General features: G+C 67.0%; 49 protein-coding genes (2 of these 49 running past the window's edge). 27 read left to right on the top strand and 22 right to left on the bottom strand.

From position 1 onward, the window contains the following. Positions 1-215: the start of an energy-dependent translational throttle protein EttA gene (ettA, locus tag AR540_RS19395; protein ID WP_059231130.1), read on the bottom strand. 1,450 nt of this gene lie to the left of the window's left edge; 215 of the gene's 1,665 nt are visible here — the first part of the coding sequence; it begins with the start codon at positions 213-215; its stop codon lies beyond the left edge, outside the window. Positions 216-426: 211 nt separating this feature from the next. Between ettA and AR540_RS19390 the strand changes: the two genes are divergently transcribed. Continuing rightward, a complete protein-coding gene (locus AR540_RS19390; RefSeq protein WP_059231129.1) occupies positions 427-4,617 on the top strand; it encodes a sensor domain-containing protein in 4,191 nt (1,396 codons plus the stop codon). A 123-nt stretch (positions 4,618-4,740) separates the two neighbouring features. Then, entirely contained in the window at positions 4,741-5,994 is a 1,254-nt protein-coding gene (gene glyA, locus AR540_RS19385; protein ID WP_059231127.1) for a serine hydroxymethyltransferase, read from the top strand. 201 nt (positions 5,995-6,195) lie between these two features. On the opposite strand, the gene trxB is transcribed toward glyA, so the two are convergent. Further along, complete coding sequence (trxB, locus tag AR540_RS19380) at positions 6,196-7,170, bottom strand: thioredoxin-disulfide reductase (protein ID WP_059231125.1); 975 nt, start codon at positions 7,168-7,170, stop codon at positions 6,196-6,198. Between the two features lie 300 nt (positions 7,171-7,470). Between trxB and cysZ the strand changes: the two genes are divergently transcribed. Further along, positions 7,471-8,223 carry a sulfate transporter CysZ gene (gene cysZ, locus AR540_RS19375; protein WP_059231123.1) on the top strand — a complete coding sequence of 251 codons (753 nt, stop codon included), beginning with the start codon at positions 7,471-7,473 and terminating at the stop codon, positions 8,221-8,223. Between the two features lie 212 nt (positions 8,224-8,435). Here cysZ and AR540_RS19370 read toward each other — a convergent pair whose 3' ends face one another. After that, a complete protein-coding gene (locus AR540_RS19370) occupies positions 8,436-8,921 on the bottom strand; it encodes an FKBP-type peptidyl-prolyl cis-trans isomerase (RefSeq protein ID WP_059231121.1) in 486 nt (161 codons plus the stop codon). A gap of 225 nt (positions 8,922-9,146) precedes the next feature. Here AR540_RS19370 and AR540_RS19365 point away from each other — a divergent pair, with 225 nt between their 5' ends. Further along, entirely contained in the window at positions 9,147-9,875 is a 729-nt protein-coding gene (locus AR540_RS19365; RefSeq protein WP_059231119.1) for a GNAT family N-acetyltransferase, read from the top strand. Further along, entirely contained in the window at positions 9,872-10,672 is an 801-nt protein-coding gene (locus tag AR540_RS19360) for a lysophospholipid acyltransferase family protein (protein ID WP_059231116.1), read from the top strand. The genes AR540_RS19365 and AR540_RS19360 overlap by 4 nt, the downstream gene beginning before the upstream one ends. On the opposite strand, the gene AR540_RS19355 is transcribed toward AR540_RS19360, so the two are convergent. Then, on the bottom strand, positions 10,612-11,202 hold the full coding sequence (locus tag AR540_RS19355) for an acyl carrier protein phosphodiesterase (RefSeq protein WP_059231114.1): 591 nt from the start codon (positions 11,200-11,202) through the stop codon (positions 10,612-10,614). The genes AR540_RS19360 and AR540_RS19355 overlap by 61 nt on opposite strands. 93 nt (positions 11,203-11,295) lie before the next feature. Here AR540_RS19355 and AR540_RS19350 point away from each other — a divergent pair, with 93 nt between their 5' ends. The 3 genes from AR540_RS19350 to AR540_RS19340 all read left to right on the top strand — a co-directional run bounded on the left by AR540_RS19350 (position 11,296) and on the right by AR540_RS19340 (position 13,897). Next, positions 11,296-12,255: a 2-hydroxyacid dehydrogenase gene (locus AR540_RS19350; RefSeq protein ID WP_059231113.1), complete on the top strand. Its 960-nt coding sequence runs from the start codon at positions 11,296-11,298 to the stop codon at positions 12,253-12,255. A 29-nt stretch (positions 12,256-12,284) separates the two neighbouring features. Beyond that, a complete protein-coding gene (locus tag AR540_RS19345) occupies positions 12,285-13,274 on the top strand; it encodes a class I SAM-dependent methyltransferase (RefSeq protein ID WP_059231111.1) in 990 nt (329 codons plus the stop codon). A gap of 95 nt (positions 13,275-13,369) precedes the next feature. Continuing rightward, on the top strand, positions 13,370-13,897 hold the full coding sequence (locus AR540_RS19340) for an REP-associated tyrosine transposase (protein WP_059231110.1): 528 nt from the start codon (positions 13,370-13,372) through the stop codon (positions 13,895-13,897). 45 nt (positions 13,898-13,942) lie between these two features. Here the strand turns inward: AR540_RS19340 and AR540_RS19335 are convergent, their stop codons facing one another. Next, the gene (locus AR540_RS19335; RefSeq protein ID WP_059231108.1) at positions 13,943-15,349 is read right to left on the bottom strand and encodes an L-cystine transporter; all 1,407 of its coding nucleotides are present in this window, start codon (positions 15,347-15,349) and stop codon (positions 13,943-13,945) included. Between the two features lie 219 nt (positions 15,350-15,568). On the opposite strand from AR540_RS19335, the gene AR540_RS19330 reads away from it, so the two are divergent. Together AR540_RS19330 and AR540_RS19325 are read left to right on the top strand one after the other, a co-directional pair. Continuing rightward, complete coding sequence (locus tag AR540_RS19330) at positions 15,569-15,898, top strand: hypothetical protein (RefSeq protein WP_059231106.1); 330 nt, start codon at positions 15,569-15,571, stop codon at positions 15,896-15,898. Positions 15,899-15,979: 81 nt separating this feature from the next. Continuing rightward, the gene (locus tag AR540_RS19325) at positions 15,980-16,528 is read left to right on the top strand and encodes a glutathione peroxidase (RefSeq protein WP_059231103.1); all 549 of its coding nucleotides are present in this window, start codon (positions 15,980-15,982) and stop codon (positions 16,526-16,528) included. Between the two features lie 984 nt (positions 16,529-17,512). Here AR540_RS19325 and azu read toward each other — a convergent pair. Next, positions 17,513-17,962, bottom strand: coding sequence for an azurin (gene azu, locus AR540_RS19320; protein ID WP_059231102.1), 450 nt, complete (start codon positions 17,960-17,962; stop codon positions 17,513-17,515). Positions 17,963-18,297: 335 nt separating this feature from the next. On the opposite strand from azu, the gene AR540_RS19315 reads away from it, so the two are divergent. The 3 genes from AR540_RS19315 (at position 18,298) to AR540_RS19305 (ending at position 20,759) form a co-directional block, all read left to right on the top strand. Next, positions 18,298-18,885 carry a TIGR00730 family Rossman fold protein gene (locus tag AR540_RS19315; protein WP_059231100.1) on the top strand — a complete coding sequence of 196 codons (588 nt, stop codon included), beginning with the start codon at positions 18,298-18,300 and terminating at the stop codon, positions 18,883-18,885. A 99-nt stretch (positions 18,886-18,984) separates the two neighbouring features. Continuing rightward, positions 18,985-19,842 carry an SDR family oxidoreductase gene (locus AR540_RS19310; RefSeq protein ID WP_059231098.1) on the top strand — a complete coding sequence of 286 codons (858 nt, stop codon included), beginning with the start codon at positions 18,985-18,987 and terminating at the stop codon, positions 19,840-19,842. 59 nt (positions 19,843-19,901) lie between these two features. Further along, a complete protein-coding gene (locus AR540_RS19305; RefSeq protein ID WP_059231096.1) occupies positions 19,902-20,759 on the top strand; it encodes a glucose 1-dehydrogenase in 858 nt (285 codons plus the stop codon). Positions 20,760-21,007: 248 nt separating this feature from the next. Here the strand turns inward: AR540_RS19305 and AR540_RS19300 are convergent, their stop codons facing one another. Both AR540_RS19300 and quiC read right to left on the bottom strand, forming a co-directional pair. Then, positions 21,008-21,664: a TetR family transcriptional regulator gene (locus tag AR540_RS19300; protein WP_059231094.1), complete on the bottom strand. Its 657-nt coding sequence runs from the start codon at positions 21,662-21,664 to the stop codon at positions 21,008-21,010. 81 nt (positions 21,665-21,745) lie between these two features. Then, a complete protein-coding gene (gene quiC / locus AR540_RS19295; RefSeq protein ID WP_059231091.1) occupies positions 21,746-23,650 on the bottom strand; it encodes a 3-dehydroshikimate dehydratase QuiC in 1,905 nt (634 codons plus the stop codon). A gap of 432 nt (positions 23,651-24,082) precedes the next feature. Here quiC and AR540_RS19290 point away from each other — a divergent pair, with 432 nt between their 5' ends. From AR540_RS19290 to AR540_RS19280, 3 genes are all read left to right on the top strand, one after another. After that, entirely contained in the window at positions 24,083-25,480 is a 1,398-nt protein-coding gene (locus AR540_RS19290) for an MFS transporter (protein WP_059231089.1), read from the top strand. 257 nt (positions 25,481-25,737) lie between these two features. Further along, positions 25,738-27,006: an OprD family porin gene (locus tag AR540_RS19285; protein WP_059231087.1), complete on the top strand. Its 1,269-nt coding sequence runs from the start codon at positions 25,738-25,740 to the stop codon at positions 27,004-27,006. A 95-nt stretch (positions 27,007-27,101) separates the two neighbouring features. Then, entirely contained in the window at positions 27,102-28,166 is a 1,065-nt protein-coding gene (locus tag AR540_RS19280) for a PA0069 family radical SAM protein (RefSeq protein ID WP_059231085.1), read from the top strand. Positions 28,167-28,475: 309 nt separating this feature from the next. Here the strand turns inward: AR540_RS19280 and AR540_RS19275 are convergent, their stop codons facing one another. After that, a complete protein-coding gene (locus AR540_RS19275) occupies positions 28,476-28,841 on the bottom strand; it encodes a hypothetical protein (RefSeq protein WP_059231083.1) in 366 nt (121 codons plus the stop codon). A gap of 339 nt (positions 28,842-29,180) precedes the next feature. On the opposite strand from AR540_RS19275, the gene AR540_RS19270 reads away from it, so the two are divergent. Further along, the gene (locus AR540_RS19270; RefSeq protein WP_059231080.1) at positions 29,181-30,998 is read left to right on the top strand and encodes an alpha/beta hydrolase family protein; all 1,818 of its coding nucleotides are present in this window, start codon (positions 29,181-29,183) and stop codon (positions 30,996-30,998) included. Here AR540_RS19270 and aroD read toward each other — a convergent pair. Beyond that, the gene (gene aroD / locus AR540_RS19265; RefSeq protein ID WP_059231078.1) at positions 30,993-31,856 is read right to left on the bottom strand and encodes a type I 3-dehydroquinate dehydratase; all 864 of its coding nucleotides are present in this window, start codon (positions 31,854-31,856) and stop codon (positions 30,993-30,995) included. The genes AR540_RS19270 and aroD overlap by 6 nt on opposite strands. A gap of 133 nt (positions 31,857-31,989) precedes the next feature. Between aroD and AR540_RS19260 the strand changes: the two genes are divergently transcribed. Then, positions 31,990-32,724, top strand: coding sequence for a DUF502 domain-containing protein (locus AR540_RS19260; protein WP_059231076.1), 735 nt, complete (start codon positions 31,990-31,992; stop codon positions 32,722-32,724). On the opposite strand, the gene AR540_RS19255 is transcribed toward AR540_RS19260, so the two are convergent. Continuing rightward, positions 32,721-33,518 (bottom strand): SDR family NAD(P)-dependent oxidoreductase, encoded by a 798-nt coding sequence (locus AR540_RS19255; protein WP_059231074.1) that lies wholly within the window; start codon positions 33,516-33,518, stop codon positions 32,721-32,723. The genes AR540_RS19260 and AR540_RS19255 overlap by 4 nt on opposite strands. A gap of 238 nt (positions 33,519-33,756) precedes the next feature. Between AR540_RS19255 and AR540_RS19250 the strand changes: the two genes are divergently transcribed. After that, positions 33,757-34,194, top strand: coding sequence for a thiol-disulfide oxidoreductase DCC family protein (locus AR540_RS19250; RefSeq protein WP_059231072.1), 438 nt, complete (start codon positions 33,757-33,759; stop codon positions 34,192-34,194). On the opposite strand, the gene AR540_RS19245 is transcribed toward AR540_RS19250, so the two are convergent. Continuing rightward, positions 34,179-34,934 (bottom strand): CPBP family intramembrane glutamic endopeptidase, encoded by a 756-nt coding sequence (locus tag AR540_RS19245; protein WP_059231604.1) that lies wholly within the window; start codon positions 34,932-34,934, stop codon positions 34,179-34,181. The two genes, AR540_RS19250 and AR540_RS19245, sit on opposite strands and share 16 nt — an antisense overlap. A 130-nt stretch (positions 34,935-35,064) precedes the next feature. Here AR540_RS19245 and AR540_RS19240 point away from each other — a divergent pair, with 130 nt between their 5' ends. Beyond that, a complete protein-coding gene (locus AR540_RS19240) occupies positions 35,065-36,327 on the top strand; it encodes an Hsp70 family protein (RefSeq protein WP_059231070.1) in 1,263 nt (420 codons plus the stop codon). A 78-nt stretch (positions 36,328-36,405) separates the two neighbouring features. Here AR540_RS19240 and bdcA read toward each other — a convergent pair whose 3' ends face one another. Continuing rightward, the gene (bdcA, locus tag AR540_RS19235; RefSeq protein WP_059231068.1) at positions 36,406-37,119 is read right to left on the bottom strand and encodes an SDR family oxidoreductase; all 714 of its coding nucleotides are present in this window, start codon (positions 37,117-37,119) and stop codon (positions 36,406-36,408) included. A 72-nt stretch (positions 37,120-37,191) separates the two neighbouring features. Here bdcA and AR540_RS19230 point away from each other — a divergent pair, with 72 nt between their 5' ends. The 3 genes from AR540_RS19230 to AR540_RS19220 all read left to right on the top strand — a co-directional run bounded on the left by AR540_RS19230 (position 37,192) and on the right by AR540_RS19220 (position 39,361). Continuing rightward, positions 37,192-37,791 carry a TetR/AcrR family transcriptional regulator gene (locus AR540_RS19230; RefSeq protein ID WP_059231067.1) on the top strand — a complete coding sequence of 200 codons (600 nt, stop codon included), beginning with the start codon at positions 37,192-37,194 and terminating at the stop codon, positions 37,789-37,791. 109 nt (positions 37,792-37,900) lie between these two features. Further along, positions 37,901-38,350 carry a GyrI-like domain-containing protein gene (locus AR540_RS19225; RefSeq protein WP_059231065.1) on the top strand — a complete coding sequence of 150 codons (450 nt, stop codon included), beginning with the start codon at positions 37,901-37,903 and terminating at the stop codon, positions 38,348-38,350. A gap of 105 nt (positions 38,351-38,455) precedes the next feature. Next, positions 38,456-39,361: an NAD-dependent protein deacetylase gene (locus tag AR540_RS19220; protein ID WP_059231063.1), complete on the top strand. Its 906-nt coding sequence runs from the start codon at positions 38,456-38,458 to the stop codon at positions 39,359-39,361. Here AR540_RS19220 and AR540_RS19215 read toward each other — a convergent pair. The 8 genes from AR540_RS19215 to AR540_RS19185 all read right to left on the bottom strand — a co-directional run bounded on the left by AR540_RS19215 (position 39,288) and on the right by AR540_RS19185 (position 50,839). Beyond that, positions 39,288-40,433, bottom strand: coding sequence for an acyltransferase family protein (locus tag AR540_RS19215; protein ID WP_059231060.1), 1,146 nt, complete (start codon positions 40,431-40,433; stop codon positions 39,288-39,290). The two genes, AR540_RS19220 and AR540_RS19215, sit on opposite strands and share 74 nt — an antisense overlap. Positions 40,434-40,852: 419 nt before the next feature. Then, positions 40,853-43,285, bottom strand: a complete 2,433-nt coding sequence (locus AR540_RS19210) for a glucan 1,4-alpha-glucosidase (protein ID WP_059231058.1) — start codon at positions 43,283-43,285, stop codon at positions 40,853-40,855. A gap of 946 nt (positions 43,286-44,231) precedes the next feature. Then, a complete protein-coding gene (locus tag AR540_RS24960) occupies positions 44,232-44,714 on the bottom strand; it encodes an ImmA/IrrE family metallo-endopeptidase (RefSeq protein ID WP_082707050.1) in 483 nt (160 codons plus the stop codon). A gap of 358 nt (positions 44,715-45,072) precedes the next feature. Then, entirely contained in the window at positions 45,073-45,606 is a 534-nt protein-coding gene (locus tag AR540_RS19205) for a cytochrome b (RefSeq protein ID WP_059231055.1), read from the bottom strand. A gap of 77 nt (positions 45,607-45,683) precedes the next feature. Beyond that, on the bottom strand, positions 45,684-46,949 hold the full coding sequence (locus tag AR540_RS19200; protein WP_059231054.1) for an arsenic transporter: 1,266 nt from the start codon (positions 46,947-46,949) through the stop codon (positions 45,684-45,686). A 50-nt stretch (positions 46,950-46,999) separates the two neighbouring features. Continuing rightward, complete coding sequence (locus tag AR540_RS19195) at positions 47,000-48,103, bottom strand: metallophosphoesterase family protein (RefSeq protein WP_059231052.1); 1,104 nt, start codon at positions 48,101-48,103, stop codon at positions 47,000-47,002. Between the two features lies 1 nt (position 48,104). Continuing rightward, the gene (locus AR540_RS19190; protein WP_059231051.1) at positions 48,105-49,409 is read right to left on the bottom strand and encodes an MFS transporter; all 1,305 of its coding nucleotides are present in this window, start codon (positions 49,407-49,409) and stop codon (positions 48,105-48,107) included. 482 nt (positions 49,410-49,891) lie between these two features. Then, positions 49,892-50,839 (bottom strand): bestrophin family protein, encoded by a 948-nt coding sequence (locus tag AR540_RS19185; protein ID WP_059231050.1) that lies wholly within the window; start codon positions 50,837-50,839, stop codon positions 49,892-49,894. 428 nt (positions 50,840-51,267) lie between these two features. Here AR540_RS19185 and AR540_RS19180 point away from each other — a divergent pair, with 428 nt between their 5' ends. From AR540_RS19180 to AR540_RS19170, 3 genes are read left to right on the top strand one after another with little or no spacing between them, the layout of a single operon-like run. Further along, a complete protein-coding gene (locus AR540_RS19180) occupies positions 51,268-54,144 on the top strand; it encodes a DUF748 domain-containing protein (protein ID WP_059231048.1) in 2,877 nt (958 codons plus the stop codon). A 33-nt stretch (positions 54,145-54,177) separates the two neighbouring features. Further along, on the top strand, positions 54,178-54,462 hold the full coding sequence (locus AR540_RS19175; RefSeq protein ID WP_059231045.1) for a DUF2845 domain-containing protein: 285 nt from the start codon (positions 54,178-54,180) through the stop codon (positions 54,460-54,462). Beyond that, a complete protein-coding gene (locus tag AR540_RS19170) occupies positions 54,459-54,755 on the top strand; it encodes a DUF2845 domain-containing protein (protein WP_059231043.1) in 297 nt (98 codons plus the stop codon). The genes AR540_RS19175 and AR540_RS19170 overlap by 4 nt, the downstream gene beginning before the upstream one ends. 167 nt (positions 54,756-54,922) lie before the next feature. On the opposite strand, the gene AR540_RS19165 is transcribed toward AR540_RS19170, so the two are convergent. Then, a complete protein-coding gene (locus AR540_RS19165; RefSeq protein WP_059231040.1) occupies positions 54,923-55,705 on the bottom strand; it encodes an NAD(P)H-dependent oxidoreductase in 783 nt (260 codons plus the stop codon). 86 nt (positions 55,706-55,791) lie between these two features. Here AR540_RS19165 and AR540_RS19160 point away from each other — a divergent pair, with 86 nt between their 5' ends. After that, positions 55,792-56,175 carry the beginning of a LysR family transcriptional regulator gene (locus AR540_RS19160; RefSeq protein ID WP_059231039.1) on the top strand. Its footprint extends 519 nt past the window's final position, so the window shows 384 of its 903 coding nt (coding positions 1-384); its start codon is at positions 55,792-55,794; its stop codon lies off the right edge, out of view.

The raw sequence follows: 56,175 nt of genomic DNA, 5'->3' as shown, positions 1-56,175 counted from the left end.
CCCACATTGATACCGGGCATCGGACGCGCTTCACCTTCGATCTCGGTATCGACGCCAGCCATGATGCGCAGCAGCGTGGACTTGCCCGCACCGTTCAGACCCAGCACGCCGATCTTGGCGCCGGGGAAGAACGACAGGGAGATGTTCTTGAGGATCTCACGCTTGGGCGGCACGACCTTGCCGACCCGATGCATGGTGTAGACGTATTGAGCCATGGTTGGACCTTGGGAGCGGAATGAAAAACAGGGGACACAGTATGGCGTCAGCGGCGAACGCTGTCGAAACCCCGGGCGACGAAAGCACCCGTGGTGAAGGCGCGGAAAAAGCAGGCGGGCGCACCACCTGTCACATTATCATAGGCCAGCTCTGCCCCGCGGAATCGGGCGCAGCTGTATGGCCCACGCTCCCGCAGGAAAGCAGTCTGCCGTGAACACTCCGCCCTCCACCTTGCCGGAAGAGCCGATCGCTTCCTCGCCACGCCGTCTGACCCGGGGCCTGCTGGTCCTGTCGCTGGTGGTGATGCTGGCGATGATGTTCTGGCAGGCACTCGCCGGCATGGCCGAGCGCGAGACCATGCGCCGTGACCAGTTGGACGGCATGACGCGGCAACTGGCCAGTACCCTCGAATTCAGCCTGGCGCTCAAGGCCCAGGCGGTGCGCAGCACCCTGCGCTGGTCCCTCGATCCCACGCTGCCCCTGCCCCCCAATCGCCTGCTGAGCCTCAAGGACTTCTTCCCCGGCCTGCGCGAGGTGCGCTGGCTGCCGGCCGATCCCGCGCTGCGCGCCGCGCGCCTTGCCGATGCCAAGGATGCGGCCTTCGTACAGCAACTGATCGACCGCGCCGGCCAGGCGGACTTCCGCTACGACTACGATCCTGCGGCCGCGGTCCCTCTCTACCTCCTGCTGGCCGGTGATCCGGACCTGCAACAGGGCTGGTGGGTGCTGACCAGCGCCCCCCTGGACGAGCCGCTCTGGCGCCAGACGCGCCTGCTGGAAGGCCTGGTCTGGCGCCTGGAGGATCGCACCCGGGGCACGACGGTGTTCGCCACCGAGCCGGCGACGGTTGCGCTGCCCAACGACCAGGCCCGCCAGGACCTGGCCTACACCGACTGGCAGGTGGTCGCCGCCCATTCCGCCGAAGGCGGATCCGGCCTGCGGCTGCCGGACTCCTTCGGCCGTCTGGCGCTGTTCACCCTTTTCGGCCTGGTGACCGGCGTGCTGCTGCACCTGCTGTTGCGCGAAGAACAGGGCTTGCGGGCGCTGACCCAGGCCTCGCGGCGCAGCCTGCGGCTGGCCGGCACGGCGCTGAACGGCATCGAGGAATTCGTCTGCATGACCCAGGCCGATGGCCGCCTGGTCTACGTCAACGCCACCGCCGGACGCGTGCTCGGCGTCACCCCCAGCGACGCTCCCCAGTACTACCTGGCCAGCCTGCTGCCGCAGCTGGTCGCCCCGGCGCATGCCGAAGCCGGCGGCCAACCCCTGGTCACCCTCTGGGTCGACGAGCAGCCCCGGCGCTTCGCCGTCAGCTGCCATGCCCTGGCCGACAGCCAGCCGAGCGCCCGGGTGCTGCGCGATCGCACCCAGGTGCAGGACGGCTTCGTCTGGGTGCTGCGCGACGTCACCGAGCAGCAACGCAACCTGGAAACCATCCAGACCACCCGGCAGCGCTACGAGAACATCTTCAACGGCGTCCACACCGGCATCTGCGTGGTCGACCTGAGCGGCCTCTACCCGGCGCTGCAGACGCTCGGCATCGAGACGCCGGAACAGCTCGCCAACCTCTTCGCCACCCAGCCCGAGGCCCTGGAACGTCTCGGTCAACGGGTCCGCATCACCGAGATCAACCAGCGGGCGCTGGAGATGCTCGGCATCGACCAGCTGGACCAGGCCTGGAGTCGACTGGTGGGCGATTCCCGCCTGCAACCCGGTGGCAAGCGCTACCGGCTGCTGGCCGGTCTGCTCTCCGGCCAGCAGGTGCTGGAGCTGGAAACCCGTATCGACAGCGCCGCGGGCGAGCGTTATCTGTGGCTGACCATGCACCTGCCGGCCGATCCCCAGCACCTCGATGCCACCCTGCTCAGCCTCAACGACATCACCCAGCGCAAACTCGGCGAATTGCGCCTGCTGGAGCGTGACGCCTTCTGGTCCAACCTGATCAGCGCCACGCCCGACACCCTCTACACCTACGACGTGGCCAGTGGCGAGCTGACCTACGAGAGCCATCCGCTGGCGCTCAAGCTCGGCTATTCACCCGAGGCCTTCACCAGCCTCGGGCGCGAGCGCCTGCACCCGGACGATGCCGAGCTGCACGCCCGGGTGGTGAGCATGCGACCGACGCTGTCCGACCAACCGAGCAACAGCCTGCTGCGCTGGCAGCATCGCAACGGCGGCTGGCACTGGTTCGACGTCCGCGAGCAGCGTCTCGCCAGCCGCCCGGACGGCACCGCGGCCAGCGTGGTCGGGCTGGCCCTGGACGTCACCGACATGGTGCGCGCCAGCGACCGCCTGCGTGACAGCGAGAACCGCTACCGGCAATTGGCCGAGAGCATCAGCGACGTCATCTTCACCACCGACGCCCAGCTGGTGCTCAGCTACATCAGTCCCTCCGTCGAGGAATTGCTCGGCTATCCCATCGCCGACCTGCAGCGGCGCCGCCTGACCGACCTGGTGGTCCATACCCGCCAGCTGCAGGAATTCCGCCGTACCCTGCAGCACCTGATGCGCAGCCTCGACGACCCGCGCGCGCTCTCCGCCCTGCGCCAGGAGCGCTTCGCCCCCCAGGTGCTCGATTGCCTGCACGCCGCCGGCCACACCCTGCAGATCGAGCTGCGCCTCAAGCCGCTGTGGGACGACCACGAGCGCTTCGCCGGCCTGCTCGGCGTCTGCCGCGACATCTCCGCCCAGCGCCGCACGGACAAGGACATGCGGATGGCGGCGACGGTGTTCGACCACTCCGCCGGCGCCATCCTGGTCACCGACCCGGCCGGCTACATCGTCCGCGTCAACCGTACCTTCACCCGCATCACCGGCTTCACCCCCGAGCAGGTACTCGACCAGCAGCCGATGATGCTCTGTGCCGACAAGCAGGAAGCCAACCAGCTGCAGCACGTGATGCAACAGCTGCGTACCGAGGAAAGCTGGGAAGGCGAACTCTGGCAGCGCCGCCACGACAACGAGCCCTATCCCTCCTGGGTCGGCATCACCGCCATCCGCGACGACGACGGCGACCTGATGAGCTACGTCTGCTTCTTCGTCGACATCAGCGAGCGCAAGGCCAGCGAGCGGCGCATCCACCGCCTGGCCTACTACGACGCCCTGACCCTGCTGCCCAACCGCACCCTGTTCCAGGATCGCCTGCACAACGCCCTGCAGCAGAGCCGCCACAACGGCAGCTGGGTGGTGCTGATGTTCCTCGACCTCGACCGCTTCAAGCCGATCAACGACTCCCTCGGCCACGCCGCCGGCGACCGCCTGCTCAAGGAAGTGGCCGTGCGCCTGACCGCCTGTGTCGGCACCGAGGACAGCGTGGCGCGCATGGGTGGCGACGAGTTCACCCTGCTGCTGTCCGGCCTGGAAAGCCGCGAAACCGCCCTCGCCCAGGCGATCCGCGTCGGTGAACAGATCCTCGCCCAGCTCTCCGACGCCTTCATCCTCGAGGGCCGCGAATTCTTCGTTTCCGCCAGCATCGGCATCGCCCTCTCGCCCCAGGACGGCCACGAACTCAGCCAGCTGATGAAGAACGCCGACACGGCCATGTACCACGCCAAGGAGATGGGCAAGAACAACTTCCAGTTCTACCAGGCCGAGATGAACGCCCGCGCCCTGGAGCGCCTGGAACTGGAGGCTGACCTGCGCCACGCCCTGCTGCAGGGCGAATTCCGCCTGCACTACCAGCCGCAGTACCGCTGCGACAATGGCCGCCTGACCGGCGTCGAGGCCCTGCTGCGCTGGGAGCACCCGGTGCGCGGCCACGTTTCCCCGGCCGAATTCATCCCGGTGCTGGAAGAGATCGGCCTGGTGGTCCAGGTGGGCGACTGGGTGATCCGCGAAGCCTGTCGGCAGATGCGCGAATGGCACGCCGCCAAGGTGCGCATCCCCAAGGTCTCGGTCAATCTCTCCGCCCGCCAGTTCAACGACGGTCAGCTCGGCCAGCGCATCGCCCAGATCCTCGCCGAGACCGGCCTGGCCCCGGCCTGCCTGGAGCTGGAGCTGACCGAGAGCATCCTCATGCGCGACGTCGGTGAGGCCCTGATGCTGCTGGGCGAACTCAAGAGCCTGGGCCTGTGCATCGCGGTGGACGACTTCGGCACCGGCTACTCGTCGCTCAACTACCTCAAGCAGTTCCCCATCGACATCCTCAAGATCGACCGCAGCTTCGTCGACGGTCTGCCCCATGGCGAGCAGGACGCCCAGATCGCCCGGGCCATCATCGCCATGGCCCACAGCCTCAATCTCTCGGTGATCGCCGAAGGCGTGGAGGAGCAGGAGCAGCTCGACTTCCTCTGCGCCCATGGCTGCGACGAGGTCCAGGGCTTCCTGTTCGACCGCCCGCTGCCCCCGGAGCAACTGCGCAAACGCCTCGAGCGCCAGGGGCTGTTCCCGGTCCTCACATGAGACCCATGGCGCCGGTGCATGACCGGCGCTCATACCTCAGGCTTCCCACGATGGGGTAGAATGGCGGCTTTCACGAGCCCGGACCGGGCTCGCTCTTGCCATGCCTCAGGGGACCCTGCCGCCATGTTCAGCCGTGAAACCACCCTCGCCCGCTTCGACGCCGACCTTCATGCCGCCATGCAGCAGGAAGCCCAGCGCCAGGAAGATCACATCGAGCTGATCGCCTCGGAAAACTACACCAGTCCGGCGGTCATGGAGGCCCAGGGTTCGGTGCTGACCAACAAGTACGCCGAAGGCTATCCCCACAAGCGCTACTACGGCGGCTGCGAATACGTCGACGTCGTCGAGCAACTGGCCATCGACCGCGCCAAGCAGCTGTTCGGCGCCGACTATGCCAACGTCCAGCCGCACTCCGGCTCCCAGGCCAATTCGGCCGTGTACCTGGCACTGATCGAAGCCGGTGACACCATCCTCGGCATGAGCCTGGCTCACGGCGGCCACCTGACCCACGGTGCCACCGTCTCCTCCTCCGGCAAGCTGTACAACGCCGTGCAGTACGGCATCGACGAGCAGGGCCTGATCGACTACGCCGAGGTCGAGCGCCTGGCCCAGGAGCACAAGCCCAAGGTCATCGTCGCCGGCTACTCCGCCTACTCCCAGGTGCTGGACTTCGCCCGCTTCCGCGCCATCGCCGATGCCGTGGGTGCCTACCTGTTCGTCGACATGGCCCACTTCGCCGGCCTGGTCGCCGCGGGCGTCTACCCGAACCCGGTACCCTTCGCCGACGTGGTCACCAGCACCACCCACAAGACCCTGCGCGGCCCGCGCGGCGGCCTGATCCTGGCCAAGGCCAACGAGGCCATCGAGAAGAAACTCAACTCGGCGGTCTTCCCCGGCGCCCAGGGGGGCCCGCTGATGCACGTCATCGCCGGCAAGGCGGTGTGCTTCAAGGAAGCCCTGCAACCCGAGTTCAAGACCTACCAGCAGCAGGTGATCAGGAACGCCCAGGCCATGGCCGGCGTCTTCATCGAGCGTGGCTTCGACGTGGTCTCCGGTGGCACCGACAACCACCTGTTCCTGCTCAGCCTGATCAAGCAGGAAATCACCGGCAAGGACGCGGACGCCGCCCTGGGCCGCGCCTTCATCACCGTGAACAAGAACTCGGTGCCGAACGATCCGCGCTCGCCCTTCGTCACCTCCGGCCTGCGCATCGGCACCCCGGCCGTTACCACCCGCGGCTTCCAGGAAGCCGAGTGCCGCGAACTGGCCGGCTGGATCTGCGACATCCTCGGCAACATGGGCGACGAGTCCGTGATCGACGCCGTGCGCGAGAAGGTCAAGGCCGTCTGCGCCCGCCTGCCGGTGTACGGTAAGTAAGAGGCGTACCGTCTCCCTCTCCCCCTGGGAGAGGGCCGGGGTGAGGGAAAACCCAAAAAACGAGCCCCGACCAATCGGCCGGGGCTCGTTGCATTTCCAGAAGGGTCGTCAAGGTAGCCAAGCCGGATCCTGCCGCCCGCCGGAAGCCCCGGAAAAGTAAAACCCCGGCCAGTGCCGGGGTTTTACTTTTGCAGCCAAGCCTTAGAGCACCTGCAGATCGCCCAAGCCATCCAGGTAGCGCTCGGCGTCCAGCGCGGCCATGCAGCCAGCGCCGGCCGAGGTGATGGCCTGGCGGTAGGTGTGGTCGGCCACGTCGCCGGCGGCGAACACGCCCGGCACGTTGGTGGCGGTGGCGTTGGCCTCGCGACCGCCCTTCACCACCAGGTAGCCGTCGTGGGTCTCCAGCTGGCCTTCGAACAGCCCGGTATTGGGCGTATGGCCGATGGCGACGAACAGGCCGGCCACCTGCAGCTCCTCGGTGCTGCCGTCATTATTCCTGATGCGCACGCCGGTGACGCCCATGTTGTCGCCCAGCACCTCGTCGACGCTGGCGTTGAGCTTGAGCGCCATCTTGCCCTCGGCGACCCGGGCGCGCAGCTTGTCCTGCAGGATCTTCTCGGCGCGGAAGGTCTCGCGACGGTGGATCAGGGTCACCTTGCTGGCGATGTTGGCCAGGTACAGGGCTTCCTCGACCGCGGTGTTGCCGCCGCCGACCACCGCCACTTCGCGGTTGCGATAGAAGAAGCCGTCGCAGGTGGCGCAGGCGGACACGCCCTTGCCCATGAAGGCCTCTTCGCTGGCCAGGCCCAGGTAGCGGGCGCTGGCGCCGGTGGCGATGATCAGGGCATCGCAGGTGTAGGTGGCGCTGTCACCCTTGAGGGTGTAGGGCTTGCCTCCGAAGTCCACGGCGTTGATGTGGTCGAAGACGATCTCGGTCTCGAAGCGCTCGGCGTGCTCGCGCATGCGCTCCATCAGCGCCGGACCGGTCAGGTCGTGGGGGTCGCCCGGCCAGTTGTCGACCTCGGTGGTGGTGGTCAGCTGGCCGCCCATCTGCATGCCGGTGATCAGCAGCGGCTTGAGGTTGGCACGGGCGGCATAGACCGCCGCCGTGTAACCGGCCGGACCGGAACCGAGGATGATGAGGCGCGAATGGCGCGAGGTGTTGGCTTCAGACATGACATTCTCCCTGCCGGGGTCTCCGGCAGACCTAAGAGTGAAGGGGCCAGCGCGCGCTCGGGCACGCCGGCCGGTGTTCGTGCGGAGCCGTTCCGCAGCGCCAACCGCTCCTGGCGATGGCGCGACCGGCGCCGTCCGAGACGGGCGTCGGGTCCAGGGATGGTACTCAGCCTAACGAGAGCGACCTCTCCACAGAAGCGACCATTCTAAATCCAGACCATAGGGCGCGCCTATGTCGACCGCTTCGCCAATGGAGCCCTGAGGTAAGCTGTGCATTCCCGCCACTCGTCAGGAATCTCCATGGCTGTCGCTCCCCTGTCCGGCTCCGCCTACTTCGCCGAAGGCCTGCGCCTGGTGACCCGCCCCGGCATGCGCCGCTTCGTGGTCATCCCGCTGACCATCAATCTGCTGCTCTACGCGGCCATCCTCACCTTCGCCGTCCGCCAATTCGGCGGCTGGATGACACAACTGATGCCGACCCTGCCGGCCTGGGCCGGCTTCGTCGAGTGGCTGCTCTGGCCGCTGTTCGTCATCCTGCTGCTGGCGATCATCTTCTTCACCTTCACCCTGCTGGCCAACCTGGTGGCAGCGCCGTTCAACGGTTTCCTGTCGGAAAAGATCGAGGTCATGGTGCGCGGCCAGGACGACTTTCCGCCCTTCAGTCTCACCGAACTGGTGACCATGGTGCCCCGTACCCTGCAGCGCGAGCTGCGCAAGCTGGGCTACTACCTGCCGCGCGCCCTGGGCCTGCTGGTGCTGACCTTCATCCCCGGCCTCAACCTGATCGCCGCACCGCTGTGGATCCTGTTCGGCGTCTGGATGATGGCGGTGCAGTACATCGACCTGCCCGCCGACAACCACAAGCTGGATTTCCGCAGCATGCTCGCCTGGCTGCGCACCCGCCGCCTGCGCTGCCTGGGCTTCGGTGGCGTGACCTACCTGGCGCTGCTGGTACCCGGCCTGAACGCCCTGTTCATGCCCGCCGCCGTGGCCGGCGCGACGCTGTTCTGGGTCCGCGAGGAAGGCAACCAGGCGCTGGTGGTGCGTCCGTAAGGAGGTCCTGGCCCGGTAGCGTGGAAAACCGCGCAGCGTTTTCCACGTGTTGGCCGGGTGTCCCAAGGTGGACGAGGCTACGCTACGCCGCTGACCAGCCCTCTCTCCCCGCGGGAGAGGGTTGGGGTGAAGGCGATCACCGCAGCGCAGAAACGACGACGCCCGCGCCGGCAGAGCCGGGCGCGGGCGTCACGAGGAGCCTGTCGCCAGACTTAGTGGTGGTGACCACCCTCGCCATGGATGTGACCGTGGGCGATCTCTTCGTCGCTGGCAGCACGCACGTTGACGACCTTGACGGCGAAGTTCAGGCGCTGGCCGGCCAGGGGATGATTGCCGTCGACGGTGACCTGGTCGCCCTCGATGTCACGCACGGTGACGATCTGCATGGCGCCGTCCGGGCCGGAGGCATGGAACTGCATGCCCACTTCCAGCTCGTCCACGCCTTCGAACATTTCGCGACCCAGGGTAGCGACCAGCTCGGGGCTGTATTCGCCGTAGGCGTCTTCCGGCTCGATGGCCACCTTCAGCTCGTCACCCGCCTCTTTGCCGGACAGGGCGCGCTCGAGACCCGGGATGATGTTGCCCGCGCCTTGCAGGTAGACCAGCGGAGCACCACCAGCGGAGCTGTCGATGACTTCGCCGGCGTCGTTGGTCAGGGTGTAGTCGATGGATACCGCCGTGTTCGCCGCGATCTGCATGGCCAGAACCTTCATGCTGGGAAAAAAATAGGATGACGCATCAGTCTACGCGTCCAACCTAGCAATTGCGAATGCGTTCGGTCAGCCCGGTGGCGCGGCGAGGCATCCGGACGGCGCCCCTGCAACGGTCGACGACCGCTCGTCACGCAATCGCCATGACCGCTTCACGGGGCTGTCATGGGGGCTACCTAGGGTTTGCTGCACAACCGTTGCAGGAGCCCTGCCATGCCGCTTCCAGTGTCCGCACCGCCCGCGCTTCGCGCCGAACGCCTGTCGACCACCGCGGACATCCGCGCCGCCCAGCGCCTGCGGGCCTCGGTCTTCGGCAGTACCTACGGCGTCCATTTCGCCGACGGCCTCGACCAGGACGCCTTCGATGCCCACTGCCTGCATCTGGGCGTACGCGACCTGCGCAGCGGCGAGCTGATCGCCACCACGCGCCTGCTCGACGGTCGCCGCCGGGCCCAGGTCGGCAGTCTCTACAGCGAAAGCGAATTCCAACTGGACGGCCTCGATGAGCTGCAGGGGCCGATCCTGGAAATCGGGCGGACCTGCGTCGCCAACGGCCACCGCACCGGCGCGGCCATCGCCCTGCTCTGGGCCGAACTGGCCGAGGTCATGGCCGGTGGCGGCTATCGCTACCTGATGGGCTGCGCCAGCGTACCCATGGCCGATGGCGGTTTGCAGGCCGCCGCCCTGCTGCGCCACGCCGCCCGTGACGAGCGCAGCCCGGCGATCCGCGCCACGCCGCGGCGCCCACTGCCCTTCGTCGCCGTGCCGGACAACCTGGTGGTGCAGTTGCCGCCCCTGCTCAAGGCCTATCTGCGCCTGGGCGCCCAGGTCTGCGGCGCGCCCTGCTGGGACCCGGAGTTCGGCGTGGCCGACGTCTTCATCCTGCTGCACCGCGAAGACCTCTGCCCCCGCTACGCCCGCCACTTCAAGGCCGCGGTATGAGCCGACTGCGCCTCGGCCTGCGCCTGCTGCCGGTGCTCGCCGCGCTGCTGCTCGGCGCGCTGTTCGCCCTGGGCGTGGCCCTGGCGACGACGCTCAGCCGCCGTCCGTGCCTGGGTGTACGTCAGCGGCTGACCCGGCGCTTCTTCCGGGTGCTGGCCGCGGCCTTGCGCCTGCGCCTGGAAGTCCGGGGCGCACCGGCCGCCGGTACCCATCTCTGGCTGGCCAATCACGTCTCCTGGCTCGATATCATCGGCATCGGCAGCCTGCAGCCGCTGAGCTTCCTGTCCAAGGCGGAGGTGGCGTCCTGGCCCTTCGCCGGCTGGCTGACCCGCCAGGCCGGCACCCTGTTCATCCAGCGCGGCGCCGAACGCGGCGAGGCGCTGGGCGACGCCCTGACGGCGCGCCTGACCCAGGGCTTCTCGCTGGTGCTCTTCCCCGAAGGCACCACCACCGATGGCAGCCAGCTCAAGACCTTCCACGGTCGCCTGCTGAGCCCAGCCATCGCCACCGGCACCCCGTTGCAGCCGGTGGCCCTGAGCTACTGGCGTGACGGCCTGCCCGACCGGGAGGCGGCCTTCATCGGCGACGACGACCTGGTCAGCCACCTGCGCCGGTTGCTGGAACGCGGCGGGACCACCCTCCGGCTCGAATTGCTGCCGCCGCTGCCGTCCGGCGGTCAACCCCGCCAGGTCCTGGCCGGCCAGTGCCAGGCGGCCATCGCCGCGTGCCTGGGGATTCAGCCGGTGAGCCGCGCCGCGGCCCGCTCGGCGGCGGCGAAGGCCTGCAGCTGCGGATAGAAGCGGCGGAAGTCCTCTTCCAGGCCGTCGTAGGCGACGGCCAGTTCGGCGAAGGCCCCGGCCAGCAACTCGGGGCGTGACAGCCGCCGTGCCATGCCTTCCACCACTCGCTCCAGCACGGCGAAATCCGTATAGCTGCCGAGCCAATCCTGTTGCGCCATGAGCGGGGCGATGCGCGCCAGTCGCGGCGGCAGCGCCGGCTCCTCGAGCAGGGTTCTATAGCAGTCGGCAGTGAAGCTGGGCAGGGACTGGTCAGCATAGTCGTGCCAGTGCCGGGCCAGGCAGTGATCGAAGAACACGTCCACCAGCAGCCCGGCCACCCGCCGCCGCGCCGCAGGCAGGCGGGTCTTGGCCTGGATCACCAGGGGATGGTCGTCGGTGTAGACGTCGATGCGCCGGTGCAGGCGGATACCGGCGGCAATGCCGGTCGGCCAGGCATCCGGCGAGCCCTTGACGAAATCACCATAGAGGCTGCCGAGTCGATCTTCGCGGCCAGGGCCGCCCAGGTGCAGATGCGCGAGGTAATTCATCCACCCAGCATACTCCAGCCGCCTCCTGCCGGTTTTCCTGGATGACGCCTGGCTGCTAGGCTCGACCTCCCGCCCTCTCTCGCTGGAGTCGTCATGCCCGTTCGCGCCGTGTTCCTCGACTATGCCTCCCTCGACCTGGGCGATCTGGACCCGGCGCCGCTACGCGCGGTGTTCGACGAGCTGGAACTGCACCCCGCCACCGCGCAGGGTGACGTCGCCGCCCGCTTGGCAGGGGCCCAGGTCGCCATCGTCAACAAGGTGATGCTGGATGCCGCCATCCTGGCGGCCTGCCCGGAGCTGAAGCTGGTATTGGTCAGTGCCACCGGCACCAACAACGTCGATCTGGACGCCGCCCGCGCCCAGGGCGTGCGCGTCTGCAATTGCCAGGGCTATGGCACCGCCTCGGTGGCCCAGCACACCCTGGCCCTGCTGCTGGCGCTGGCCACCCGGCTGCCGGACTACCAGGCGGACGTCCGCGCCGGGCACTGGCAGACCGCCAAGCAGTTCTGCCTGCTGGACCATCCCATCGTCGAACTGGAGGGCAAGACCCTCGGCCTGCTGGGCCTCGGTGAACTGGGCAGCGCGGTCAAGCGCCTGGCCGAAGCCTTCGGTATGAAGACCCTGGTGGGGCAACTGCCCGGTCGCCCGGCCCGTCCTGGCAGCCTGCCGCTGGCCGAACTGCTGCCCCAGGTGGATGCCCTCACCCTGCACTGCCCGCTCACCGAGCAGACCCGCGGCATGCTCGGTGCGGCGGAACTGGCGGCGATGAAGCCCACGGCCTTCCTGGTCAACACCGCCCGTGGCGGCATCGTCGACGAGCAGGCGCTGGCCGACTGCCTGAGACGCGGCCACCTGGCCGGCGCCGCCACCGACGTACTCAGCGTGGAGCCCCCGCGCGAGGGCAATCCACTCCTGGCCGGCGACATTCCGCGGCTGATCGTCACCCCGCACAACGCCTGGGGCAGTCGCGAAGCCCGCCAGCGCATCATCGGCCAGCTCGCCGACAATGCCCGCGGCCATCTCGCCGGCACGCCGCAGCGAGTGGTCTGCTAAAGTTCGCGCTTTTTTCGCCAGGTAGTGCCATGGATCCGCGCAGCGAAGTCCTTCTCCGTCAGCCCGAACGTTTCGGCGGCCCCCTGCTGCTCGCCGGTCTGCCCGCCGACGAGCTGCTCGGCGTCCTGCCCGCAGCGCGCGGCTGGAGCTGGCACGCGGGCGAAGCGGAGCACCTGGCGGCACGCTATCCGGGACGCTGCGCCTTCGGCATCGAACCGCCCGCGGACGAAGTGGCTGATGCTGTGCTGTTCCTGCCCAAGTCGCGGGAGGCCACCGATTTCCTGCTCACCGCCCTGAGCCGGCGGCTACCCGCCAACGGCAATCTCTATCTGGTGGGTGAAAAGAAGGCCGGCATCGAGCGCGCCGCACGCCAACTGGGCGCCTTTGGCAGCGCCAGCAAGCTCGACAGCGCCCGCCATTGCCAGCTGTGGGTGGTGCAGGGACCGCGCCCCTCCGCCGATCCCCGCCCGGACGCCTGGCTGCAACGCCAGTCACTGGCGGAGCTGGAGGTCGTCAGCCTGCCGGGCGTCTTCAGCCATGGCCGCCTGGACGTAGGCACCGCACTGCTGCTGGAACACCTCGATGGCCTGCCCGAGGGTGCGGTGCTGGACTTCGGCTGCGGCGCCGGCGTGATCGGCGCCACCCTGGCGCGACGCTATCCCGCCAGCACCCTGCACCTGCTCGACGTGGACGCCTTCGCCGTCGCCAGCAGTCGCCAGACCCTGGCCGCCAACGGCCTCGCCGGGACGGTGAGCGCCGGCGACGGTATCGCTGCAGCGCCCACCGGGCTGGCCGCCATCGTCAGCAACCCGCCCTTCCACAGCGGCGTGAAGACCGACTACCGCACCACCGAAACCCTGCTGGCCGAGGCGGTGCGCCACCTGCGCCCGGGCGGCGAGTTGCGCCTGGTCGCCAACAGCTTCCTGCGCTACCCGCCACTGATCGAAGCCGCCTTCGGCAACTGCCGCACCCTGGCCGAGCGCGACGGCTTCAAGGTCTACAGCGCGCGGCGGCGCTAGCCGGGCCGTCTTCGCCCCAACGGCACGCCGCCCGCATGGAACACCCCAGGCAAAGGCTCTAGACTAGGGTTTTCGTCTCACCATGGATGGTGACCATGAACCCTCGACCCAGCCTCGCCGCGGGCGGCAGCTTCTTCTTCACGCTCCATCTCAACGACCCGGCCGCTACCCTGCTCACCGATCACATCGGTCTGTTGCGGGCGGCGATACGCCAGGTGAAGGCCGCCCACCCCTTCGAGATCCTCGGCATGGTGGTGCTGCCCGATCACCTGCATGCGCTCTGGCGCCTGCCGGCGGGCGACGGGGACTATCCGCTGCGCTGGAACCTGATCAAGGTGGGCTTCTCCAGCCAGCTGCCGCCGCTGACGACGGTCCGGCTGTCACGCCGGCTCAAGCGCGAGCGCGGTCTCTGGCAGCGACGCTACTGGGCACAGCCCATGCGTGACGAACAGGACCTGCAGCGGCATCTCGACTTCATCCACCGCAATCCGGTGCGGCATGGCCATGCGCGCCATCCGCTGGAATGGCCCTACTCCTCCATCCATCGCCTGGTGCGCGCTGGCGTACTGCCGGCGGACTGGACGGGCCAGGACGATGGCGACTGGGCAGTGGGCGAACGCTGAACGGCAGGCGGCGCTGAGTGCAACGTCGCCCGCTTGAGCGCTACCTCAACCGCGACCTAGCGGCGCCGCCGGTGCTTCTGCGCGGTCGTCGCGGTCGTAGGCGACCTTGTCCAACTGGCCCATCCAGCGTGCGGTCAGGGTGCCGGCGGTCATGGCGCCGTTGACGTTGAGCGCGGTACGGCCCATGTCGATCAGGGGTTCGATGGACACCAGCAGGGCGACCAGGGTCACCGGCAGGCCCAGGGCCGGCAACACGATCAGGGCGGCGAAGGTGGCGCCGCCGCCCACGCCGGCCACACCCGCCGAACTCAGGGTGACGATACCGACCAGGGTGGCGATCCACAGCGGATCGAAGGGATCGATGCCCAGGGTCGGGGCGACCATCACCGCCAGCATGGCCGGATAGAGCCCGGCGCAGCCGTTCTGGCCAATGGTGGCACCGAAGGAGGCGGCGAAGCTGGCGATGGCCGGCGGTACGCCGAGACGTTCGGTCTGCGCCTCAATGTTCAGCGGGATGGTCGCCGCACTGGAGCGGCTGGTGAAGGCGAAGCTCAGCACCGGCCAGACCTTGGGAAAGAAGCGCGCCGGCGACAGGCCGCTCAGGGTCAGCAGCAGCGCATGCACGCCAAAGAGGATGGCCAGGCCCAGGTAGGAGGCGATCAGGAAGGTGCCCAGCTTGAGCACGTCCTGGGGGCTGGCGGTGGCGACCATCTTGGTCATCAGGGCCAGCACGCCATAGGGGGTGAGTTGCAGCAGCAGCCGCACCAGCTTCATCACCCAGGCCTGGAGCACGTCGATGCCGGCCAGCACCTTCTCGCCACGCACCGGATCGTCACGCTGCAGGCGCAGGGCGGCGACGCCGAGGAAGGCGGCGAAGATCACCACGCTGATGATGGAAGTGGGGTTGGCGCCGGAAAGATCGGCGAAGGGATTCTTCGGAATGAAGGACAGCAGCAGCTGCGGCACCGACAGGTCCGCCACCTTGCCGACGTAGCTGCTCTGCAGGGCGGCCAGGCGCGCGCTTTCCTGGGCGCCCTGCACCAGGCCCTCGGCGCTCAGGCCGAACAGCCAGGTGACCAGTACCCCGACCAGGGCGGCGATGGCGGTGGTGAACAGCAGGGTGCCCAGGGTCAGCAGGCTGATCCGCCCCATGGACGAGGCCTCGCGCAGCCGCGCCACGGCGGCGAGGATGGAGGCGAACACCAGCGGCATGATGCTCATCTGCAGCAGCTGCACATAGCCGTTGCCGACCAGGTTGAACCAGCCGATGGAGGTCTTGAGCACCGGGGCGTCATGGCCGTAGACGAGCTGCAGCACCAGGCCGAAGGCCACGCCCAAGGCGAGGCCGATGAAGACGCGCACAGCCAGGCTCCAGCCGGTGCGGCGCGTGCGCGCCAACAGGCCGAGCAGCACGGCGAAGGCGACGAGATTGAGGACGAGAGGCAGATTCACACGAGGTCTCCGTAACGGCGCCCGGCGCGCCGCCGGACGAAAGGCGGGCGATGGTAGCAGCTCGCACCGTCCAGGCTTAGATCGAGGAGCTATCACCTGATAACGAGAGGAGCGGCTCCATCCTCGGAATGAACGGCACTCGCCCGCGGTTCAGCACTGTTAGAGTGCAGGCGGCCGGGAAACGAAGCCCGGCACTGCCAACCAGAAAAGGATCACTCCATGCAACGTTTCGCCAAGCTCGCCGCCTCCTTCGCCCTCGCCGCCGCTGTCGCCGGCTGCACCGGTACCGCGATGAAGACGCAGAATCTGGACCCGTCGCAATACACCGTCATCGGCCACGGCGAAGGCAAGGCCACCGGCATTATGGTGCTGGGCTTCATCCCGGTGCAGCAGAACAACCGCTTCATCCGCGCCCAGCAGGCGGCCATCCAGTCCCGCGGTGGCGATGCCCTGATCAACACCCAGGTTCAGGAAAACTGGTTCTGGGCCTATGTCCTGAGCGGCTTCACCACCACCGTTTCCGGCGACGTGGTCAAGCTCAAGCGCTGAGCCCCGCCCGACCGACAGGCGCCGCCCATCGAGGCGGCGTTTTTGCGCTAGGCTGGCTGCTTCTCCCCGAGGAAGCCGACCATGACCGCGACCCTGATGAAACTCCCCCTGCAATCCATCGATGGCGAAACCCTGACCCTGGAACGCTACCTGGGCAAGGTGCTGCTGGTGGTGAACGTGGCCTCCAAGTGTGGCCTCACCAGCCAGTACGAAGGTCTGGAGCGCCTCTACGAAGCCCAGCGCGAGCGCGGCCTGGAAGTGCTCGGCTTTCCCGCTAACGACTTCAAGCAGCAGGAGCCCGGCAGCGACGCCGAGATCAAGGAGTTCTGCACCCTCACCTACGGCGTGCAATTTCCGCTGTTCGCCAAGCTCAGCGTGGTGGGTAAGGACAAGCATCCGCTCTACGACGAACTGACCCGCGCCCAGCCCGAGGCTACCGGCGACGGCCCCTTCCGTGAGCGCATCCTCAGCCGTGGCGGCACCCCCAATCCCAAGCCCGAGGTGCTGTGGAATTTCGAGAAATTCCTGATCGGGCGGCATGGGGAGGTGGTGGGGCGCTTCGCGCCGGATGTGACGGCGGATGATCCGCGACTGCTGGAAGCCATCGAGGTGGAGTTGGGGAAGGGGTGAGGGCTGGCATTGGTAGGTTGGGTTGAGCGGGAGCGAAGCCCAACAATACGTAGCCATTACCATTGCCATGGCCTGGTGCACTAGCTGGTTATAGAGTTTTCTGATGTTTCTTGTTTCGCCCACCCGGGCGACTCACTTTTTTCAGTCGCGAAAAAAGTAAGCAAAAACGCTTGCCCCATCATCCGGCCTTCCGCTTCGCTCCAGGTACGCTCACGCCAGCGCCGCTCCGGGGTCGGTCCAGATGGGCCCTCCATGGCCCACTGGACCTCTCGCCGCATCCATGCGGCTCGACCCACTCCACGACACTGGCGTTCGCCCTCCTGAACGGGGCGATTCGCTAGCCTGAAAGTGTTGGTTGAATAGCCACAAAAAGTCCGTGGTCCGTAGTGTGGACAACGGCGAAGCCTTGTCCACTGAGCATGGCCATGATGCGTACCAGTGGAAAACGCTGCGCGATTTTCCACGCTACAAATCCTATGGACACCGAAGTCTCAGGCTGGCGCCCCGTCCCCGTCAGTAAGGCCGAGTGTAGGTGCCGCGTAGGGGGATGCGAGGCAGGACGCCGAGCAAGGCGCGAGGGGCAGGAAGCCCCTTCGTGCCGTGCCCCCGGAGCGGCGCCGGAGCGAGGGAAACGTAGCGAAGCGGAGTAACAGCCACAGGCTGGCCCGAAGGGTGAGCGAAGCGAATCACCCGGAGCGCAGCGGAGGGTCGAAACGTGGGGACAGCGTTTTTGGTTACTTTTGTCCGGGGCGCGCAGCCGCGACTGGCAAAAGTGACTCGCCCGGGTGGGCGAAACACAAGCCATCAGGACACTCGATAACCAGCTAAGGCACCTAATGCCCCAAACCGTTGGGCTTCGCTAACGCTCAACCCAACCTTGTATCTCTCCCGGGTAATGAGATTAGCTACCTCATTACCCGGGAGAGATGGTATCTACAGGAGACTTCTGCTCAAGAAGTCGGACTGCGACAGTCAGCCCTCCCCTTACCCCCGCTGCAACACCCCCCGCATCGACCCGAAATGCCCTGGGAAGGAACAGAAGAAGGTGTATTCCTTGCCTGCCTCCAACGCCCCGGTAGCGAAGCTCACCGAATCCTTCTCGCCACCACCGAGCATGCGGGTATGGGCGATGATGCGTTCGTCACCCTCCGGCAGATAGCCCTTGGCCTCGCCAGCGTTCATGCCAGCCGCGTCGACGGCAGCGGCGTCGGTGGAGCGGGTCAGCACCCAATTGTGGCCCATGACGTTCTTCGGCAGGCTGCCACTGTGGACCAGTTCCACGGTGAAGGTCTTGCACGACGCCGGAACCTGGATCGAGGCCCGGCTGTAGGTCATCTGGTCGCCGGCTTCGATCTGCGTCGAGCAGACGTCGGCGGCCCAGGCGCCGCTACTTCCCAGGGCGAGCAGCGCTGCGGCAAAAAACGTGGATTTCATGAACCCTCCGGATGCGTGAAAGTCGCCAGTCAGACCGATGCGAGGGTGGCGGGTTCCGAGCACCCTGGCAAGCTGAGGTGCAGGTCTCCTCTATCGACGTCATCGAAAGCTTTGCCGGGTATCCCGAGGGCGCCTCTGCCACCATGCTCCTACCCACCGCCACGGAAAAGGACACTCGTCATGACGCTCGCCGCCCTGCTGCGCCAGCTGTTCGCCACCTACGCCCAGGCCGCCAGCGGCAATGCGCCGGAAGAGGATTTCCTCGCGCGATGAGCGCACTTTGCGCCGGCGCACGGGGCGACTAGGCTAGGCGTTTTGCCTGCCAAGGAGCTCCCATGTCGCTGAAAGCCGTCTGTGTCTTCTGTGGTGCCAAGCCCGGCGCCTCTCCCGTCTTCCAGGAAGCGGCCGCGCAGCTCGGTCGGACCCTCGCCGAACGCGGCCTGACCCTGGTCTACGGCGGTGGCAAGGTCGGCCTGATGGGCGTGGTCGCCGATGCCGCCCTGGCCGCCGGGGGCGAGGTGATCGGCATCATTCCCCAAAGCCTCAAGACCGCCGAGCTCGGCCACACCGGCTGCACCCGCCTGGAAGTGGTCGACGGCATGCACGCGCGCAAGGCGCGGATGTCCGAGCTGGCCGATGCCTTCATCGCCCTCCCCGGCGGCCTGGGCACCCTGGAAGAACTCTTCGAGGTGTGGACCTGGGGCCAGCTCGGCTACCACGCCAAGCCCATGGGCCTGCTGGAAGTGGACGGCTTCTATGCCCAACTGGAAGGTTTCCTCGATCACCTGGTGGCCCAGGGCTTCGTCGCGCCCCAGCACCGCGCCATGCTGCAGGTGGAAGACTCGCCGAACGTCCTGCTAGACGCCCTCGCGGCCTGGCAACCCACGGTCGCGCCGCGCTGGGCCGAACCGGCGCCACGCTAGCCCGCTCACACCGCCCGTCCCGCCCCTCGAACCCTCGCCGCTTGCGGCCTGTCGGTACTGACAGGTCCCAGAAATTACGCAAGCGACGAGGATGCTGCCATGACCGATTTCCCCAAAGCTCCCCTGCCGGAACAGCAGCAGGAGGTCCCCGGCCTGCAATCGCATATGAATCCGGTTCCGGATTGCGGTGAGCAGAGCTACAAAGGCTCCGGCCGCCTGACCGGCAAGAAGGCCCTGATCACCGGTGGTGACAGCGGCATCGGCCGCGCCGTGGCCATCGCCTTCGCCCGTGAAGGCGCCGATGTCGCCATCAGCTATCTGAACGAACACGAAGATGCCGAGGACACCGCCCGCCTGGTCCGTGAAGCTGGGCGCGAGGCCCTGCTGCTGCCGGGCTGCCTGTCCCAGCGCGAGCAGTGTCTTGCGATCGTGGACAAGACCGTGGCCGGCTTCGGCCGCATCGACGTGCTGGTCAACAACGCTGCCTTCCAGATGACCCACGAGACCCTCGACGAGATCCCCGACGACGAGTGGCTCTATACCTTCGATGTGAACATCACCGCCATGTTTCGCATCACCCAGGCCGCGGTGAAGCACATGGGCCCCGGTGGTTCCATCATCAACACCACCTCGGTGAACTCGGACATGCCGCGGCCGACGTTGCTGGCCTATGCCACCACCAAGGGCGCCATCGCCAACTTCACCGCGGGCCTGGCCCAGTTGCTCGGCGAGAAGGGCATTCGCGCCAACAGCGTGGCCCCGGGCCCCGTCTGGACCCCGCTGATTCCGGCCACCATGCCGCCCGAGCAGGTCAAGGAATTCGGCGGCAACACGCCACTCGGCCGCCCCGGCCAGCCGGTGGAACTGGCGCCGGTCTACGTGATGCTGGCGTCGGACGAATCCAGCTACACCTCGGGTGCACGTATCGCCGTCACCGGCGGCAAGCCGATCCTCTAAACGCCCCGTGTACCCCGGCAGGCGTCGGGGTCGCCCCTTTCTGCATCTGGAGCCCCCTCGTGAGCGACCATCCCAACCCCCCGCTGAATCCCCAACCCCAGACCTTTCCCGGCTCCGAAGCGCGTATGGACCCACGGCCCGACAGCGGCGCCGAGACCTATCGGGGCTCGGGTCGCCTGGCGGGCAAGAAGGCCCTGATCACCGGTGCCGACAGCGGCATCGGTCGCGCCGTGGCCATCGCCTTCGCCCGGGAAGGCGCCGATGTCGCCATCGCCTACCTGGACGAGCACGAGGACGCCCAGGAGACCGCCCGCCTGGTCAGCGAGGCCGGCCGCCAGGCCGTGCTGCTGCCGGGCGACCTGGCCGAGCGCCAGACCTGCCTGGACGTGGTACAGCAGACCGTCGCGGCCTTTGGCCGCATCGACGTGCTGGTCAACAATGCCGCCTTCCAGCAGGTCCGCGACAGCCTCGACGAAATCCCCGACGAGGAATGGGTACATACCTTCAACGTGAACATCCATGCCATGTTCCGCATCACCCAGGCGGCGGTGAAGCACATGCCGCGCGGCGGCTCCATCATCAACACCGCCTCGATCAACGCCGATATCGCCCCGCCGACGCTGCTGGCCTACTCGGCCACCAAGGGCGCCATCGCCAACTTCACCGCGGGCCTGGCGCAGTTGCTGGGCGACCAGGGCATCCGCGCCAACAGCGTGGCCCCCGGCCCGATCTGGACGCCATTGATCGTCAGCACCATGAAGCCCGACGAGCCCGAGCAGTTCGGCAGCAGCACGCCACTGGGTCGCCCTGGCCAGCCCGCCGAACTGGCCCCGGCCTATGTGCTGCTGGCGTCCGACGAGGCGAGCTACATTTCCGGCGCCATGCTGCCGGTGACGGGCGGGATGCCGGTGCTCTAAAGGGTTTGACTTCAAACGAGGGCCTTCTCCCTCACCGCAACCCTCTCCCTGAGGGAGAGGGGCTGGCTGGACGCAGAGCCGTGGTCGAGAGCAAGGTCAGCTCTCGCTAGCGCCAGAGCGCCACCAGGCTCGCGGCCAACCTCTCACCGAAGGGTTTGACCGGGGCGCCCCCTCTCCCTCTGGGAGAGGGCCGGGGTAAGGGTCGCTGGGCACTTCAGCGCCAGCGAAACAAATGAGGGCCCTCGGTCTCAAGGCCTGAGATACCGCACCATCGCCTCGCCGATCATGGTCTTGTGTCGGCGCAGCACCGCGGGTGCCTCCATGTCGATGTCGTGGATACGCCCGAAGGTGTGCCGATTGGACACGCGATAGAAGCAGAACGAGCACATCAGCAGGTGCACATCCACCACGTCTAGACCGGCGCGGATCTCGCCGCTGGCCTCACCCCGTGCCAGGATGCGGCGCAACGCCTCCAAGGCCGAGGAGTTCAGGCTGGAGATGGTTTCGGACTGGGCCAGGTGGCGGCCACGGTGGATGTTCTCGATGCTCACCACACGGATGAAATCGTCGTGGCTGCGGTGATGCTCGAAGAGGAACTCGGCCAGGGTACGGATGGCTTCCAACGGCGGCAGGCTGTCCAGCGGCAGCTCGGCTTCATTGCCACGCACGTCGCTGTAGAGTTTTTCCAGCACCGTGAGGTAGAGCTGCTCCTTGCTGCCGAAGTAGTAGTAGATCATCCGCTTGGAGGTGTGGGTACGCTCGGCGATGGCGTCTACCCGGGCCCCGCTCAGGCCCAGGTCGGCGAATTCCGCCACCGCTGCCGCGAGGATGGCCTGACGAGTCTTCTCGGGATTGTTCTTGCGTGGCGTACGGAGCGTGGGCGCGAGCGCCGGGATGTCCTGCATCGGCTCTGACTCTTGTGGTAGGGGCAACGCCATGGGCAGGCGCTGCCGGGATGCACGGATACCCGCAGGTACCCGCCTGGCTCAGAACTCCACAGGTGCGGGCCGACCCTGGCGGGCAGCGGCCATGGCCGCCAGGCGTACGGGACTGTTGGCAGCACCGTAGCCACTGTAATCCTTGCGCTGCAGGATTTCGAAGAAGAATCGGTCGGCGAAGGACTCGGTATAGACGTGGAACAGTTCGCCGCCCTGGGCATCGCGATCGTAGAGCACGTTGTAATAGGCCAACCGGCTGAGGAAGTCGTCGTCGAAATCGAAGCGCGCCCCCAGGTCATCGTAGTAGTTCATGGGGATTTCCAGCAGCGGTACCCCGGCCGCCTTGGCCTGTTCGACGGCGAGGAAGATGTCGTCACAGGCGAAGGCGACGTGATGGACCCCCGAACCCCGATAGCTCGACAGGGCCCGGGCAATGGCGGTGTTGCGGTTTTCCGAGATGTTCAACGCCAGACGTACATTGGACTCGCGACTGCGCAGGGCTCGGCTCTTGACCAGGCCGTAGGGGTCGGGGACCACCACCTCGTCATCGGCGCTGAAGTCGAACAGGCTCTTGTAGAACAGTACCCAGCCATCCAGAGCATCGGCGGGCAGGGCCTCGGCGACGTGGTCGACCCGGGTCAGCCCCAGGCCGCCGCTGGCGCCGGCGCTCACATCGAAGTCGGTGTCGTAGAGGGTGCGACCATCGGTGCCGCGGTCGGCGAAGTAGATCAGGCTACCGTCGGGGGCGCGGACCGCCGGAATCTCCCGCTCGTTGGGGCCGACCAGGCCACGATAGGGCTGGGCGCGATACTGGCGGGCCCGCTCCAGGGCGACCTGGCTGTCCGGCACGCGCAAGGCGGTGGCGCACAACGACGGCCCGTGGGCCTCGAAGAAGTTGTGGGCGAAGGAGTAGGGCTCGGCGTTGAGCACGATGTTGATATCGCCCTGGCGCAGCAGGGTGACGTTCTTCGAGCGATGCCGCCCGGCCTTGGCGAAGCCCAGCTTGCCCAGCCAGGTGGCCAGTTGCGCGCCATGGGCATCGTCCACCGCGAACTCCAGGAACTCGACACCCTCCAGGCGCGATGGCGGCGGCGGTGCGAACAAGGGGGCGGCGACGGGCGCGGCCTCCTCGCGGGCCAGGCGTTCGGCGGTCTTCTCCTCCAGATAGAGCAGGGATCTCAGGCCGTCGGCCGCGGTGGCGCGGGTCTGGGCGGCGCGGAAACCATCGTTGAAGATCTCCAGGGACAGCGGTCCGGCATAGCCGCTGCGCAGGATGGGCGCGAGGAAACCCGCCAGGTCGAATTCCCCCTGGCCGGGGAAGCAGCGGAAATGCCGGCTCCACTCCAGGACGTCCATCTGCAGCAGCGGCGCGTCGGCCATCTGCACGAAGAAGATCTTGTCGCCGGGTATCTGGGCGATGCCCGCCGGATCGCCGCCCAGGGACAGCGTATGGAAGCTGTCGAGCAACACGCCGAGGTTGGGATGATCGACCTCCTTCACCAGGCGCCAGACCTGCTGCCAGGTGTTGACGTGGCGGCCCCAGGCGAGGGCCTCGTAGCCGATGCGCAGCTGGCGCACGGCGGCGCGCTCGGCCAGCAGCTGCAGGTCATCGGCCAGCAGGCGTTCGTCGCCCAGGCTGTCGGGCGCGGTGTTGCTGCACACCAGGATCAGGTCGGTGCCCAACTCCTGCATCAGGTCGAACTTGCGTTCGGCCCGGTCGAGGTTGCGCGACAGCCGCTCACGGCGGCAGCCCTCGAAGTCGCGGAACGGCTGGAACAGGGTGATGGCCAGTCCCAGGTCCTGGGTCAGCTGGCGGATCTCGCGCGGACTGGCCCCGGAATACAGCAGGTCGTTCTCGAAGATCTCGACACCGTCGAAACCCGCGCCGGCAATGGCTTCGAGCTTTTCGGGAAGGGTGCCGCTCAGGGATACGGTGGCGATGGAACGCTGCATGCCGGGACTCCTGTTGGTTGGCCGCTGCCGCTTGGATGACCGCTGAACATTCAGGCTAGTTCGCAAGCGCTGGGGGAATTATTCTCCGAGCGGATGCCAGGCGACAGCGAACTTTGTACGAACCGGTTAGTTTTTGTTCGATAACCGAACGCAAGGTCGTTTATCGAATTGACCGCCTTTCAGGCCGCTCGCACTATGGCGTCAGAGCCCAGTGCTCGACGCAGCCAATAGAACAATACAAACAAGAAGAGTGTGCGCCCATGCCCCCGCTATCCACGCTATATTTCGCCCCCCGTTTCGCTCGTCACCTCTTGCGTGTCGCCGGCGACGGCTAGTCCGGGCCTCTCCTCGCGTATCGCTCGCGGACCGTCGCGTCATCCTGACGCTGGCTGCACCGCCGCATCCTGGCCTGACAATAATCCGGAGACAACCATGGCCAATACCGCCTCCTCTACCACCGGCTCCCAAGCCAAGAAAGCCACTGCCAGCGGCTGGATCGGCTCGGCGCTGGAATACTACGACTTCTTCATCTACGCCCAAGCGGCGGCCCTGATCTTCCCGCAGATCTTCTTTCCCTCCAGCGATCCCAAGATGGCCATCGTCGCCTCCCTCGCCACCTATGGCGTAGGTTACCTGGCCCGTCCGGTCGGTGCCTTCGTCCTGGGTCACTGGGGCGACACCCGCGGCCGCAAGAACGTCCTGTTGCTGTGCATGTTCCTGATGGGCATCGCCACCATGGCCGTCGGCCTGCTGCCCACCTACCACCAGATCGGCATCCTCGCCCCCATCCTGCTGGTGGTGCTGCGACTGATCCAGGGCTTCGCCGTGGCCGGCGAGATCTCCGGCGCCAGCTCCATGGTGCTCGAGCACGCCCCCTTCGGACGGCGAGGCTACTACGCGAGCTTCACCCTGCAGGGCGTCCAGGCCGGCCAGGTGATGGCCGCCGCCATCTTCCTGCCCCTGGCCTACTTCATGCCCGCCGACGCCTTCAACAGCTGGGGCTGGCGGATCCCCTTCCTGCTCAGCGCCTTCGTCCTGCTGGCCGGCTACATCATCCGCCGCGAGGTCCACGAGACCCCTGCCTTCGTCAAGGAAGAAGCCAAGACCGAGACGACCGCCGCCCCCAAGCGCTCGCCCATCGGTGAAGCCCTGACCACCAGCTGGAGGTCCATGGTCCTGGTCGCCCTGATGGCGCTGATGAACGTCATCCCGGTGGTCGCCACCATCTTCGGTGCGGCCTACGCCGTGCAGCCGGCCTACGGCATCGGTTTCGACAAGAGCGTCTACCTGTGGATACCCGTGGTGGGCAACATCGTCGCGGTGCTGGTGATCCCCTTCGTCGGCAACCTCTCCGACCGCATCGGCCGGCGGCCGACCATGATCGGCGGCGCCCTGGGTTCGGGTCTACTGGCCTTCGGTTACCTCTATGCCATCAGCGTCCATAACCTGCCGCTGGCCTTCGTCATGTCGCTGCTGATGTGGGGCGTGGTCTACCAGGGCTACAACGCGGTCTTCCCGAGCTTCTACCCGGAGCAGTTCCAGACTCGCTACCGCGTCTCGGCCATGGCCATCGCCCAGAACATCGGCACCATGCTCACCGCCATGCTGCCGGCCCTGTTCACCCTGGTCGCTCCGCCCGGCACCGAGAACATCTGGCTGGTTGTAGGTGGCCTGGCCTTCGGCGTGACCTGTCTGTCGGCCCTGGCCGCCTACCTCTCGCCGGAAACCTACCGCGTGCCCATGAGCGAACTGGGCAAGCCGGGCGCCCAGCAGATGGACAAGGGCGCCTACGATACGGCTCGCCAGGACAGCCTCAAGGCCAGCGCCTGAGTGCAGCAGGAGTCCTCTTCCACCGAGGACTCCTGCCTGCGACCTTGGTCGTCTTGCCGCAAGACATACGTTGTCATATAACTATCCAGCCGGTCGCCTCGATCGGTGTGTTCCGATAATTCAAATAAGAAAGGAATCCCCCATGTCGCCCTCGCCTTCCTAGCGCTCCACCTCGCCCGCCATCGCTCCACGCCCTCGTCAGATGCCGCCCCACGCGCCGGCAGGGCACCTTTCAGCCATAAGAACAAGGATCACCCATGAGCACTCGCCTCGCTTCCCGCCGGCTCGCCCGTGCCTGCGCCACCTTCGCCGCCCTGACCAGTACCGCGCCGCTGTGGGCGGCGGACAACGGCTTCATCGAAGACACCAAGGCCAATCTCAACCTGCGCAACTTCTACTTCAACCGCAACTTCGTCGACCCGGCCTACACCGCGCAGAACAAGGCCGAGGAGTGGACCCAAAGCTTCATCTTCGGCCTGACCTCCGGCTACACCCAGGGCCCGGTGGGCTTCGGTATCGATGCCCTGGGCCTCTACTCGGTCAAGCTCGATGGCGGCGCCGGCACCTATGGCACCCAGCTGCTGCCCACCCACGCCGGCAACGAACCGGCCAAGGACTTCGGTCGCCTGGCAGTGGCCGCCAAGGCCAAGGTCTCCAAGACCGACGTGAAGGTCGGTGAATGGTTCGCCGTGCTGCCGATCCTCAGGTCCGACGACGGCCGCTCGCTGCCCCAGACCTTCCAGGGCGCCCAGATCCACTCCACCGAGATCCAGAATCTGGAACTCTGGGGCGGCCAGATGCGCCAGAACAGCCCGCGCAACGACGCCAGCATGGAAGACATGTCCATGCAGGGCCGCGCCAACGCCACCTCCGACCGCTTCAACTACGCCGGTGGCGAGTACAGGTTCAACGAGAAACGTACCCTGATCGGCCTCTGGTATGCCCAACTCGAAGACATCTACAACCAGAAGTTCATCAACCTGGTGCATTACCAGCCGGTAGGCAGCTGGACCCTGGGCGCCAACCTCGGCTACTTCATCGGTGACGACGACGGCTCGGCCCGCGCCGGCGCGCTGGACAACCGCACCGCCTCCGCGCTGCTCTCCGCCAAGCAGGGCGGCGGCACCTTCTACGTCGGCCTGCAGCGTGTCAGCGGCGACAGCGCCTGGATGAGGGTCAACGGCACCAGCGGCGGCACCCTGGCCAACGACAGCTACAACTCCAGCTACGACAACGCCCGCGAACGCTCCTGGCAGGTACGCTACGACCACAACTTCGCCGCCTTCGGCCTTCCCGGCCTGACGCTGATGAACCGCTACATCAGCGGTGACAACGTCCATACCGGCGCCATCACCGACGGCAAGGAATGGGGCCGCGAATCCGAGGTGCAATACGAAATCCAGAGCGGCCCGCTGAAGAAGCTGCTGATCCGCTGGCGCAACTCCAGCATGAGACGCGACTACAGCGCCAGCGGCTCCTTCGACGAGAACCGCATCATCCTCAACTACCCGATCTCGGTGTTGTAGGAAACGCGGGTGCGGCTGTCCGGGTGGCAGCCGCACCCTTGCCCGGATCGACCAGACTCTATACTGTATAAAAATACAGACATCGAGGTCTGCTCATGACCCAGCCCCAACGCCCGCCACGGGGTCGTGGCACCGCCAGCAATCCGCACAATCGCTTTGCCGCGACCCGCAGCGAAACCGAGCACGACGGCTGGTATGAGGAAGCCACCCCGCTGACCTTCACCACCAGCGTGCGCCAGGAAACGGCCAAGACCGTGATCAGCCGCAACCAGTCGCCGGACGTGGGCTTCGATCACTCGGTGAATCCCTATCGCGGGTGCGAGCATGGCTGCATCTACTGCTTCGCCCGGCCTTCCCATGCCTATTGGGATCTGTCGCCGGGGATCGACTTCGAGACGAAGCTGATCGCCAAGACCAACCTGGCGGAGCGTCTGGAGGCGGAGTTGAGCAAGCCAGGCTACCAGCCGCAGCCCATCGCGCTGGGCATCAATACCGATGGCTACCAGCCCATCGAGCGGCAATACCAGCTGACCCGCCAGGCCCTGGAGATCCTGCTGCGCTACCGCCATCCGGTGACCCTCATCACCAAGAGCGCCTTGATCATGCGCGATCTGGATCTGCTCACCCAACTGGCCGAACGCAACCTGGTACGGGTGGCCTTCAGCCTGACGACCCTGGATGACGACCTCAAGCGTATCCTCGAACCCCGCACCGCGGCCCCTGGAGCCAGGCTGCGCGCCATGCGCAATCTGCACGAGCACGGCGTACCGGTGAGTGTCCTGTTGGCGCCGATGATCCCCATGATCAACGATCACGAGCTGGAGGCCATGCTCGAAGCGGCGCGCGATCACGGGGCGCGTTCGGCGGGTTACACCCTGCTGCGCCTGCCACTGGAGATCGTCGAGCTGTTCGAGGAATGGCTGCAGACGCACTTCCCCGAGCGTGCGGCCCATGTGATGAGCCTGATCCGCCAGTCCCGTGGCGGCAAGAACTACGACAGCCGCTTCGGCATTCGCATGAAGGGCGAAGGCCAGTTCGCCGAATTGCTGGCCCAGCGCTTTCGCCTGGCGCGTCGACGCTTCGGCCTGGAGCGGCGTGAAGGCGAAGGACTCGATTGCAGCCAGTTCGCGCCGCCAGGGGAGCAGTTGGGGTTGTTCTAGGTTCTGTACGAAAAGTCGCCGAGCGAAGGTTAGGCGAGGCGAAAAAGGCTGAGGAAGCGGAGTTTACAAGTGGTAAATGAGCATTCCGAAGCCTTTTTCAACGAAGCATCACCGAGCGCAGGCATTTTTCGTACAGACCCTAGCAAAGAGACGAGGTCGTTGCGACCGAAAGGGCTACCGGTCTTTCCTGCTGAGGTCCAGCGTCGGGGGTGAGCCGTGGCAGCGGCACGGCGGACAGCCACTCAGGCGGTATCGCCGAGGCGGATGAAGGCGGCGCCACTCCCGCCCAACACCGCCGGAAGGGCAGCCTCAAGGCAAGGCACGCCCACCCTGCCACTGGGTCAGGCCGAGGCCGATGCTGACGTGATCGGTGGCCTGCGTCTCGAGGCCGAGGTGGGTCGCCGACTCGACGCCATTCGGCAGCCCTTTACCCAGCATGACCCCGTAGCCGAGGGTGCCATGCACCTTCGGCAGCTTGCCGAATAGCGGCGTGCCACCGTCGCCCAGATCGGGCGGAGCCGCCGCCTCGTTCGGTACTGGGAAGGCCGGTGCGACCTTGTCCAGTGACGCCTGGGGTTGCTCGCTCGGCGGTAGGCTCAGGTCCAGCGCCAGGGCCGAACAACTGGCCAGGCACAGCAGCAGGGCGGATGAGCAACGCAGGACTAGACGCGGCATGACGACCTCCGGCCAAGGGCGCGGTTGACGATGGAACAGGACGGGACAGGAGCCTGCCGGGGTGGCATACCCGCAGCAGGGACAGCCTACGCCGGTTCGATGGCTGCGTCATGGGCCTGGTTAGCCGGTGCAGGACCACCTGAGCAAGCCATCGAGCGCCGCGAAGCCCACCCATCCGCAGCGCCCTAGCGCCAGAGGAACGAGGAGCCGTAGTCCTGCGCCTCGCATTGCCGAGGCCGTCTCGGTATGGCCGGTCACCGCCCGCAGCAGCCGGGCCGCCCGCCTCGCTATCCGCACTCAGCTGCTAGGCTAACGGCTGTCCCCATCGCTGGAGTCGCCATGACCACCCCTACCCCGCTCACACCGGCCCAGGCCGTTGCCGCCGGTATCGATTTTGCCGAACTCAAGGTCGATGCCAGTGGGCTCTACTGGAGCCAGTACGACCCAGCCGACGGCGCCACCCGGCTGTGGCGGCGCCAGGTCGGTAGCGCGCCGGTCTGTCTCACGCCGGCGGGGTTCAGCCTGCGCAGCAAGGTCTATGAATACGGCGGCGGCGCGCTGTGCCTGGCGGATGCGGGGCCGGTGTTCGTCAACGAGGCCGATCAGGCGGTCTATCGCCAGCCCTTGGACGGACGCGCGCCCGAGCGCCTGGCCGGTGGCGAGTCGTGGCGTTATGGTGATCTGCATTGGGATGCGCTACACGGGTGTGTTCTGGCCGTGGAAGAAGACCGCCGCGAACAGCCACCGCGCCATCGCCTGGTCGCGCTCGGGCGGGCGGGTGAGCGCCAGGTGCTGGCCGAGGGCGCGGACTTCTACGCCGCCCCCCGGACCAGCGCCGATGGGAGCCGCCTGGCCTGGATCGAATGGGATAGACCGCACCAACCCTGGACCCGCACCCGGCTGCTGGTGGCCCCCCTGGACGCCGAAGGGCAGCCCGGGACGGCCTCGGTAGTCTCCGCCGATCCCGAAGAAGCGCTGCAGCAGCCGCTCTTCGATGGCCAGCACCGGCTGTGGGCGCTGAGCGACCGCCAGGGCTGGTGGCAACCCTGGTGCGAGACCGACCACGGTTTCGCGGCCCAGGAGGCGCCGGCGGCGGATCATGCCGCCGCGCCCTGGCAACTGGGCGGCGCCAGCTGGCTGCCCACGGCGGAAGGCTGGCTGGCGACCTGGCAGGAAGACGGCTTCGGGCTGCTCGGCGAGCGTCGGGCGGACGGCCAGGTCCAGCGCCTGGCCATGGACTTCAGTCGCTTTCGCGGCCTGGCCCTGGACGAGCGTCACTGCTACTGCATCGCCGCCGCCCCGACGCGGCCCCCGGCGGTGCTGGCTATCGAGCGGCGGACGGGAGCGGTGGAGATCCTTTGCGGCGGCGTGGCGCCCCTGCCGGAAACCACCGTGGTCGCGCCCCGGCGCCTGAGCTATCCCAGCGGCGATGGCCAGGCCCAGGGCTTCCTCTATCTGCCCGAGGACCGTGGCGAGGGTCCACCACCGCTGCTGGTCAGCATCCACGGGGGCCCGACCTCCTGCACCTATCCGGTGTTCGATGCGCGCATCCAGTTCTGGGTCCGCCAGGGCTTCGCCGTGGCCGACCTGAACTATCGCGGCAGCAGCGGCCATGGCCGGGCCTACCGCCAGGCGCTGCACCTGCGCTGGGGCGAGGTGGACGTGGAGGACGCCTGCGCGGCGGTGGAGTACCTGGGACGCCAGGGCCACGCCGATCCGCAGCGCGCCTTCATCCGCGGCGGCAGCGCCGGTGGCTATACGGCGCTCTGCGCCCTGGCCTTCCGCGACGTCTTCCGCGCCGGCGCCAGCCTCTATGGCGTCAGCGATCCCCTGGCGCTGGCCAAGGTCACCCACAAGTTCGAAGCCGACTACCTGGACTGGCTGATCGGCGACCCCGAGGCCGACCGCGCCCGCTACGAGGCGCGCACCCCACTGCTGCATGCCGACGGCATCCAGGCGCCGGTAATCTTCCTCCAGGGGCTCAAGGATGCCGTGGTGGTACCGGCGCAGACCGACGCCATGGCCGCCGCCCTGGAGGCGCGCGGCGTGCCGGTGGTGGTGCGACGCTATCCGGACGAGGGCCACGGTTTTCGCCACGCGGCCAACCAGGCGGACGCCCTGGAGCAGGAAGCGGCCTTCTACCGCCGCTGGCTATGACGACGGCTGGCGCGTCCGGTGCAGCGCCTCGAGCGTCTGGTGCAGGACGTCGGCCTCGATCTGGCCCGGTGCCGATGCCTGGCCCTGACTGCCGAAGGTGAGGGCACTGCCAAAGGTCTCGCCGGCGAGACGGGACACGGCGCCGACCCCGCCCATGGCCATGATGAGCAATGGGCGGGGGCTACGCTGGTGTTGGGTCCAGGTCACCTGCAGCAGGCGGGCGACATCGCCACCGTCGCGCGGCATCACCGCCAGCTTGAGGATGTCGGCGCCCAGGGCCTGCTGGCGCTGCAAGCGCCCGAGCATGTCGGCATTGGTCGGCGTGCCCTGGAAATCATGACTGGAGAGGATCACCTTGGCGCCGGTCTTGTGCGCCTCCACCACCAGTGCCTTGACCCGGCGCTCGTCGCGGCGCATCTCGACGTCGAGCAGATCGGCGAAGCCGGCCTGCAGCAGCTTGCCGTAGAGCGCCGCATAGGCTGCATCGTCCAGCTCGCCGGCGCCGCCTTCGCGTCTGGACCTGAAGGTCAGCAGCAAGGGCTTGCCGCCCAGCGTCTGCACCAGTTGCCGGCCCAGGGCGGCCACCTGGTCGGCATCCGTGGCGAAGGCCAGGAGATCGAGGCGCAGCTCCAGGAGGTCGACCGCTGGCGAGGCAGCCGCCGCCCGGCCTTGTTCGAGCACCTGCTCGGCCGTCTTGCCCGAGGTGGAGACGATGATCTTCGGCCGTCCCTCGCCTATGCGCAGGTCCCGGACCTGCACCGACTGGGTAGCCGCCTGCGCGGTCGAGGAGAGGGACCATCCGGCGTAGAGGGCGAGCGGCAAGGCCGCGAGCAGTAGCGGACGAAGCGTGCGGGGCATGACAGGACTCCAGAACGAAAGACGACTGTCTTCAAGACCCGCGCTGCCGCGACCGAGTGCCCGCCGACCAGCGCTTGGCGGGCGATGATCGCCCGGCTCGCGTAGACTGGCGCTTTAGCCATCGAGTCCCTGCATGCCCTTCGTTCGTCGTGGTTTCGAAAGCATCGTATCCACCTGGTTGGCCGGGCTGCTGCTTCTGCTGCCCCTGGTGCTGACCCTGGCCCTGATCGGCTGGATCGTCAGCTTCCTCAATGGCTTGATCGGCCCCAACACCACCCTCGGCCAGTTGTTCGTAGCGGTGGGACATCCCTTCGTCGGCAACTCCCTGGCGGCCTACGGCATCGGCACCCTGGTGCTGCTGGTGCTGCTCTATCCACTGGGCATAGCAGTGAAGCTGGGCCTGCGCCGGCCGCTGGCCTGGTTCGCCAACGTGACGTTCCGGCGCATTCCGGTGTTCGGCAAGCTCTATGGTCTCGCCGAGCGCTTCGTCGAATTGCTCGATCGCAAGGAAGGCGGGGCGGACATCCGCGCCATGAGTCCGGTGTGGTGCTTCTTCGGTGGCCAGGGCGTGGCGGTGCTGGCACTGCTGCCCAATCCGGCGGTGATCGATATCGAGGGTCGCCACTATCACGCCGTGCTGGTACCTTCGGCGCCGGTACCCGTGGGCGGCGGGCTGCTCTATGTACCGGTGGACTGGGTGAAACCGGCGGACATGGGCATCGACATGTTCACCAGCATCTACGTTTCCATGGGCATCACCCTGCCGCCGGTGGTCAAGGATCGCCAGGTGGAATTCATCCCCCTGGACGAGGCGGTACGCCGCCAGCAGGAACAGGGGACGGCCGAAGAGCCGCCCCGCCCGTCCTAGTTCTGCACGGCCTGCACCGAGCCCCCATCCACGCGCAGGTTGCTGCCGTTGATGAAGGAGGCGCGTTCGGACACCAGCAGGGCGATGGCCGCAGCGACCTCTTCCACCTTGCCGCGGCGCTTCTGCACGATGCCCGGCCGCTCTTCGTCGAGGAAGCTTTCGATGGCCTCCTCGAAGGAGACACCCAGCTCCTTCGCGCGTTTTTCCATCATGCCATCGGTCATGCCGGTCTCGATGAAGGCCGGCGAGACGGTATTGCACAGCACACCGTGGGCGGCTTCCTTGTACGACAGGTTCTTGATGAAGGCGGCCAGGGCCGCCTTGGCCACGTTGTAGACGGCCTCTTCCCAATAGGGCTGCACGGCGTTTTCCGAGGTGATGCAGACGAAGCGACCCCAGCCACGCTTGCGCATGCGCGGAATGGCGGCCCGGGCGACCCGCACGGCGGAGAAGAAGTCGGTGGCCCAGGCCTCCTCGTAGTCGGCATCTTCCAGCTCCAGCGGATCGCCCTTGGCCCCGGTTACGCCCGCGGTATGGACCACGATGTCGATCTGGCCGAAGCGGGACTCGCCCTGCTCCACCAGTTCGTCCACCGCAGCCTGGTCGGTCATGTCGGCGGCGATCAGCAGTGGCTCGCCCGGCAGGCCCTTGGCCGCCTCTGCCAGCTTGTCCTGCTCCAGATCGGACAGCACCAGCTTGACGCCCTCTTCGGCCAGCAGCTTGGCCGTGGCCAAACCCATGCCACCGCTGGCCCCCGTGATGAGGGCTACGCGCCCCTTGATTCCCAGATCCATAGCCACCTCGTTCATTGATTGCGTACAGTGCCTTGGAGCCTTTGCATAATCGGCTGCGCGTCGGCCAAACCCTGTTGAAAACGCCTGGTCTGGTTCCAGCTCGCGCGATGATGCAAAGGCTCTTGCAGCGTCTCTGTTTCCGACTCGCGGCGGCACGCCGTTGCGCTTACCGTTCGGCGGAAAGCGCAACGCTCACTCGCCGCGCCGGTCCAGATAGCAAGACCTCAGGAAGATCACGATGCACGCACCTCGCCTGCCCCTGACCCTCTATCACGATGGCGCCTGTCCGCTCTGCGCCCGCGAGATCGCCTGGCTGCGGCGTCATGCCGATCCGAGCCGCCTGCACCTGGTCGACCTCGCCGCGCCGGACTACCAGGCCCCGGCCGATGCGCCACCGCGCCAGGCCATGCTCGACCTGCTGCACGCCCGGGATGCGGACGGTCGCTGGTTCAAGGGCCTGGACGCCACCTATTGGAGCTGGCGCACCGCCGGACTCGGACGCTGGGCCCGACCGCTGGCCTGGCGCCCGCTACGGCCTTTCCTGGAATTGGGCTATCGGTTCTTTCTCAAGCTGCGCCCAGGCCTGACCTGGCTGCCTCATCCAGAGGGCAGCCGGCGTTGCCAGGACGAGGTCTGCACCCTGGACCAGCGTCGCGAGGATCAGCGCAAGGGATAGGTCAGCAGCAGCAGGTGCAGGGTATTGAGCGCCCCGTGCAGCAGCAGCGCTGGCCACAGGCGATTGCCCGAGCAGTGGAAGGCCAGCCCGTAGCCCACACCGGCCAGACCCGCCAGCAGCGCGAAGCCTGCGCCCGCGGGTAGATGGGCGAGGCCGAACAGCAGGCTGGTCAGCAGCAGGCCCGTGGGCATGCCAAGGCGCTCGCTGAGGCGGCGTTGCAGGAAGGCGCGAAATACCAGCTCTTCGGCCAGGCAGGTCACCAGCAGATTGATCGCCAGCCACGCCAGCAGACCCTCCGGCCACTTCGGCTGCCAGCCAAGGACACCCAGTGCCAGGGCGAGACCGGGTACGCCGCCCAGGGTCAGACCGACCGTGGCCAGCAGCGGCCGCACCCGCCACGGCCCCACTGGCGTACCCCACCAGGCCAGCAACAGGGCGAGGGCGACCAAAGCCTTCTCCAGCGCCAGGCGCAGTTGCCAGGGCTGGGAGCCGCCCAGGTGCTGGGGTGGCCCCAGCGGCAGGGCCACGAACCCTGGCACGAGATGGGCGGCGAACAGCACTGCCATCACCAGCGTCACCGGTAGCCAGGCGCGGGGTGCGACACAGGGCCGCGCCGCTATCCACGCCACGAACAGCACGCCACAGAGCAGTGCCACGGGCTGGACCAGCCCGCCGAGCGCACCGCCCAGCAGCAGGGCCAGGGGCGGCAGCGACCGCCACCAGCAGGAAGAGCGCGGCATGGGCATGCGGAGTCCGTCCGGAAAAGCCGCCAGTCTAGCGGTTCGTGCGGCGTTGCTGGCACCGGGCCAGGGTTCGCCTGCTCGCGCGTCTCGGCTAGACTACGCGGCTGCTCGCGTTACGGATCCTGACATGTCTGCTCAACCCGCCCGTGCCCTGGGCCTCGACTTCGGCACTTCCAACTCCACCGCCGGCTGGCTGCGGCCCTCGGGTGACGTCCTGCTGCCCCTCGAAGACGGCAAGGCCACCCTGCCCTCGGTGATCTTCTTCAACGCCGAAGAGCGCCGTCCGGCCTATGGTCGCCAGGCGCTGCACGAATACCTGGAAGGCTACGAAGGCCGCCTGCTGAGATCGCTCAAGAGCCTGCTCGGCTCCAGCCTGCTCAAGGGCGAGACCAGCATTCTCGGCAGCGCCCTGCCCTTCACCGAGGTGCTCGGCCTGTTCCTCGGCACCCTCAAGCAGCGCGCCGAAGAACAGGCAAATCGCGCCTTCGACGCCGTGGTGCTGGGCCGCCCGGTGCACTTCGTCGACGACGATCCGGTCGCCGACCAGGAGGCCGAGGACACCCTGGCCGCCGTGGCGCGCCAGGTGGGCTTCAACGACATCTCCTTCCAGTTCGAACCCCTGGCCGCCGCCTTCGACTACGAGCGCAGCATCGAGCGGGAGGAGCTGGTGCTGATCGTCGACATCGGCGGCGGTACCTCGGACTTCTCCCTGGTGCGTCTGGCCCCGGAGCGGCGCAACCTGGACGACCGTGCCGGCGACATCCTCGCCACCGGCGGCGTGCACGTGGGCGGTACCGACTTCGACCGCCAGCTGAGCCTGGAGGGCGTGATGCCGCTGCTGGGCTACGGCAGCGCCATGAAGAGCGGCGCCACCATGCCCACCAGCCACTACATCAACCTGGCGACCTGGCACACCATCAATGCCGTCTACGCCAAGAAGAGCGTGCTGGCCCTGCGCGACATGAGATACGACGCCCAGGACAGCCGCTGCATGGATCGGCTGTTCAAGCTCATCGAACAGCGCGCCGGCCACTGGCTAGCGATCCAGGTGGAAGACGCCAAGATCGCCCTGACCGACGACTGGCGCCGCACCCTGCGGCTGGATCGCATCGAGACCGGCCTGGCGGCCGAGCTGGAGCGCCCGCTGTTCGACGCCGCCATCGCCCTGCAGCTGGAACGTCTGAGCCGGGGTGTGGACGATCTGCTGGCCCGTGCCGACCTCGATCCGGCGCGGGTCGACAGCCTGTTCTTCACCGGTGGCTCCAGCGGCATCCCCGCCTTGCGTCAGGCCCTGGCCAAGCGCTTCCCCGGCGCCCGCCTGGTGGACGGCGACCGTTTCGGCAACATCGGCAACGGCCTGGCCATCGAGGCGTTCAAGCGTTACGGCTGAGGCTGCCGCGAGGAGAGGTCCCGGCCGAGCGGACGCCGTCTGAGTGCGAACGCTCAGAGGCGGCTCGCCGGGGGAGCATCAGGCGCCGAAGGCACCGTCGATGGTGTGCATGGCGCCCGTCACGAAGCCCGCCTCGGGCCCGGCCAGCCAGGCCACCATGCCGGCCACCTCCTCGGCGCTGCCATGGCGCTTGATCGCCATGAAGCTGTGCATCAGTTCCTTCAGCGGTCCATCGGCGGGATTCATCTCGGTGTCGATGGGACCCGGCTGCACCACGTTGACGGTAATGCCGCGGGGTCCGAAATCCCGCGCCAGGCCGCGGGCCAGCCCCTGCAGGGCCGACTTGCTCACGGCATAGGCGGCCAGGCCGGGCACCGGCATGCGGTCGCCGTTCACCGAACCGATCACGATGATCCGCCCGCCCGCCGGCATCTGCCGCGCAGCCTCGACCGCCGCGTGATAGGGCGCCTGGATGTTTATACCGAACATTCGGTCGATGGCATCCGGGTCCTGCTCCAGGGCATCGCCGAAGAGGGCGACGCCGGAGTTCACCACCAGCACATCCAGGGGACCGCTGGCGCGCACCCGCGCGATGACGGCATCGCGGTCGGCGCTGTCGGTCATCTCGGCGGTGCTACCGGTTTCCGCGGCCAACGCCTGGGCAGCGTCCCTGGAGCTGGCGTAGGTGAAGGTCACCTGGGCGCCCTCGGCGGCGAAGCGCCGCACGATGGCGGCACCTATTCCGCGACTGCCGCCCAGCACCAACACCTTCCTACCTGCGAAATTCGTCATGAGCCTGCCTCCTGATTAATGTAGTGAATGCTACAATAAGCCTATCCCGGCCCCTGTCAAAGTATTTTTGTAATGAGCACTACAAATAAATCCGCACCTCGTGGTCGACCACGCCGCTTCGATCCGGACGAGGCGATTGCCCAGGCCCAGCGCCTGTTCCATGAAAAGGGCTACGACGGGGTGAGTGTCGCCGTTCTGACCCAGGCGCTCGGGATCAGGCCGCCGAGCTTCTACGCGGCCTTCGGCAGCAAACTCGAACTGTACGAGCGGGTGCTCGAGCGCTACATCTCGACAGGCGCCCTGCTGCTACGGGAGATTCTGGAGGCCGAGCAATCCCTGGCGGTGGCTCTGACCCAGGTGCTGGAAGAGGCGGCGCGCAGCTATGCGGCCGACCCCAGCGCGACCGGCTGCCTGGTGCTGGAGGGTACCCACTGCGACGATCCCCAGGCCCGCGCGGCAGCCGACCGGCATCACCAGGCGGCCCAGACGCTCATCCGCACCCATATCGCCGCCTGCCAACCGCAGCGTGCGCAGGAGCTAGCCGACTTCGTCATCACCACCATGGCCGGGCTCTCCGCCAGTGCCCGGCATGGGCAGAGTCTGGAGCGGCTGCTGGCCAGCGCGCGCCTGGCGGGCCTGGCGCTGACCCAGGCGCTTGCCGCAGATGGGTGAGCACGCGCTGACGGCTGCGACCTTTAGTCCGACGGCCGCCCAGGCTGACCGCGAGGCGCCGCTGGAGTAAGGTGGCGGCCTTCATCGCATCTTCGAGAGAGTCTGTCCCATGTCGCTGGAAATCGTCGACCATCCCGCCCTGGAAGTGACCGGTCTGCTGTTCGAGCCTGGCCAGGGCGAAGACATCGCCGCCCTCTGGCGGCGCTTCGCCGACCGCGCCGGGGAAATCACCGGCCGTGAAGGCGACGCCGAATGGTATGGCCTGAGCTGGCGCCAGGCCGGCGCCATGCACTACCTGGCCGCGGTGGCCACCGCGCCGGGCGCGCCCCTGCCCGCCGGCATGGTGCGCCAGGAACTGCCGGAAGGCCGCTATGCCCGCTACGTGCATTTGGGCACCGCGCCCAGCGTGGCCAAGAGCCTCGGCCGGCTGTTCGCCGAGCTGCTGCCGGCGCGCGGCCTGCAACCCCGTCCGGGCGCCTGCTTCGAGCACTACACCGAGGCCTTCACCGGGGTGGATGCCCAGGATTCGCAGATCTACATCTACGTGCCGGTGTACTAGAGCGGTGAAGCGCCGCCTGGCGGACAGGACGTTCGTCAGCTGCGGCTTGCCTCGCGACCTGAGCCTTTCCAAGCTGGGGATATCGCCCGCAACCCTAGGTGCACGATGTCCCTGCCCGAGCTCCAGTCCTTCATCGCCCGGCACGAGCGGATCTTTCTGCTCACCGGTGCCGGTTGCAGCACCGATTCCGGTATTCCCGACTACCGCGACCGCGACGGCGCCTGGAAGCGCCCGCAACCGGTCACCCTGCAGGCCTTCGTCGGCGACGACCTGCTGCGCCGCCGCTACTGGGCGCGCAGCCTGATCGGCTGGCCGCGCTTCTGCCAGGCCCGCCCCAACGCCACCCACCAGGCCCTGGCGGCCCTGGAGCGGCGCGGCCAGGTGGAGATGCTGCTGACCCAGAACGTCGATCGCCTGCACCAGGCCGCTGGCAGCGAGGCGGTGATCGACCTGCACGGCCGCCTCGACCAGATCCGCTGCCTGGGTTGCGAGCTGCGCCTGCCGCGCCAGGAATTCCAGCAATGGCTGGGCGAACTCAATGGCGACTGGCTGCAGCTGGACGCGGCTACCGCCCCGGATGGCGATGCCGATCTGGAAGGCGTGGATTTCATGAGTTTCCGCGTACCCGACTGCCCGCGCTGCGGCGCCCTGCTCAAGCCGGACGTGGTGTTCTTTGGCGAACACGTACCCGGTGCGCGGGTGGAACGCGCCTTCGCCCACCTGGGCCGTGCCGATGCGCTGCTGGTGGTAGGCTCCTCGCTGATGGTCTATTCCGGCTTTCGCTTCGCCCAGGCCGCCGCCCGCGCCGGCCTCCCCATCGCCGCCCTGGGCTATGGCCGTACCCGCGCGGACGACCTGCTGACGCTCAAGGTGGAGGCTTCCTGTGCCCAGGCCCTGGCCTTTTTGCTGGAGCCCCCGAGTGCGCCGCGAACGCGCCTTACGCCGGCACTTCGCGAGGCCGCGGCGCCCGGCCCAGATGCATCAGCGGACGCTCGATCCAGCGGTAGCTGAGCATCGACAGCAGGCAGGCGAGCACCAGCACCGGCGGCAGCAGTGCCATGAAGCCGGCCGTGCCCAGGACCTCGACCGAGCCCAGGTTCAGCAGGGTGAAGAGGCCATAGAGCAGCAGGCCGTGGGTCAGATAAAGGCTGTAGCTGATCTCGCCCAGCACCTTGAGCCCGCGACTGCGCAGCACACCGAAGAGATCGTTGCCGGCGGCCATGGCGGCGAAGGGCAAGGCCAGCGCCAGCATCTGCTTGAGACTGTAGTCCGGCTGGGTCATGGCGTAGCCCACCAGCGCCAGCGACAGCGCCGCCACCAGGGGCGTGCGCAGCCAGGCCATCAGCGCCGGCCGATGGACCTTGACGAACACCGGCAGGAAACCCAGCAGGAACAGCAGACCGAAGCGGGCACCCAGCACATGGTAGTGATAGCCGGCGGCGACCAGGCCAGCCACCAACAGCGTCGAGACCAGCAGCGGCAACCCGAAGCCACGGCGATTGAACAGCGCGGCGATGATCGGCAGCGCCAGATAGAACAGCGCCTCGTAGCGCAGCGTCCAGTGGGCGCCGGCGGTCATCCAGCCGCTCTCTTCCAAACCGTTGAGACTGAAACCGGAGAACAGCTCCCAACTGAGCAGCTCGAGCATGAAGTGCTGGCCGTCGGCGATGACGAAGTGGGTGCGGATCAGGGTGAAGAGCACCACCACGGCCACCACGCAGAGATACAGCGGCATCACCCGCAGCACCCGCGATCTCAGCAGCTCGCCCCAGTCCGGCGTGCGGCGATAGACCTTTCCGAAGAACAGGTAGCCGGTAATCATGAAGAACAGCGAGACCGGTACCACACCCAGGTTGTAGAGCAGGATGCTGTCGGGTTCGCGCCACTGGCCCTCGGCCTTGAGGTGATAGGTCAGCACGAAATGCAGGCAGACTACGGCGGTGGCGAGGATGCCACGCAGGGCATCCAGCGGCGAGGAGCGCGCCAGGGTCTCCTCGGTGAGCAGCGGGCTGCGGCGCAGGGCGAAGGCCAGCAGCACCAGGGTGCCCAGGTAGAGGGCGATGGGGAGAGCGACGTCAGTCATATCCGTGACCTTCTTGACAGAAACCGGCAAAGACCCGCCCCCAGACCGCCAAAGCGGTCGCCGGAGCGAGCGAGGGAAAAGCGCGACAGCCGGGCACGCTACCGCGCGGTACGCGACCGAGGGCAGAGGGACCGGAAAGAGAGGAGAACAGCGGCGAGCGGAAGGATCCGCTGCCTCAGCAAAGCGCGAGAACGCCTATCAGACAAGTCTTGTTACAGGCGTTCCCTCGGGTTCGACGCTTCGCTGGTCGTCGCCCGCGGCTCTGGCATGCAACTTCACAGCTGCATGCCGTTCGTCGGCGTCCGTGGTCGAGAGCAGGCAATCCGATCTCGACGCTGGCCAATGCGGCCTTTTCGGCTGCACTCGCTGCCGAAAAGGCCGCATTGGCCACCAGGGTAGCTCTTGCGTCCCGGCTTATCTCAGGGCGCCAGTGCCCGTGCTACCAACGGGTAGTGATCCCACACCTGGCCGTCCGCCAGGGAGCGCAGCAGCTTGACGTACTCGGCATGGGACCAGGCCAGCGGGGTCGCCGAATCGGTGCCCTGCCCCTTGGTGTAGCCGTGGCGCCGGTTGTCGCCCACGCCGTCCCAGACCTGCTCGGGCAGCATCAGGCCGGCGTTGGCGAACAGCTCCAGGCCGCGGACGTAGGTGTTCCGCAACTTGCCCAGCGCTGCCGCATCCGGCTTGCCCTGCAGGGCCAGGCGCGCCAGCTCGTAGTGGCCACGTTCGCCGGTGAAGATCGGCCAGACCCGGCCGCGCAGGCCGGAGTTGGGCACCGGCTGCTCGGTAGCCGGGAAATTGATGCCCGAGGTCTCGCTCTCGCCATAGCCGTCGTTGCCGTAGCGCCGCCAGCCGGGGAAGGTGCCCGTCACCCCGGGGTACTGGAAGCTGTACTTGACCCTCAGATTCTCCGGCAGGCCTTCGTCGTCCAGTACCGCCAGGCTCTTCTGTACCAGGGGATCGCTGGCGGGACGCACCCCATAGCGCACCAGTTCGAGGAAGCCAGCGTCCAGCACCTGGTCTTCCGGCAGGCCCGGACGGCTGTTGTTGTCCACCAGCTTGCCCTTGTCGTTCGGGTCGGCGTTCTGGGTGATGCGCAGGTAGTAGTTGCCGGCGCCCAGGCTGCCCTGGGTGGTGGCCATGGTCTTTTCCACCTGGCCGGAATAGCGCCGGGCGGTGTCGCGGTAGCGGCTGGCATTGGCCTCGTCGCCGGCATGGCGCGCCAGTTCGCTGGCCGTGGCGAGACCGGCGATCACCGCCGCGGTGGTGGACGGCGAATAGCCCCACTGCTCTTCCCAGCGCTCCTGCTGGGTCTGCGGCGGCTTGACCTGCCAGGTGTTCCAGCCCAGGTTGACCTGGCTGTCACGGGCGAGGAAATCCGCCGCGGGCCTGAGCATGTCGCGATACCAGCGATCGATCTCGGCATCGCCCAAGAGGCCGCCTTGCCAGAGGCGATAGCCGAGCATGATCGGCATGGCGGTCTGGTCGAGTTGCACGCCCACCCATTCGATGGTGCCGTCGACGTGGGTCTTCTGCAGGAACCAGCCGGTAGCGCCAGCTGCGCGAACCTCGTCGCCCTGCTTCTGCTGGTGGATGAAGGCCGAGTTGTCGGCCGGCTTGTGCGCGGTGTTGGCGTCCACCTGCACCTGCTTGAGGTAGCTGAAGGCGACCTTGGGCGTCTGCCGATCGCCCAGCGCCAGCAGCGCCATGGCGCACTGGTAGAAGTCCCGCGGCCAGACCGCCTTGTAGCCGGTGGTGCCCTTGGCCGCCGGCACCGTCTCGCCCCAGGGATTGGACAGCGAGGCGATCAGGGCGCCGGCGTGGGTCTTGTCCTCCTGGGCCTTGAGCACCAGGGCGCTGGCGTTGACCAGCTTGCCGCCGTCGCCGGCCTGGGCCTGCAGGCGCGGCAGCTGGTCGAGGCTGGCCAGGTAGTCCTGCCAGCCGATGGCGTCGCCTTCGCCGTTGTAGTGGGCCAGCACCTTTTGATAACCGCGGGCCAGGGTGGCATCCGCCGCCGCCTCGGCCTGGCGCGGATTGGCTCCGAAGCCCACCACCACGTCCAGGGTGGTCTCGGCGCCCTTGAGCGGCAGCTTGGCCAGCAGGGCGACATTGCCGGCCTGGTCGCCGGTGCTGCCGTAGAGTTGGGTCAGCTTGCCGTTGCGACGCAGGTCGTCGAGGCCATCGGAGGCACCGACGAAGCCCACGGTGGGCGTCTGCAGGGGCTGGCTGGCCTTCACCACCAGGGCGTGCTCGCCTTCGCTGGCGTAGAGCACCGCGCCCTTCACCGCCGCACGGTCGTGGCTGCCGCTGTTGGCCAGCGCCGGATCGACATAGAGATAGGGCTGGATGCGCGGGTCCTGGCTGCGAAAGATGACGCGCATGACCAGGGTGTCCTGGTCCGGGTCGGTGAAGACGTGCTTCTCGATCTCGTAGCGGCCCTGGCGGTCGCGATTGACGATCCTGTAGGCCAGGGAGGTGGGCCGGCCGGCGGCGTCGGTGGCCAGGTACTCGAGGCGACTGTCGGTGTCGTCGCGTTCCAGGTGGGTGAAGTCGGGGCCGCGGATCACCAGTTGCAGCTCGCGCAGCTGCGCCTGGTGGATGAGCCCCTGCATGGTCTCGGTGACCACGCCCTGGGCCAGGGAGAACCACACCCGCGACACGCGGCCGGTACTGGCCTGGTCACTGTAGGCGCCGTCGCGATAGGCCTCGTAGCTGGTGCCGATGCCGGTCTTGCCGGAGTAGGACCAGAAGGGAGCGGCGCCGGGTGCGCCGGGGGCGTCCAGGGCAGACGCCAGAGGGGTGAGCAGACAGCTAGCGGAACACAGCAGCGGACGGACGAAGCGTACGGGCATGGGCGGTCGGGCCTTGTTCTGGTTATGCCGAAAGTCGCAGGACAGAGGGCTCTTGGCCCTCTGCTCGTAAGACTAGTCGGATTTTTCCCAGGTGCCGTTCTGCCTGCGTCTCACGCCGGTTGCCGGCCTGGTAGCAGATATAAATCCAGCCTTAGCATGGTGTTTCAGAAGTTCGCACAAGAATTGGCGAGTGATTCTGGTCGGTTCGGCGCCCCGATGGGCCAGGCGCTGTGAGGAGCCATAGCAGGGCTATGGCGAGGAGTGGCAACGCCGACCAGACGGTCCGCCGCTGCGGCCGAAAAAGCGCCGCCAGCATTGTGTAGATGACTTCTGAAACATCAGACTAGCAATAGGGTTTATAAAACATGTGGGGCAGCCGCTTTATGTGATCGTGACGGCATAGCCCCATGCGAGCACTCTATTAAACAAGAAAACCAGAGAGACAAGAAAATTATATAGCATGAATCACGCCAAACGCCAGATTACGGACCCACTTACAACCACTACAAGGGAAAATAGATTACTAAAGATAGCTAAGGCGATTTCATCGCATCAGTCGTGGCCTTTATTATTTCTTTAGCCGCCTCAACACTGATAGGAAGAGGCGCTTGCAGATCATCCTGATCAGATTTAGGCCGGTGATGAAAATATCTTAGCAGCGCGATGAGCAGCAATGTCGGCACAGTCGAAAGCGACACTATGATAGGAATATCACCTGTAGAGTGAGGTCTCACGGAAGCGAAAAAATACCAAAAACCAGCACTTATTCGAACATTACCCAAGAAAACGAAGCCGAGCAGCGCTAGATAAAAGACAACAACCAATCCCACAGTAACGTTGGTTAGCCGCTTTTCCCAGCGAAATCTCCAAGCCTCCCTTCGGAGGTAGTCACTAATTAACCCTTGATTCTCTGCCTCACCCTGAGATAGATCGTCATGAGTGCCGTTCATAAAAGCCCAATTGCCTTAAGCCTAAATTCCATCGCAGCAGTTGAGACACCAAAAGTTCTCGCCAAACTAGACAAGTCCGTTATTCTTTTCTCTAGCACAAGATGCTTTACCAAGGCAGCAGGCATGAGTAAGGCAGCGGCAAATCTGTTCGCAGCGACTTCTTTCGGATCACGAGCTTTTGAGCTGAACTGCTCAGATGTATCTCTTGGTGCGTCCAAATCACCATGAACATGATGACCAATTTCGTGCGCAATGGTGAATCGCTGCCGAACGGGAGCATCCAAAGAGTTATAAGTAATTAGCGGATTACCTTCGCGATAAGAATAGTGACCGCTTTCATTTGGGCGCCAAGTTTCTTGGTTAAAAGGCGTAAGCGCCTCAACCTCTATACCCATAGCTTCAGCAATAGCTCGTGGGTTTACCGGCAGACACCCATCCCAATACTTTTGAAGGACATCGTTTGCAGTACGGTACTCCATTCGACCTCCTAATATCGGTTGCTAGCTGATCAAAATGCGGGGCGATTCTGCACAAGTCAAGGCTACGGGTCAATTTTCTATTGACACATACCAAATTTGGCGTTCTACGCCAACCAAAATACTGTATAAAATTACAGAAAAAGGTAATGCTTAGCAACCCCCTGACCTTCTTTAGCACCAGACCTATCCATCCCATAGCCTCATGGCTAATCTGCCCATTTAACGAATATCAGCCCTCATCCAATGAAAGCTAACTTACTGTTTCTTAAAGAAATCGTGAACGAATTCGGCGCCAACAGCGAGCGGTCGAAGCCTCCGGAGATGGGCTCAAGCTGGAGGGGGAGCCAAACCCAGCGCCTCAGGGCCGCTGCTCGGGCAACATGCGCTCCAGCGTCCCGTCCCGGCGGATCGCCACATGCCAGACCACCGCCGCTACGTGCAGGATCACCAGACCATAGACGGCGAACTGACCCGCCACATGGATGCGATTGGCGAGGATGCCGAGGGCTTCATGACGGGGAAAACCCGGCAGGGAAAACAACCCGAACACCGGCACCGGCTGCCCCTGGCCGGCCATCAGGTAGCCGGTCACCGGCATCAGCAGCAGCACCGCATAGAGCAGGCCGTGGTTGAGGCCGGCCAGCAGCCGCAGCAGGCGGCCATCACGGGGGTTAGCCGGTGGCGCCGGATGTCGCCAGCGCCAGGTCAGGCGGATCAGCACCAGCAGGAACACCGAGATCCCGGTGGATTCGTGCAGCAAGTACCAAAGGGTGCGCACCGGCCCGGGCGGGAAGTTTTCCGCCACCCAGACGAAGGGCAACAGCAGGCACAGCAGGGCGACGGTCAGCCAGTGCAGCGCCTGGGCGCAACCGGTGTAGCGAGCGATGACCATGGCGATGCTCCGCAGCGGACGAACCCTGATAGTGCCCCAGGCGCAGGGGCAAAGCCGCTACACCTGCGGACCGTCCGTCAGAGATGGATAAGCGCGGCCAGCGCCAACAGCAGCGCCGGAATCATCACCACCGTGCCCAGCTTGAGGAATTGCCAGAAGCTCACCGACAGCCCTTCCCGGCGTAGCGCGGCCAGCCACAGCAGGGTCGCCAGGGAGCCGGTGATGGACAGGTTGGGGCCGAGGTCGATGCCGATCAGCACGGCGCCGGCGATCTTTTCCGAGACATGGGCGGCTTGCACCGCCGCCCCGGCCAGTAGCCCGGCCGGCAGGTTGTTGACCAGGTTGCTGCCGAAGGCCACCAGCAGGCCGGCGCCCCAGGCGGCGTGCTCCGGGGTCGCCTGGGCGGCGGCCTGGAGCTGGCCGGCCAGCAGTTTCAGCACCCCCGTCGTCTCCAGCGCCTCTACCAGCACGAACAGCCCGGCCACCAATGGCAAGACGCCCCAGGAGATGTGCTTGAGCAGCTCCAGGCCGCCGCCGCGCTTGCAGGCCACCACCAGGAAGGTGGCGAAGCCGGCGAGAAAGGTCGGCAGGCCCAGCTCCAAGTCCAGCGCCGAGGCGCCGAGCAGCACCAAGATGGTCAGGATCAGACCGCAGCCGGCGATCCGCCCGGTGGTGGGCAGGGCGTCCACCGCGCCCCCCTCCGATAGCCGCTCGGCGCGCAGGACCTTGGCCTGGGTCGCCCAGAGGGCCAGGAAGGTCGCGGCGATGGCCAGGATCGACGGCAGGGTGAACAGCGCCAGCCAGCGGCCCAGCTCCGGCATGTGCTCGGCGAAGACCACCAGATTGGCCGGGTTGGAGATCGGCAGCACGAAGCTCGCCGCGTTGGCGATGAAGGCGCAGGAGAACAGATAGGGCAGCGGATTCTTCACCTGGGCCGCACGGGTGGCGTAGTAGACCGCCGGGGTCAGCACCACCGCGCAGGCGTCGTTGGAGAGAAATACCGTGACCAGGATGCCGACGCCGTAGACCAGGGCGAACAGCCGCAGCGCCGAGCCCTTGGCCGCCCGTACCGCATGACCGGCGACCCAGTCGAACAGCCCCTCCTTCCGCGCGATCTCGGCCAGCAGCATCATGCCGATGAGGAACAGGTAGACGTCGGTGCCCTTGGCGATGCCATGCCAGACACCGTCCAGCGACAGCAGGCCGAACAGGGCCAGCAGCACCGCGCCGGCCACGGCGAACAGCGCCTCGGGCAGGCCGAACGGCCGGGTGACCACCCCGAGGGTGGCCAGGCCGGCGATGATCCAGGTCAGCAGGTGAGGAGAAACTCCGAGAAACCCCATCTAGGACGCGTTCCTTCTAATCGATCCGCGAGACCGGCCGGATGCCGGTCTCACCATTTGCGGCCATTGCGATTGGGCCCCAGCTGGGTGCCCAGCACGCCCTTGGCTGGCCATTCGCCCAGCTGACTGTGATCCGAGCCCCAGTGCTCAGGGGCAGCGAGCGCCGGGCGCTCACCCAGCAGCGTGACCTCGTCGCGGTCCTCCCCACCCTGGACATCCCGAACGCGGACCTGCAGGCACCGAGTGCCTGCGGGCACCGGCCGGTCGCCACGATAGCGACCTTCGCCCAACGGCTGCATCAGCCACCAGGGCCCCTCGTCAGCGCGCCATTCGCAGCTGTCCACCGCTGCCGCGGCCAGCACCAGCGCGCGACAGTCGTCGCCCTCGACCGCACCGGCCGCGTTCAGCCGGACATCGCCGGGCGCGGTAATCTGCACCCAGGGCCCCTCTTCGTGCAACTCGCGAAAGCGCCAACTCACCGCCTGGCCATCGACGGTGACCAGGGCGAAGCCTGCACCGCCTTCCTCGATCTGGCCGGTGGAGCGGCAGGCGGCGTAGAGCGCGCCGCCATCATGAGCCAGCTCGTTGTAGTGCGTGTGGCCGATTTCCACCAGGCGCACCGGACCTTCGTGCAGCAGGCGCGCCACCCGTTCCGCCTCGCCGGGCCCGCGCAGGTCCGCCGGATAGCTGTGCATGAAGACCACGCACTGGCGCTCCTGGCGGGTGGCCGCCAGCAGTTCCCGCTCCAGCCACTGGACCTGCTCGGCACCCAGGCGGAAGTCCGGGCCGCCGCTGCCGGGGCCGCACATGTCGAGGAACAGGCAGCGCAGGCCACCCACGTCTTTGCCGTAGGGCAGCCGCGGCACCTGCAATACGGCATAGAAGGGCCCCAGGTCACCGCCTTCCATGTCGTGATCGCCGGTGATCACCGCTACCGGCAGGGGAAAGTCGGCCAGCGCCTGGCGCAGCAGTCGGTACTGCTCTGGCGTACCGTTGTCGGCGTTGTCGCCGGGCAGGAAGACGAAGTCCAGCTCCTGCCGCTCGCGCAGCCGCTGCAGGATGGTCCGCAGGTCCCGGGCGTTGTCCGCCTCGGCGGTGGTCAGGTGCAGGTCACCGATATGGGCGAAGGCAAGGAAATCGGTCGAGCGTGCCATCTCAGCCCCCCACCACCGAACCGGTCGAGCGCGCCGAACGCCTGCCAAGCTGCTCGTCCCGGGTCTCCGGCATCAGCAGCAGATAGAGCACGAAACCCACCGCGGCGATGGCCGCCAGGGTGGTGAAGGCCGCGCCGTAGCCGAAGCGGACGATGATCACCCCGGCGATGGTGGCGCTGATGGCGGCGCCCAGGCCCTGGGCCGTGGCGATGGCACCCTGGCTGACGTTGAAGCGCCCCGAGCCGCGGGTGAGGTCGGCGACGATCACCGGCATCAGGGCGCCATAGATCCCGGCGCCGACGCCGTCGAGCAGTTGCACCGCCACCAGGTAGTAGGGGCTGTCGGAGAAGGTGTAGAGCACCCCGCGGATCGCCAGCACGGCGAAGGCGAAGAGAAAGATCGGCTTGCGGCCGAAGACGTCGGCCTTGCGCCCCACCAGGATGGCCACCGGCACCATCACGCACTGGGCGGCGACGATGCAGACGGCCACCAGCGAGGTGGCGCTGTCCTTGCCGACGATATGGGTCAGCTGCTGGCCGACCGAGGTCAGCATGGCGGCATTGGCCAGGTGGAAGATGGCGGCCAGCAGCGCCAGCAGTTGCAGCTTGCGATTGGCCAGCAGCGCCTGCCAGGCCGACACCGGCTTGGCATCGCGGGCACCGACTTCGTCACCCAGCCCCTGGGCCAGGTCATCATCGATCTCGTCCTGGGGCACCCGGACGATGGCGACGATGGAGGCCGCGGCCAGCAGCGCCATCAGCCAGAACACCACGGTGGGACCGAAGAAATAGGCCAGGCCACCCGCCAGCGCCGCCGAGACGGCGTTGCCGGCGTGGTTGAAGCCCTCGTTGCGGCCGATGTGCCGGGTGAAGGCCTTGGGCCCGACGATGCCCAGGGTGATGGCCGCCAGCGCCGGGGCGAAGATCGCCGCCGCGGCATGGGCCAGCGACTGGGTGGCGGCCACCACGTAGAAGTTGGAAACGAAAGGCAGCATCAGGCTGCAGACCGTCACCAGCAAGGCGGCGAGGCCGACCATCAGGCGTTTGTGGCGAGTACGGTCGATCAGGGCACCGGCCGGGGTCTGGGCGATCAGGCCGGCGATGCCGGCCAGGGTCATGATGAAACCGGCGGTGGCCTCGTTCCAGCCTTCCCCCGGGCCGCGCACGGCGATCAGGTAGATGGCGAGGTAGGGCCCCAGGCCGTCGCGGACGTCGGCCAGGGTGAAGTTCAGGGCATCCAGGGCATGACGAGCGCGACGCGAGGGTTCGGCGCCGGTCCCGGCGGCCGGGGAACGGGTCTCTGACATGAGCGGGCATCCGTAGCGAGGGTTGGGGGTCGCCCGGGTGATGTCCGCTGGACCTGCACCCTGTGGCACGCCTCGCCCCGGCTCGTCCGCGACGTGCCGCAAGGCCGGTACGTCATGGCAAACCGCCGCTGCCAGGGGAGGTTGCAAAATGTGACAGGAGCGAAGCGGTGCTAGTGCCGTGCCACCCGCAAAGAATCTGTCTGTCACGGCGCTTTCCAGCTTTCGACGCGCCCTGCCCACCCGCCGCCGCCAGGCGCCGCCCGCGTTGCCGCCGTCCGTCGCCTGGCAGCCTCAGAGCCTGTTCAAAATCTAGCGAGCTAGAGCCAAACAAGGCAAAAAAAGGGCTGAGGAAGCGGATCGGACCCGCGCTCGGGTTTACGAGTGGTAAATGAGCATTGCGACGGGGCCGCCCAGGCGGGGCTGGCGACCCAGGGCATTTTCAACGCAGTTTGGCCGACGCGCAGCAGATTTCGACCAGGCTCTCAGGCCACCTGGCGGGCCGGCCCGGCTTCCCTCTGGGCCAGCACCACGGCCATGCCCTCTTCGCTGCGAGGGCGCAGCATCGACAGCAGATTGGCTTCGATGGTGGCGCACAGCTTGTCCATGGTGATCTGGTGCTGACTGTCGGCGAAGGGCGCTTGCAGATCGCTGCCGATGCGCTCCAGGGCTAGCAGCATGAAGCCAACCACGGTGGATACCAGCGGGGTGAACCAACCCAGGGTCGAGACCAGCCCCAGCGGCATGGCGATGCAGAACAGGAAGCTGAACAGCTGCGGAAAGCAGACGTAGGGATAAGGCAAGGGCGTGTTGGCGATGCGCTCCATGCCGCCCTGCCAGTTGGACATGTCCACCAGGGTCTGCTCCAGCCGTGCCAGACGGATGCTATCCAGCCGGCCCTGGCGGTATTCGCTGGCGATCAGCTCGGCGGTACCGGCGAGGATATCGTTGGCGAAGTTGAGGCTGCCCTCGGCCAGCGCCAGTTCGTGGCGGGCCAGATAGGGCGCCGCAGCCGCGGCCGGGTCCTGGCGTTTGAGCTGGGCGCGCAAGGCGTGCAGGTAGCCCATGTGGCGGCGCAGCAGCACCGCCTTGACCCGGTTCTGGGCGTTGCCCGGGTCGTCGATCAGGGTCAGCACCTGGCGACCGAAGCTGCGCGAACTGTTGACCATGGCCCCCCACAGGGTCCGTGCCTCCCACCAGCGACCATAGGCACTGCTGTTGCGAAAGCTGATCAGCACCACCAGCGCCGAGCACAGCAGGGTCAGGGGGGTCAGCGGCAGATCGAAGCGCTCGTCGACGAACAGCATGGCATCCACCGTGACCGCCACGTCCCAGAGGAACAGGCCGAACAGCGACCAGCCGACATAGCTGAAGGTGGTGCGCAGGAACTGCACCTTCTTCTGGATGGAGCGGAGGGAAATCGGACTGGACATCAGGCTCTCCGGACGACGACGCGGACTCTCGATTCGTGGTTGCCCGTGCTGGCCTGCTATCGCACAGCGGGTAGCGACCCGCCGCCGCCCTCCTCCTGAGAATGCAACCTGTTCGCGAGACTAGTCGGCGGTTATTAAGTCAAACTTAATCCAGAGCGACCGACGGATCATGGCAAAGTGCCGGACTAGAGCCTGCCACCGCTGTCCCAAGGCTCTGGACAGGGATTCTGCGCGACGGCGACCGTCGATCGCCCACCAGGCCGCGCTGCCGTGCGTGAAAAGCCGATTCGTGAGGGGTATCCCATTCCGCTTCGGGCTCGTCCACTGGGTGCCAAGTAGCGGCCCGCATACTTTTGGGACGCCCACCGCCCTTGCCGACGGAGGCGCCGTGCCATAATCCGCGCACCTTGGCCGTCCTAGAAGCCCGCATGCCCAGAATCGTCAAAGCGAGCCTCGTCCTGCTCGCGCTCCTGGCCCTCTACAGCCTGCTCGGCTTCGTGGTCGGGCCGCGCCTCGCCCTGCACTACCTCAACCAGACACTGGGCGAACGCCTCACCCAGCCGGCCAGCCTGCAGGCGCTGAGCTTCAATCCCTTCACCCTGGAGCTGCGCGCGGACAAGCTGCTGATCGGTCCGGCGGAGCGTCCCACCGTGGCCGTCGACGGTTTCTACGCCAATCTGCAACTGGATAGCCTCTGGCGGCGCACCCTGCACCTGGCCGACGTCCGTCTCGATCAGCCCCAGGTCGACCTGCGCATCGCCAAGGACGGCCAGGTCAACCTGGCCCAGCTCTGGCGCAGCGAGCCCACCCCGGCCGGCACGCCGACGCCCACCCCGGCCGGCACGCCGACGCCCGCCGCCGAGCCGGAAGGCCAGCCCTTCCCGGTGCACATCGAGCGTATCGCCCTGGTCGGCGGCCGCCTGCACTTCCTCGACGCCCAGGGCGCCCAGCCGGTGGACGTCACCCTCACCCCGCTGGACGCCACCCTGCAGGATTTCCGTACCCGCAGCGGGGATGGCCCCGGCCAGCTGGCCCTGACCGCCACCACCACCCAGGGCGGCCAGCTGACCTGGAAGGGCAGCCTGGACCTCGCCCCGCTGCGCAGCGAGGGCGACCTGGCGCTGCAAAACGTAAGCCTCGCGCCCTGGTGGCCCTATGTGCGCAACCAGCTGCCCCTGGCCCTGGGCAAGGGTCGGCTGGAAGCCAGCAGCCACTACCGGCTGGACCTGGCCAAGGGCCTGCAGCTGCAGCTCAGCCAGGGCCGCCTGGCGCTCGATGACGTCGCCGTGCAGGCGGTGGGCGCCGAGCCCAAGGCCAGCTTCAAGCGCTTTGCCGCCGAAGGCATAGACCTGGATCTGCAAAAGCGCGAAGTCACCATCGCCCGCCTGCAGGGCAACGGCCTCGATGCCTGGGGCAATCGCGAGCAGGACGGCAGCCTGGACTGGCAGAAACTCTTTCCGACCAGCGACGCGCCCAGCAGCGGACCGGCCTGGCGGGTGAAGCTGGCTGACGTCCAGCTCGCCGACAACCAGCTGCACCTGGTGGACCGCGTCCCGCCCGACCCGGCGAGTCTCTATTTCAGCGGCCTGGACGTGGCGGTGAAGGGCTTCGATACGGCGGGCGACAGGCCCTTCGCCCTCGACCTCAAGACCACCCTGGGCGACCGCGGTCGCATCACCGTCGCCGGCCAGCTTGACCTTGCGCCCTTGCAGGGGCAGTTCGACGTCGGCATCGACGAACTCAACCTGCGCCAGGCCCAGCCCTACCTCAATCCCTATGTACGCCTGGAAATCCGCAGCGGCCAGTTGGCCAGCAGGCTGAAGGTCACCCTCGCCCCGGGCGAGCCGCTGGGCCTCAAGGTCGGCGGCACCGCCCAGGTCACCCAGGTGCACGTGCTGGACACCCTGCACCAGCAGGACTTCATGCGCTGGCAACTACTCGACTTGCGGGGCATCGCCTTCGAGCTGGGCAAGCACCTGGTGATCGACAAGGTCGACCTGGAAAAGCCCTATGGCACCCTGGTGATCAACGAGGACCTGAGCAACAACTTCAGCGCGCTGCTGGTCCCCCAGCCGAAAACCGAGTCGAAGGACAGCTCGCCACCGCTGCAAATCCGCATCGGCGGGGTGAGCATCAAGGATGGCAGCGCCGACTTCGCCGACAACAGCCTGAAACCCGGCTTCGCCACCAACATCCAGTCCCTGGAAGGCGGCATCGGCACCCTGGACACCGCCGCCTCCAAACCGGCCGACATCCACCTGGCCGGCAAGGTCGACCGCTTCGCCCCGGTGGAGATCAAGGGCCGCCTCGACCCCCTCGATCCGCTGCAGCAACTGGACGTGACCGCCTACTTCCGCCAGGTCGAACTCACCACCCTGTCGCCCTACACCGGCAAGTTCGCCGGCTATGCGGTGCGCAAGGGGCGACTGGACCTGGACCTGCAGTACCGCATCGACGACGGCAAGCTGCAGGCGCAGAACCACGTGGTGCTCGACCAGCTGGAACTGGGCGAGCGGGTCGACAGCAAGGACGCGGTGGACCTGCCGGTGCGCCTGGCCGTGGCCCTGCTCAAGGACAGCCACGGTCGCATCGACCTGCGCCTGCCGGTGGCGGGCAATCTCGACGACCCCAACTTCAGCGTCATGCCGGTGGTCTGGCAGACCCTGAGGAATCTGCTGACCCGCACCGTCCAGGCGCCCTTCCGCCTGCTGGCGGGGCTCGTCGGCGGCCACGAGGCCAACCTCGACGCCATCGACTTCGCCCCCGGCAGCACCACGCTTTCCGCCCAGGCCCGCGGCGACCTGGACAAGCTGGCCGCGGCGCTGCGCCAGCGCCCGCAACTGGCGGTGGAGGTCAAGGGTCACGCCAGCGCCGCCAGCGACGGCCGCGCCCTGGCCGCCAGCCAACTGGAAAAGGACTTCCAGACCCAGTACTTCAACCTGCTGCAACGGCGCGGCGACAAGGTGCCGGCCGATCCCAGCCAGTTGCAGGTGCCCGCCGACATGCGCGCGCCCCTGCTGGAAGGCCTGTATCGCCTGCGCCTGCAGGCGCAACCGCCACAGGAATGGGATAGTCTGGACGATGCCACCCGCACGGCGCGCCTGCGCCAGGCGGTGCTCGAAGCCTGGAGCGGCAATGATGGTCTCCTGCGCAGCCTGGCCCAGCAGCGCGCGGATGCCATCAAGACCTACCTGGTGGACACGGCGAAACTGGATGCCCAGCGGGTCTACCTGCTGGACGTCAGCACCCAACCCCAATCCGGCGAGTCGCCCACGGCCGCACAGTTGCAGCTCGGCGCGCTCTGACCGGTCAGAACAGGCTCTCAGGAGACCCTCGTCATGCGTTGCCTGCTCGCCGTTTTCACCCTGCTGGTCGCCACCGGTGCCGCCGCCGACTCCATGAGATGCGGCAACGCCCTGGTCAGCCGTGGTGACAGAGCCTTCGAAGTGCTGCAGAAATGCGGCGAACCGGCCCACCGCGACCTGGTGGGCTATGAGCTGGGCCGCAACGAGCGCCGCGAGGCGGTGATCGAAGAGTGGGTGTACGGCCCCTGGAACGGCGCAAACTACATCCTCACCTTCGAAGCCAACCGCCTCACCCGCATCGAGTTCAAGCGCCTATGACCCGTGCCCTGCTCCTGCTCGTTCTCCTCGCCACCGGCACCGCCCAGGCCGCCTCCCTGCGCTGCGGCAGCGCCCTGGTGTCCGACGGCTCCACCACCCACGAGGTGCGTGGCAAATGCGGTGACCCGCTGAGCGTCACCCCGCTGGGCGAGCGCCAGGTGATCGACGGCTATGGCTATCGCCAGGTGGAGTTCGTCGAGGAATGGGCCTACGGCCCCTGGAACGGCATGCTGTATTTCCTCACCTTCCGCGCCGGGCGGCTGGACCAGGTGGATAGCAAGAGGGCCAATTGAGGCGGCTTGCCTTGAGTGGTTTGCGTGGACGAGGCTACGCCGTCGTCCACCCTACAGCCCGTAGCGTGGAAAACCGCGCAGCGTTTTCCACTTTTCCCATGAGGTCGACTTCACCGTAGCCTGCAACCGCCCCCTCTTCTCTCCCTGGGAGAGGGTAGCTACGCCCCTCACTCCTCCCGCAAATGAACGCCCAACCCGGTCCGCCCCGGAGCCAGTTCGGGCCTCAAGGTCAGCGCCGGAATCTCGTAGTCGCCGCCGTTTTGCCGGCGGAACGGCAGCGGGGCGTCGGTCGCCAGCCCATCCAGACGGGCGCCATAGGCCTGGCACAGCCGCTCGAAACCGGCGGCGTCGATCCTGCTGGTGCGATAGACCGGCAAGGGCGGCAGCACGCTGAAGCCGGGATAGAAGAGGATGCCGTGCTGGATCGGAAAGAGAATGTCGTCCAGGCCACCGTTGATACCCCGGTCGCTGTAGTGCGACTCCCAGCCGCCGCAGGTCACCACCAGCATGGCGCGCTTGCCGGCCAGGGTGCCCTCGCCGTAGCGATCGCCCCAGTGATTGTCGCTGTGCTCTCCCACGCCATAGGCGAAGCCGCAGGCGTAGACCCGTTCCACCCAGCCCTTGAGGATGGCTGGCAGGGAGAACCACCACAGCGGGAACTGCAGGATCAGCACATCGGCCCGGAGCAGCTTGGCCTGCTCGGTGGCGATGTCCGCGGGTTGCGTGCCCTGGGCATAGGCGCGCTGGGAATCGACCACCGCATCGAAACGCTCACCCGGCGCCAGGTGCGGCGCATCCGCTGCATCCAGGGTGGCCTTCCAGCCCATGGCGTAGAGATCGGAGAGCTGTACCTCGTGCCCAGCCGCCTGAAGGTGGGCGATGGCGAAATCGCGCAGGGCACCGTTGAGGGAGCGGGGTTCGGGATGGGCGTAGACCAACAGGATCTTCATGACGAGCACCTCGGGAAAAGAGGAGCCCAGGCTAGGGGACGATCACGCTATGCTTAAAATGAATTACCGAAACAGTAGCCATTGCCGTGCACAATAGCTTGAGACGCCTCGACCTCAACCTGCTGGTGACCCTCGACGCCCTGCTGGTGGAGCTCAACGTGACCCGCGCAGCGCGGCGACTCAACCTGGCGCAGCCTACCGTCAGCCTGCAACTCGGCCGGCTGCGCCAATTGCTGGACGACCCCTTGCTGCTGCCCGGACCGCGCGGCATGCGACCCACGGCGCGAGCCAGCGCCCTGCGTGATCCGCTACGCCAGGCCCTGGCCGCGCTGGACGAGGCCCTGGCCCCGGCTGCCCCCTTCGATCCGGCCTGCGCCGAGCGCACCTGGCGCATCGCCGCCAGCGACCACAGCGCCGCGACCCTGCTGACGCCTCTGCTGGCCGACCTGCGCGAACAGGCGCCCGGTATC

The organism is Pseudomonas sp. EpS/L25, from assembly GCF_001512295.1.
Taxonomy (GTDB): Bacteria; Pseudomonadota; Gammaproteobacteria; order Pseudomonadales; family Pseudomonadaceae; genus Chryseomonas.
This window is presented reverse-complemented; position numbering and strand designations above follow the sequence as displayed.

What these genes read in the sequence shown, in the direction of transcription:
- glyA (WP_059231127.1), top strand. Translation starts at nt 4,741, where the DNA reads ATGTTCAGCCGTGAAACCACCCTCGCCCGCTTCGACGCCGACCTTCAT.
- trxB (WP_059231125.1), bottom strand. Translation starts at nt 7,170, where the DNA reads ATGTCTGAAGCCAACACCTCGCGCCATTCGCGCCTCATCATCCTCGGT.
- cysZ (WP_059231123.1), top strand. Translation starts at nt 7,471, where the DNA reads ATGGCTGTCGCTCCCCTGTCCGGCTCCGCCTACTTCGCCGAAGGCCTG.
- AR540_RS19370 (WP_059231121.1), bottom strand. Translation starts at nt 8,921, where the DNA reads ATGCAGATCGCGGCGAACACGGCGGTATCCATCGACTACACCCTGACC.
- AR540_RS19365 (WP_059231119.1), top strand. Translation starts at nt 9,147, where the DNA reads ATGCCGCTTCCAGTGTCCGCACCGCCCGCGCTTCGCGCCGAACGCCTG.
- AR540_RS19360 (WP_059231116.1), top strand. Translation starts at nt 9,872, where the DNA reads ATGAGCCGACTGCGCCTCGGCCTGCGCCTGCTGCCGGTGCTCGCCGCG.
- AR540_RS19355 (WP_059231114.1), bottom strand. Translation starts at nt 11,202, where the DNA reads ATGAATTACCTCGCGCATCTGCACCTGGGCGGCCCTGGCCGCGAAGAT.
- AR540_RS19350 (WP_059231113.1), top strand. Translation starts at nt 11,296, where the DNA reads ATGCCCGTTCGCGCCGTGTTCCTCGACTATGCCTCCCTCGACCTGGGC.
- AR540_RS19345 (WP_059231111.1), top strand. Translation starts at nt 12,285, where the DNA reads ATGGATCCGCGCAGCGAAGTCCTTCTCCGTCAGCCCGAACGTTTCGGC.
- AR540_RS19340 (WP_059231110.1), top strand. Translation starts at nt 13,370, where the DNA reads ATGAACCCTCGACCCAGCCTCGCCGCGGGCGGCAGCTTCTTCTTCACG.
- AR540_RS19330 (WP_059231106.1), top strand. Translation starts at nt 15,569, where the DNA reads ATGCAACGTTTCGCCAAGCTCGCCGCCTCCTTCGCCCTCGCCGCCGCT.
- AR540_RS19325 (WP_059231103.1), top strand. Translation starts at nt 15,980, where the DNA reads ATGACCGCGACCCTGATGAAACTCCCCCTGCAATCCATCGATGGCGAA.
- azu (WP_059231102.1), bottom strand. Translation starts at nt 17,962, where the DNA reads ATGAAATCCACGTTTTTTGCCGCAGCGCTGCTCGCCCTGGGAAGTAGC.
- AR540_RS19315 (WP_059231100.1), top strand. Translation starts at nt 18,298, where the DNA reads ATGTCGCTGAAAGCCGTCTGTGTCTTCTGTGGTGCCAAGCCCGGCGCC.
- AR540_RS19310 (WP_059231098.1), top strand. Translation starts at nt 18,985, where the DNA reads ATGACCGATTTCCCCAAAGCTCCCCTGCCGGAACAGCAGCAGGAGGTC.
- AR540_RS19300 (WP_059231094.1), bottom strand. Translation starts at nt 21,664, where the DNA reads ATGCAGGACATCCCGGCGCTCGCGCCCACGCTCCGTACGCCACGCAAG.
- quiC (WP_059231091.1), bottom strand. Translation starts at nt 23,650, where the DNA reads ATGCAGCGTTCCATCGCCACCGTATCCCTGAGCGGCACCCTTCCCGAA.
- AR540_RS19290 (WP_059231089.1), top strand. Translation starts at nt 24,083, where the DNA reads ATGGCCAATACCGCCTCCTCTACCACCGGCTCCCAAGCCAAGAAAGCC.
- AR540_RS19285 (WP_059231087.1), top strand. Translation starts at nt 25,738, where the DNA reads ATGAGCACTCGCCTCGCTTCCCGCCGGCTCGCCCGTGCCTGCGCCACC.
- AR540_RS19280 (WP_059231085.1), top strand. Translation starts at nt 27,102, where the DNA reads ATGACCCAGCCCCAACGCCCGCCACGGGGTCGTGGCACCGCCAGCAAT.
- AR540_RS19275 (WP_059231083.1), bottom strand. Translation starts at nt 28,841, where the DNA reads ATGCCGCGTCTAGTCCTGCGTTGCTCATCCGCCCTGCTGCTGTGCCTG.
- AR540_RS19270 (WP_059231080.1), top strand. Translation starts at nt 29,181, where the DNA reads ATGACCACCCCTACCCCGCTCACACCGGCCCAGGCCGTTGCCGCCGGT.
- aroD (WP_059231078.1), bottom strand. Translation starts at nt 31,856, where the DNA reads ATGCCCCGCACGCTTCGTCCGCTACTGCTCGCGGCCTTGCCGCTCGCC.
- AR540_RS19260 (WP_059231076.1), top strand. Translation starts at nt 31,990, where the DNA reads ATGCCCTTCGTTCGTCGTGGTTTCGAAAGCATCGTATCCACCTGGTTG.
- AR540_RS19255 (WP_059231074.1), bottom strand. Translation starts at nt 33,518, where the DNA reads ATGGATCTGGGAATCAAGGGGCGCGTAGCCCTCATCACGGGGGCCAGC.
- AR540_RS19250 (WP_059231072.1), top strand. Translation starts at nt 33,757, where the DNA reads ATGCACGCACCTCGCCTGCCCCTGACCCTCTATCACGATGGCGCCTGT.
- AR540_RS19245 (WP_059231604.1), bottom strand. Translation starts at nt 34,934, where the DNA reads ATGCCGCGCTCTTCCTGCTGGTGGCGGTCGCTGCCGCCCCTGGCCCTG.
- AR540_RS19240 (WP_059231070.1), top strand. Translation starts at nt 35,065, where the DNA reads ATGTCTGCTCAACCCGCCCGTGCCCTGGGCCTCGACTTCGGCACTTCC.
- bdcA (WP_059231068.1), bottom strand. Translation starts at nt 37,119, where the DNA reads ATGACGAATTTCGCAGGTAGGAAGGTGTTGGTGCTGGGCGGCAGTCGC.
- AR540_RS19230 (WP_059231067.1), top strand. Translation starts at nt 37,192, where the DNA reads ATGAGCACTACAAATAAATCCGCACCTCGTGGTCGACCACGCCGCTTC.
- AR540_RS19225 (WP_059231065.1), top strand. Translation starts at nt 37,901, where the DNA reads ATGTCGCTGGAAATCGTCGACCATCCCGCCCTGGAAGTGACCGGTCTG.
- AR540_RS19220 (WP_059231063.1), top strand. Translation starts at nt 38,456, where the DNA reads ATGTCCCTGCCCGAGCTCCAGTCCTTCATCGCCCGGCACGAGCGGATC.
- AR540_RS19215 (WP_059231060.1), bottom strand. Translation starts at nt 40,433, where the DNA reads ATGACTGACGTCGCTCTCCCCATCGCCCTCTACCTGGGCACCCTGGTG.
- AR540_RS19210 (WP_059231058.1), bottom strand. Translation starts at nt 43,285, where the DNA reads ATGCCCGTACGCTTCGTCCGTCCGCTGCTGTGTTCCGCTAGCTGTCTG.
- AR540_RS24960 (WP_082707050.1), bottom strand. Translation starts at nt 44,714, where the DNA reads ATGGAGTACCGTACTGCAAACGATGTCCTTCAAAAGTATTGGGATGGG.
- AR540_RS19205 (WP_059231055.1), bottom strand. Translation starts at nt 45,606, where the DNA reads ATGGTCATCGCTCGCTACACCGGTTGCGCCCAGGCGCTGCACTGGCTG.
- AR540_RS19200 (WP_059231054.1), bottom strand. Translation starts at nt 46,949, where the DNA reads ATGGGGTTTCTCGGAGTTTCTCCTCACCTGCTGACCTGGATCATCGCC.
- AR540_RS19195 (WP_059231052.1), bottom strand. Translation starts at nt 48,103, where the DNA reads ATGGCACGCTCGACCGATTTCCTTGCCTTCGCCCATATCGGTGACCTG.
- AR540_RS19190 (WP_059231051.1), bottom strand. Translation starts at nt 49,409, where the DNA reads ATGTCAGAGACCCGTTCCCCGGCCGCCGGGACCGGCGCCGAACCCTCG.
- AR540_RS19185 (WP_059231050.1), bottom strand. Translation starts at nt 50,839, where the DNA reads ATGTCCAGTCCGATTTCCCTCCGCTCCATCCAGAAGAAGGTGCAGTTC.
- AR540_RS19180 (WP_059231048.1), top strand. Translation starts at nt 51,268, where the DNA reads ATGCCCAGAATCGTCAAAGCGAGCCTCGTCCTGCTCGCGCTCCTGGCC.
- AR540_RS19175 (WP_059231045.1), top strand. Translation starts at nt 54,178, where the DNA reads ATGCGTTGCCTGCTCGCCGTTTTCACCCTGCTGGTCGCCACCGGTGCC.
- AR540_RS19170 (WP_059231043.1), top strand. Translation starts at nt 54,459, where the DNA reads ATGACCCGTGCCCTGCTCCTGCTCGTTCTCCTCGCCACCGGCACCGCC.
- AR540_RS19165 (WP_059231040.1), bottom strand. Translation starts at nt 55,705, where the DNA reads ATGAAGATCCTGTTGGTCTACGCCCATCCCGAACCCCGCTCCCTCAAC.